The following is a 49,121-nucleotide window of genomic DNA, read 5'->3' on the forward strand; positions in this document are numbered from 1 at the left end:
CAGGTTCAACAACCGCCGAGAGGATATCTACAAGCGGCTGCTGAAACTGCTCAGGGAGCGTCCAATTGAGTGATTTGCTTCCTAAGACCCTAATTAATAATGAATAGTTAATAACGAAAACAGAAGGGCATGCCCGCGCCAAGGATTTTGCCTTTCGTTATTCATTATTCATTATTCATTCCGGTTCTGCATGATTCGCAAGCCATGCCACTATCAGCAGGGGAAAGCATGTCTACTACTCCCATCGACTCCCTCCTCTCCATCATGTCCCGCCTGCGCGACCCGGAAAATGGCTGCCCGTGGGATATCAAGCAGGACTTCGACTCCATCGTCCCCTATACCATTGAGGAAGCCTTCGAGGTTGCCGAGGCGATTGCCCAGCGGGACTATCCGGAATTGAAGGAAGAGTTGGGCGACCTGTTGCTGCAAGTGGTTTTCCATTCGCAAATGGCGCGAGAGCAGGGGCTGTTTGATTTCAATGAAGTGGTTCAGGTGCTGTGTGACAAGATGGTACGGCGCCACCCGCATGTCTTTGCGGATACTGAAGCGGGTGATGAGCAGGCGGTAAAGGCTAACTGGGAACAGATCAAGCAACAGGAACGCGCCCGCAAGGGGCGTGAACATTCCAGTGCCCTTGATGGTGTGCCGGAGGGCCTGCCTGCGCTGCAGCGGGCCGGCAAGATTCAGAAGAAAGCCGCCAAGGTTGGCTTTGACTGGCACGCACCGGAACCCGTACGCAAACAGGTTGACCGGGAGCTGGCGGAGCTGGACGAGGCACTCTCAAACGGTCATAAAGATGCCATCGAAGATGAGTTCGGAGACGTGCTTTTTACCCTTGTAAACCTCTCCCGCCACCTGAAAATCGATCCGGAGCAGGCCTTGCGTCGGGCCTCCAACAAGTTCGAACGGCGTTTTCGTACCATGGAACGAGAACAATCTAACCCTCTGAAATCATTGGATGAAAACGCGCTGGAAACCGCCTGGCAGCAAGCGAAAAAATCTGCAGATTGACCCCTCTTACCCCCGCCTTGTTCCTGTGAAATAAAAACTTCACATAAGAGAAACTTTTCAGTCATCCACTCTCCCCATACTGCGCCACCAAGCAGTAAACGTTACCTCGCTTGGTTGGGGTTTCAGTCACGCTGTTACTTTGCATACAAAATATTGCCTGATTGAAGGAGTGTTGGAATGAAGAAGAATTTGCTTGCGATCGCTGTGGGGGCTGCCGTAGCCATGCCTGGCCTGGCCCTGGCCGATGGCCCGACTGTTTACGGTAAAGTTAACGTTTCTCTGGAAAACGCTGAGTTTGACGATGGCGTAAACTCCAGTGAAGACGCTTGGGAGCTGAACAGCAACGCTTCCCGCCTGGGCGTTAAAGGTGATTTCGATCTGGACGTGGCTGGCCTGAAAGCCATCTACCAGGCTGAATTCGAAATCAGCGTAGACGACGGCGACAAAGGCGGCCAGACCTTCACCCAGCGTAACATCTACGGTGGTTTGAAAGGCGGCTTCGGTACCCTGAAGGCGGGTAAATTCGATACCCCCACCAAGAAAGCCCAGGGTAAGATCGACCAGTTCAACGATATCGGCGGTGATATCAAGAACGTCCTGTCCGGCGAAAACCGGGTTTCCAACATCATCCAGTACAGCACGCCTGCTCTGGGTGACCTTGTAACCCTGAACGCTGCATTCATTCCGGCAGAAAACAACGACATCGACGGCGACGGCGATCCGGAAACCGGCCTGGCGGACACTATCTCCGTGTCTCTGGTTGCTGAAAAAGACATGTTCTACGGTGCCATCTCTCACGATGCAGACATGACCGACGAGCTGATCACCGATGAAACCGGTAACAGCCCGACCATCAACATCACCCGTGCTGCGCTGGGTCTGAAGCCCGGCAACCTGGAACTGGGCGCATTGTTCCAGGTGGCAGAAGAGGCTGAATCTGCCGCCGGCATGGACAAGGGCGAAGAAACCTCCTACATCCTGAGCGGTGCTTTCAAGATCGATCGCGTGAAGCTGAAAGCCCAGTACGGCATGACCGAAGCTGACGTATCCGACGAAGAAGCCACTCAGATAAGCCTGGGTGCAGACTACAAGCTGGCCAAAGCCAGCAAAGTCTACGCTTACGGAACACAGCTTGAGTTCGACGTGGCTGACACTGAAGAAACCATCTTCGGTATCGGTATGGAACACAAGTTCTAAATAAAAAAGCTCAGGCAGCACTGACTGCCTGAGCAGACTTTCCTCGACGCAAGTAACAGTTGCCCGCCTTTTGGCGGGCTTTTTTTGAGTTCATCGCGGATTAGAGTGAAAAATACGTTCTAGTCTTTTAACAGGATTGCCGCGAACCTCTCGCACTTTGCATGATGCTCAACGTCGAACGCCAAACGAGAAAACCACACAAACAGGAAAAATCTGCTCCAACGCCGCTGTAGGCGTTTCCTCTGAATGATGATTTTTTGGGAAGCTTGCAATTAAATAGTGCGCTATTTAATAGCGCAATTTAAACCAGAGGAGACGATGATGAGCTTGGAAAAAGTACTTTACGAAGCGACGGCCACAGCGACCGGTGGTCGAGATGGCAAAGCCACCAGCGATGATGGCCAGTTGAGTGTGAAACTTGCCACGCCGAAGGCGTTGGGCGGTTCAGGTGGCGAAGGCACAAACCCGGAACAGTTGTTTGCGGCGGGGTATTCCGCCTGTTTTCTCGGCGCCTTGAAGCTGGTTGCCGGCAAGTCCAAGGTCGCATTGCCGGACGAGACGGCAATTACCGGGCAAATCGGTATTGGCCCGCTGGGTGGTGGCTTCGGGATTCAGGCGACGCTGAACGTTCATATTCCTGGCCTGGAGCAAAGTGAAGCGCAAACCCTGGTGGAAAACGCGCATCAGGTTTGCCCGTACTCCAATGCCACTCGCGGTAACATCGACGTGGAACTGGTGGTGACGGTCTAGCTGAAACACGCCTGCCTCGCGGCGGCGTTTTCAATAAAGCGTAAAAAGAAGCAGCCGGAGGGCTGCTTTTTTGTGCTCTCTTGGTTTTACTGGTGTGAGATGCGGCAGAACCGGTCTTTTGTCGCTGAGTCTGATGATATTCCCTAACGAGAGGACGCGCTCATGACAACCAGGACCCATGCTATTTTTCCTTCATTAATGCTGGGGGCTGTTTTGGCCCTTGTCGGTTGTGATCAGCCAGAACCGGATGCCCCGGTTTTGCCGGATGATCGAGCGAAACAGGAAAATGCCCAGCAGCGAGTGCTCGCCGGGAAGGTGATGTATCGCGAGCGAATGGCAATGCCGCCGGAAGCAACCGTAACGGTAACGTTGGCAGATGTATCCCGGATGGATGTCCCGGCAAGAATGATCGCGGAACAACATATTGATAACCCGGGAAATGTGCCGGTGCCTTTCGCGTTGCGCTATGACAAGTCCTTCGCCGATAACGACCATCCGATGGCATATGCAGTGCGTGCCGAGATTCGTGATGGTAATGGGCGTTTACTCTGGACGACGACCCAGCGGCACACGGTGACACTTGGCGACAAGGAAGCGAACCAGAATATGACAGTCATGCTGGAACGTGTTGCAAACGAGGCGCCGGCCCAACCCGTCACCGGGAAGGCGCAAGCCAAAGCAGGCGGGGCCAGCTTCTGGGCGGTCGGTAACGAGCCCGGCTGGCACCTGGCGGTTTACCCGGAGAAGCGGTTGGTCTTTGTGTGGGACTACGGCAACAACAGCATGACGACCCCGAACCCGGGCGCCAAGACCGAAGGGACGGAAACCATTTATATGGCGAGCACCGAGGCCGGTTCCCTGAAAGTGGAAATCAGCGAGCAGGGCTGTGAAGACGTGATGAGCGGCGAAGCCTTTCCCTATCAGGTGAAAGTGACCCGCAACAGTACCTTGTACAGCGGCTGTGGCCAGGATCTATAACCCGGATTTCTGCTAGCATTAACATGGGTGGCCGGGAGGGGCTGCGTTCATAACGAAAAAAGGATGGCCAGAATGTTGAGTTACGTGGCCCTTGGCCTGCTGGTTTTTGTAGGGCTGGTGCTGTTTTACGGCATCATCGCTATTCACGATATCCCATACGAAATTTCGAAAAGTCGTAACCATCCACATCAGGACGCGATCCATGTCGCCGGTTGGGTGAGCTTGTTTACGTTACATGTGCTGTGGCCGTTCCTGTGGATCTGGGCCACCCTGTATCGGCCTGAGCGTGGCTGGGGCTTTCAGGAGGTCAAGCAACAACAAGCGACTGATGAGTCGCGTATTTCCGCCCTCCAGGAAAAACTGGATGCTCAGGCCGAGCGGCTAACCCTGCTGGAGCAGACATTGGCAGAGAAGAGCCTCCAGAACGGGGAGGGCAGTCTCTAATGGAAACCCTGTTACTGCTGACCTATGCCGCTATTTGTATTTTCATCTTCAAGGTATTCAAGGTTCCGCTGACCAAGTGGACGGTCCCCACAGCTGTATTGGGTGGGATTATACTGGTGGGCGGGCTGGTGCTGTTGATGAATTATAACCACCCGTTCACCAACAAGGTCCGCCAGGTGTATGTGGTGACACCACTTGTCTCTGAGGTGCGTGCACGGGTGCTTGAGGTTCCGGTGAAAGCCAACACCCGGGTGAAGCAGGGCGAGCCGCTGGTGGTGCTGGACAGTACGCGCTTTGAAGCCAGGGTGGCGCAGCTGGAAGCGCAATTGGCAGATATGGGGCAACTGGCTCAGGGGAATGTGGCGGCAGTGGCGCAGGCCCGGGCCAACGTTGCCCAGGCAACCGCAAAACGGGACCAGGCTGTGCGTACTCTGCGGCGCTACGAGGGCGCGCTATCCGCATTCAGTAAGCAACAGATCGATACCCAGCGTGAACGTGTCGTTGCCACCAATGCCGATCTTGATGCGACGAAAGCAGCGCTGGCCAAAGCTGAGACGGAACTGAGCGGAGAAGTGGATGGTGATGATCCTTCCGTGGCTGCGGTTAAAGCGCAGCTGGAAGAGGCCCGGTTCAACCTGGAGAACACCATTATCAGGGCGCCGACTGATGGCTTTGTCACGCAATTGGCGGTGTTGCCGGGGATGATGGCCGTGCCTCTGCCCCTGAAACCACTGGCCAACTTCGTCAGTGATCAGGAGCGCCGTTTTGTAGCGGCGTTTCGACAGCAATCCCTGTTGCGATTGAAACCCGGGTATGAGGCGGAGCTGACGTTTACCTCCCTGCCGGGGCAAGTCTTTCGTGCCAAACTGATAGAAGTGCTACCCACTATTGCCGAATCCCAGCTGGCGGCAGGGCAACAGCTTGTTGGCGGGGAAGCCTTTCAGCGTATGGACAATGAAACACTGACGGTGATTGAAATCGAGAAAAGCGATGCGGTGGATTCACTTCCACTGGGGGTCAGTGCGCAGGCTGCGGTTTATTCAGATCATGTTCATCATGTGGCGGTGATGCGTCAAATTCTGCTGAGAATGATGAGCTGGCAGCATTACCTCTATCTGGATCACTGACGCGGGTCGTCACGGTCCTCTGATGCTTCAGCGCGGGCGGCCTTTGGGTCGCCCGTTTGCGTTGCGGGGGCAAGCAAGTGGTAGATAAACCGGCCCACTCCTAACCAAAGCAGCAAACTGAGAACCAGAAAGAATAAGCTGCCATCGTTGTAGAGTGCGAGGGCCAGTGGGCCGAACACCACACCGCTGACCAGCAGGGCCATGAAAATGGCTAATTGTTGGCGGCGGCGCAGGCTGTCCGGTCGATTGTCTGATTGATTGTGTGGGGGAGTGGACATGGTAATGAACGGTTCGGTCACAGAGGCAATTACCTTACCATAAGGTCCTGTGTCCTATCTGTCCCGGAGGCTGCCCATCGACGGTTACCCTGTCCCCGCATCGCCGATTGACCGCGAAATCATCATTAATAAAAGCCGCTTTATTACCTGGCTGAGACCGGTTGCCCACCGTGAAGACGCCATGGCGATTGTTGATGAGGCCCGTCGGCGCTACCCCGATGCTTCCCATCATTGTTACGCCTATTTGCTGGGCCGTCCTGCCTCGGCCCAGGCCGCAATGAATGACGATGGCGAGCCTTCCGGTACGGCGGGAAAGCCCATTTTTAACGTCATCCAGCACAAGGGCATGAGTGACGTGCTGGTGGTGGTGATACGCTATTTCGGCGGGGTAAAGCTGGGGGCAGGGGGATTGGTCCGCGCTTATGCCGCCGCGGCGGAAGCGGTGCTGTCAGCGGTAGAACGGGTGGAGCATGCCCCCCAGGTGACGTTAAGGCTGGCGGTGCCGTTTGCTCTGGAACAGCGGATCCGTTTTTGGATCGAGCAGCACTCGGCACAGGTGGCAGAGGTGACGTATGGGCAGCAGGTCCACATCGCGGTGACCTGCCAGGTAAAAGACCAGGAGGACCTGCTTGCCTTATGTGCGGCGGAACAGATCGCCGTGACAAGTTAAAGGCCTGGTCTTCTGCCGCCCGGAAAAAGCGTGCAACCATGAAGAAATAAAGCTGCCGTTGATCCGCCCCGGACATTGCCTGCGAGTTTGGGCTTTGCGCCGCACATTGTTGTCGCGCGGCCAGCGGCGTTATCCTCGCCGGGGCTGATTGGGACAATTCGTACGGCCCGGCTTTTTTTCGGTGGATTTCCCGCTACGCTGTGGGATATGTATCCGGACAGAAAGGACGTTCCATGACAAACCAACCGGTAGGGATTGCCTTGCCCGACGGGCATGTAATGCGCGCCCGCTGGCTGCGCCCCGACAGCCACCAACCCCACAAGGCGGCGGTGATCGCCATCCACGATATTTTTGGTTATACCGACGATATTGAGCGTATCGCCCAGCGCCTGGCAGATAACGGCTACCCGGTGTTGGTGCCGGATCTTTATGATTTGCCCGGCAGCAAGGCGTTATGTGTGGTGAAGACCCTGAAGGCCCACGAAACGGGCAAAGGCCCTGCGTTTGTCCAGCTGGAAGCCTGTCGTGAATGGTTGCTGGCACAAAGCGAAGAGCCGGTGACCCAGGTGGGGGTGATGGGGTTTTGTATGGGTGGGCGCTTCGCTGTGCTGTATGCCAGCCAGGCTCCGGTGCAAGTGGTTGCGCCGTTTTATGGCGGAATTCCCAAAAAGGCCGAGACATTGCGCGGCATTTGTCCTGCCGTAGGAGGCTGGGGCAAGCAGGATATGCTCTACGGTGACCATGGCGAGCGTTTGGCGAGCCATATGGAAACCCTCGGCGTGCCCCACGATATCCGCAGTTATGACGATGTGGGCCATTCCTTCATGAATGACCACCAGACCTTCACGTTCAAGAAGCTGGGCCCCTTGCCGCCGCTACGATCAAAATTCGACGCAGGCGCCTCAGAGGACAGCTGGCAACGTGTGCTGGCGTTCTTCGAGAAAGTCTTCAGCGGTGAGCTGACGGCTACGCCTGAGGCATGATGCCTACTCCAAAAGTTCCTCTTGCCCGGCCGGTTTTGTTTGGTCGGGCGTCAGGCATTCGGCATCAGGCGACTTCAGCTCCCAGCTCCTCAATACCGCGACGAGCCCTTACTTATCGCAGGCACCGAGCCATTTCGCTTCGCTGTGGGTGGTCATGGACTGTTTGTTGCCGGTGACCGTGATACTGGTGCTGTAGTGCTTGGGATTGTGCAGCACCATTTCGCCGCGAATTTTGGTGGGGGTGTTGCTTCCGGGCATTGTGCAGCTGGTGCTCCAGTGCAGGGTATTACCGCTGCGATTCACTTCGCCAGCCCCGCAGCCTTCCTGTTTCCAGCTATCGCGCATGGCGATTTCCGGGTTCGCGGCCTGGGACTGGGTCAGGCATTCCTTGCGAACCTGGTTGCGCATGGCATCGGGGACTGCAGGTGAATTCAGTTTGGCGGTGATCTCCCAGAGCCCGGGGGTGAGTTCATTGGCCTGGGTTGCCAGCGAGGCAAGGCTCAGGGGGAGGGCAGTCAGCAAGCACAGGCCAAATCGGGTAGCAGTATTCATAACGATTCCCTTCGCGAGTACAGGTTAAGGCTGATCCCCGAGCTCGGGCCAGCGCCGGTTCAGGCGGGGCGCTGGCTGGGGGGAAATTCGCACAGATCCGCGATCAGGCAATCACCGCATTTGGGCTTGCGGGCCATGCAGACATAGCGGCCATGCAGAATCAGCCAGTGATGAGCATCGCGCAGAAATTCCTCCGGCACCAGTCGTACCAGCCGTTTTTCGACCTCCAGTACGTTTTTTCCCGGGGCAATGCGGGTGCGGTTGGATACCCGAAAGATGTGGGTATCCACTGCCATGGTGGGGTAGCCATAGGCGGTATTGAGCACCACATTGGCGGTTTTCCGCCCCACGCCGGGTAGCGCTTCCAGCTCCTCACGGGTGCGCGGGACCTGGCTGTCGTGTTGTTCGATCAAAATACGGCACAACTGGATGATGTTTTCGGCCTTGGAGTTAAACAGGCCGATGGTCTTGATGTACTCTTTAAGCCCGTCGACGCCCAGCGCAAAGATAGCCTCTGGCGTATTGGCGACCGGATACAGGCGTGCGGTGGCTTTATTCACCCCCACATCCGTGGCCTGGGCCGAGAGCACCACGGCAACCAGCAGCTCAAAATCCGACTGGTATTCCAGTTCAGTGGTCGGGTGCGGGTTCTGGGCGCGCAGACGGGAAAAAATTTCGGTACGTTTTTCGCGATTCATAGCATCTTCCTGTGTTCGCGAGGCAGTATAGCGGATGAAGCGCCGGGTGTGAGGGGATGCTCCCTTAATGCGATGGCATGTCAGGCTCCCAGAGAGGGGCCAAAGAAGGAGAGTTAGATGCAGTTTTCCGCCATGGAAACCCTGATGATTGCCCTGTTGGTACTGGGCACAGGTCAGTGGCTGGTGCACCGGATTTCCATCCTTTCCCGGCTGAATATGCCGGAACCGGTGGTGGGTGGCTTGCTGGCCACCATCATCGTGACGGCGCTGCAAATCGGTGGTGTTTCCCTGACGTTCGATGAAAGCATGAAGGTGCCCTCCATGCTGTTTTTCTTCGGGGCCGTCGGCTTGGCCGCCGATTTCCGCCTGCTCAAGCAGGGTGGCTGGGCCATGTTGCTGTTTGCGGTGCTGGTGATTGTGCTGGTTGCCTTGCAGGATTTGGCCGGGGTTGGTATGGCCAAGTTAATGGGGCTTGAACCCTACTATGGGCTGATTGGCGGTTCGGTCACCATGACCGGGGGGCATGGAACCGGAGCGGCCTGGGCCAGTGTATTCGAGAAGGATTTTGGGCTCACCGGTGTGTCCGAGCTGGCGGCGGCATCCGCCACCTTTGGTCTGGTTTTCGGTGCCCTGCTGGGTGGTCCGTTGGCCATGTTCCTGATTCGCCGCTATCGCATTGCCGCACCGGCCCACGGGGCCGCAGACGATGATGCGGCTTACGACAAGGCTGAACGGCCACACCCGATTTCGGCGGGCAGCGTGATCCGTATTTTGATGCTGCTTTCCGTGGGCGTTGTGGTGGGCAAGGTGGCAGCAGAAGAGTTTGCTTCCGTGTTCCGCCTGCCGACCTTCGTATGGGTGCTGTTCGTGTGCATCCTGCTGGGCAATACCGCGCGCCGCTTGTGGCGCGTTAACGACGCCACCATCGATGTGGTGGGGAATACGGCGCTGGGGATCTTTCTGGCGATTACGCTGATGAGTTTGCAGTTACTGCAGCTGGTGGATCTGGCGTTGCCCATGTTGGCCATGCTGGTTGGGCAGGTGCTGTTGGCGTTGGCGTTTATTACCTTTGTAACTTTCCGTTTGATGGGGCGCAACTATGATTCGGCAGTGTTGTGTGCGGGCCATTGCGGTTTTGCCATGGGCGCAACGCCAACGGCAGTGGCGAATATTCAGGCGGTAACACAGCACCATGGGCCGTCGCCGTTGGCGTTCATTATCGTGCCGGTGGTGGGGGGCTTTATCGTGGATATTGCCAATGCCACGATTATCCAGACGTTCGTGTCTGTGCTATCGGGCTAGGGGCAATGCGAACGTTGTTTGCTATGAACTGCGTGCGCGACGGTAGAAAGAACTCAAGCGAGTGACGAGGAACGAGTTTCGAAGAGCAAACCGGTTTGGCCTTTCGCTCCTCGCTCCTCGAAACTTGCTTCCGGTTACTGAACTACCACGTCACCGTCTTCGATGCGCAGGCGCTCGCCGGGTTTTTTGTCCATGCGAATCGTTTCCTCGCTGTCATTGAAGGTGTAGGTCACGTCATAGCCTTCGGTGCGGCTTTTGTCTTCCATCACCGTGTTACAGCGTTGTTCCGTGGTGGTGTAGGTGTTTTTTTCCTGCATGCCTTTCTGGATCTGGTTACCGGCGACACCACCGGCAATCGCACCGCCGGCTGTTGCGGCATCCTTACCGCTACCACCACCAAACTGATGACCAACCACGCCACCGATAACCGCACCGACCACGCTACCGGTGACCCGGTGTTGGTCTTTGACGGGTTTTTTGCGCTCAACATTAACCTGCTGACACACCTCACGTGGTTCCTGCCAGGTCCTCACAATAGGTTCCACATCGACCACTTTGGCATAGCCTGATTGTTGTGGGGTTACTGCCTGATAGGCTCCATAACCCACACCTGCGACGGCCACGGCACCCACGACACTCAGGGCGGCAACTGCTGCGCTTTTCATGGCTGACTCCTTATTCCGTTATTTCCCTGTTAGAGCCAGTCTGGCACAGAGAGTTCGCCGTGAAAGGGGGTTCAATTGCAAAAGAGTGTGAAGGTAAAAGGCAGGTAAAAAATCACCGCAGCGTTATGCTATTGTCCGCCTGTGCAGCGGTTTGCAGTGCCAGGAACGGGAACAATCCTGGCGCACGGTGCAGTGCTTCCACTGGGTTATTTTACCGCCACGATTCATGATTATTCACCGTCACAAGGTGCGTACAGGGGGACGTATGGAACAGAGCGTGGGGACAAAAACCGCCGCCGCTGCGCAACTGGATGCGCAGTTGCAGGCAGAATATTTACACCTCACCAGCTTGATTGATTCGTTTGATCAGAAGTCGCTGACCATCAAGGCCTGGAGTGTGACGCTGGCCGGAATTCTGGCGGGGTCAGGGGCGTTTTTTGACCGCCCGGCGCTGCTGTGGGTCGGGGTAGTGGGAAGTTTGCTGTTCTGGTTGGTGGAAGGCCACTGGAAGGCCTTTCAGTCTGCGCATTATGCGCGTATCGAAAAAATCGAAGCGCATTTTCGTGGTGAAGTGGACGGAATCGCCCCCTTCCAGAGCGCGGATAGCTGGGAGCGCAGCCGCCGCGCCGGCGGCATGAAAGAGCTGTTGCGCATCTTGCGCTGGCGCCACGTGTTTCTGCCACACGGGTTGGTGGCAGTGGCGCTATTGGTGGCAGCGTTGGTGCTGTAGGAGCGGCGCTCGAGCCGCGAAAACGATTGCCGTAGGCGCGGTTAGCTGACTTTCCCGGTGGTGCGCACCCGGCGGCTGACTTTGGGTTCGTCGCTGGCGTTGCGCTTCCGGGCTTCCTTGAGATGTTTGTCGATGACGTTCTTGCCGGCGATGATCAGGCCCAGGCCCAGGAAGGCGCCGGGGGGCAGGATGGCCAGCAGGAAGCCGCCGTAGTTGTCGATGACAGTGAGCTCCCAGTGGGCCGCCATGGGGCCGAACAGCAGCTGCATGTTGGTGAACAGCGTGCCCTGGCCAACCAGTTCACGCATGCCACCGAGAATCAAGAGAATTACCAGGAAACCCAGGCCCATCATGAAACCGTCCACCATGGAGGGCAGGATGGCATTCTTGCTGGCAAAGGCATCGGCGCGGCCGAGCACGGCGCAGTTGGTCACGATCAACGGAATGAAGATGCCGAGGATTTCGTACAGCTCGAATGTGTAGGCCTGCATCAGCATTTCGATCACCGTCACCATGGCGGCGATAATCATCACGAAGGCGGGCAGACGCACCGCATCAGTGACGTAATTGCGAATCAGCGAGACACAGGCGTTGGAGCCCATCAGCACTACCAGGGTCGCCAGGCCCAGGCCCATGGCGTTGACCACGGAACCGGTGACCGCCAGCAAAGGGCACAGGCCAAGAATCTGTACGGTGGCGGGGTTGTTATTCCACAGGCCGTCCAGTGCCAGCTCACGGTAGGATTTACTCATTCAGTCACTCCCAAAGCGGTCCAATGTAAGGCGTTTTCTTGATGGCATAGTGGGCTTATGACGAAAGGAAACAACGAAGCAGTGGGGCGCTTTGGGAGTGACCCGGAGGGCGCCAAGCTGGGCTCGCAGAGCGGTGTTATTTCGGCTTGGAATAGGCCCGCTATGCCTGCGCCAAAATGCCTTGCTCTACAAGCCCAGCTTGACGCTGAATGCGTAAATCCTACCGTGAGCTGGCACCCGATTTTTTTATAATTAATGTCACTCATCACAGGTCTCCACCGGGGTGGTGTCCGCAGGGGCACTGAAGAGATTATTCTGGTTGGCGTCGAAATATTGCAGGGCGCGGTGCACCGCACCGACAACGGCGCGGGGGGTAATGGTGGCACCGGTAAAGCTGTCGAAGTCGCCGCCGTCTTTTTTCACGGCCCAGCCGGACGTGGCAGGGTTGCCCAGAGAATGGCCGTTGAAACCCAGAATCCAGTCGGATTTTTTGGTTTCGATACTGTCGCCCAGGCCCGGGGTTTCATTGTGTGGCGGAACCACACGCACGCCCTGTATCTCCCCTTGAGTATCCACGCCGACAATCAAGGCAATGGCGCCACCGTAACCGTCCGGAGCGGTGGCTTCCAGCACGGCGCCGTTGTCCTCGCCATTAAGGCGGGCCCGATAGAGGTGATGCTCGTTGCGGCCCAGTAGTGGGTCGCTCACGGTAATACGGTCGGTGAGCAAATCGTTGTCGTGTTGGTCGTGGGGCATGACCTGGTTCAGTGATGTCATCAGTGCTTGTTGCTTATTGCAACGGACCTGATCCAGCGTGGCTTCGTTGGTAATGGCCAGGGTGGCGGCGGTGCCGATGGCAAACAACCCGAGGATGACCGCGTTCTTGGTGATGGCATAACGCATCATCAGCTGACACCTCGCTTGGATGACTTGTGCCCGTAGGTTCGCGGCTGGGTGTAGTAATCAATGAAGGGCGCAGACAGGTTCAACAGCAATACTGAAAACGCCACCGCGTCCGGGTAGCCGCCAAAGGTACGAATTACCCAGATCAGCAGGCCGATCAGCAAGGCATAAATAAGGCGGCCCATGCGGCTGGTGGCGGCGCTGACCGGGTCGGTGGCAATAAAGAACGCGCCGAGCATGGCGCCGCCGGAAAACAGCTGGAAGAGCGGATCCGCAAAACGGACAGGATCAATCAACCAGGCCAGCAGGGCGGGCAAACCCAGGCCGGCGAGAAAGCCGACGGGGATGTGCCAGGTGATGATCTTGCGGCTGATCAGGTACAGGCCGCCCAGCAGAAACGCCAGATTGACCCATTCCCAGCCCAGCCCGGCAAACTGGCCATGCAGAATGCTGTGGCTGGCCAGTTCGCCTTCACTGGCGGCCCCGGCACTGTGGGCCGTGCGGAAGGTGTCCAGGGGGGTGGCGCCGCTAAGGCCATCCACCGGAAGCTGCCCGGTGAACAGCTGCCAGCTTTGCACAAATGATAGTGGCTCACCGGGCGCCAGCCACTGTGTCATGGCCACCGGGAAGGAAATCAGCAGCAGCACATAGCCGACCATGGCCGGGTTGAAGGGGTTCATGCCCAGCCCACCATAGAGTTGCTTGGCCACGATAATGGCAAAGCTCACCCCGATCAGGGTCAGCCACCAGGGGGCGGTGGGCGGCAGGGCGAGCCCGAGCAGAACGGCGGTGACCACGGCGCTGTAGTCTTTCAGGTAGAAGGCGATGTTGCGCCCTCGGGCTTTCAGGAACAGCGCCTCGCTGACCAGCGCAACGATGACCGCCCACAGCACATTGATCACCGAACCCCAGCCGAACTGCCAGGTGAGGACGGCAAGGCCGGGTAGCGTGGCGTAGATCACCTGGCGCATGAAGGCACCGGTGTTGTTTTTCACCGTGGCATGGGGTGAGGTGGACGTAATCAGGCTCATAAGCACACTCCGTGTGCCGCCTGGGGCCGGACGCTCGAGGCCAGACCGAGCACCGCTGTAGGCGCTTGCTTGCAAACGAACCGACAGAGCTGTGTATTGGCGACATTCGCTTGCAAGCAAGCTCCTACGGGGGAGAGGGCGCGCTTCAGGCGTCTAGCGTCAGGCGTCAGGCTTATATTCATTCTGCCAATCCTTGTTCTTCTACCGCCTGCTTGAGCGCCTTGCGGGCAATCTGGGTTTCGCTTTCCAGGGCCTGGAGTTCCGAGCTAAGGGCTTCCAGAGTGTCTTCCGAAGCGCTGCTGCGTTGCTGTTCCAGCTCCTGCTGCTTGTCGGCCAGGGCGCTTTCTGCGCGGGCGGCTTCCAGCTTCAGGGTTTTCAAATCCTTGCCGGTGTGAGCGCGGATGTCGGCCTTGGCTTCTTCGACCAGGGCATCCAGTGCATCGCGGGCGTTGTCTGCCTTGGCCTTGAGCTTGTCGATCTTCACCTGCATGGCCTGGAGTTCGTCGGCGCTGGCGGTTTCGTTGCGCTCGGCCCGCTCGTAGGCGGCGTGGGCTTCCTTGTACTGCTTGTGCGCCATGTTGTAGGCGGTTTTCAGGCCCTTGAGTCGTTTTTGGCGCTTGGCGGCCTGCTCCGGGTCGACTTCAGCCAGGGACTGCGGCGCCTGCTCTTCCGGCACGGCGGGGCTATCCGTGGTGGCGGTTGCTGCCGGCGCTGCTTTCGGCGTCGGCGGTGCAGCGGCCTTGGCGTCGCGCAGCTCTGCCTTTAGCTGATCCGCGATGGCTTTCAGTTCACCGGCTTTGCTGTGCAAGTCTGTCGCGTTGTCGGCGCCTTCTTCGTCGGCTTGCTTTGCGGCTTTCACCGCCGCCTTGTAGGCCATCGACGCATCACCAACCTGCTTCTTCAACGCCGCCACCGGATCGGGTTGCTCGATCGTTGTAGGAGCTGGTGCCGAGGGAGGGGGCGCAGCCGGGGCGTTGGCCTTGGCGTCACGTAGTTCCATTTTCAATTGATCGGCGGCGGCCTTCAGTTTGTCCGCTTCAGCACGTAGCTCGGCGGCATTGTCTGCGCCTTCTTCTTCCGCTTGCTTGGCTGCCTTCACGGCGGACTTGTACGCGGAGGACGCATCGCCCACCTGTTTCTTCAACTCGGCCACCGGGTCTGTTTGAGCAACCGGAGCAGTAGCCGCAGGCGCATTCGCCTTGGCCTCGCGCAGTTCCGCCTTGAGCGCATCCGCGCTGGCTTTCAGTGTGTCCGCCTGGGCTTTCAATTCGGCCACATTGTCAGCGCCTTCCGCCTCGGCGGCCTTGGCGGCTTTCACTGCCGCCTTGTAGGCGCTGGAGGCATCGCCAACCTGCTTCTTGAGCTTGGCCACCGTATCTTCTGCGGGAGCGGCCGCAACGGGGGCGCCATCTTTGGCGTCACGTACAGCCGCTTTGGCCTTGTCGGCCAAGGCTTTCAGGCGGTCCGCCTCGGCTTTCAGTTCAGCCAGATTATCGGCGCCTTCCGCCTCGGCGGTCTTGGCCGCTTTCACCGCCGCCTTGTAGGCTTTGGAGGCGTCCAGTGAGGCTTGCTTCAGCGCGGCCACATCAACAGTACTGGCCGCTGCCGGGCCGGCTTCCTTCTTCTTGCGGTTGGCTTCCAGGCGCGCCTGTCGGCGGGCTTCTTTTTCCGCCTGTTCCTGTTCAATGCGGGCCTGGCGCGCTTCGAAGCGCTGGCGGGCCTTGTCGGCTTTTACCTGGTCCGCCGCCTGCTGGCGTACTTCGCCTTTGGCGTAGCGATAATACTGCACCAGCGGAATATGGCTGGGGCACACGTATGCACAGGCACCGCATTCGATGCAGTCCATCAGGTTGTGGTGCTGGGCCTTTTCCAGATCGTCGTTCTTGGCGTGCCAGTACAGTTGCTGGGGCAGCAGGTTGGCCGGGCACACTTCCGCGCAGGAGCCGCAGCGTATGCAGGGTTGTTCTGGCGGCGGTTCCGGCAGCTCTTCCGGGCTGGCGGCGATGATGCAGTTGGTGGTTTTCACCACGGGCACGCCCGGGTTGTGCAGGGTGAAGCCCATCATTGGCCCACCCATGACCAGCCGGCCGATGTCCAGGCCGGCAAGATTGCCGTGGGCAAGTAAGTCACGCACCGGGGTGCCCAGCAGCACCTCGTAGTTACCGGGCTGGCTGACGCCATCACCGGTAAGCGTGGTGACCCTTGAAACCAGTGGCTCGCCATCGCATACGGCCCGCTTGATGGCATAGGCGGTGCCCACGTTCTGGCAGACCACGCCCACCTGGGCGGGCAATTGGCCGCTGGCCACTTCCTTGCCGGTGAGCAATTGGATCAGCTGTTTCTCACCCCCGGAGGGGTATTTGGTGGGCACCACGCGCACTTCAATATCGCAGCCTTTGCAGGCCCGCTTGATCGCGGAAATGGCCTCGGGCTTGTTGTCCTCGATACCGATCAGCGTGCGGCGGGGGTTGAGCAGGTACTGGAGAATATGAATGCCGGTAACGATTTGCTCGGCACGCTCGCGCATCAGGCGGTCATCGGCGGTGATGTAGGGCTCACATTCCACGGCATTGATCAGCAACTGTTCCACGCGCTGATGGTCGCCCAGGTTCACCTTGATGCTGGTGGGGAAACCCGCGCCACCCATGCCGGCAATGCCTGCGTGGCGGATCAGGTCGACCAGCTCGGCCGGGCTTTTGTCGGTGTAGTCGGCAATGCCCTGATGCTCAACCCACTGGTCCTCGCCATCCGTGTCGATGACGATACACACCGCATCCATGCCTGATGGGTGCTGGATGGGGCGCGGGCCAATGGCGCTGACCGTGCCAGAGGTGGGCGCATGGATAGCTGCACTGACGGCACCGATGGGTTCGGCAATCATCTGCCCCTTGAGGACCTTGTCACCGGGCGCCACCAACGGCTTGGCCGGCGCGCCGATGTGCATGTTTAGCGGTAGCACCAGCTGTTGCGGCAGCGGGCCGGGCACGATAGGGGTGCCGTTGGACAGATGCTTCATTTCCGGCGGGTGAATGCCACCGTGGAAGTCGTGAATCTTCGCCGGACGCCGGATGCCGGACGCCAGACGCGCGAAAACAGAGAGTGGTTTCCGGGGTTTGCTGCTCTGTGGCTGGCTCATGGCAATAACCTCATACCATGCCCAAGCGTTTCAGGCTGGCAAGGCACAAGCGTCCGGCGTGATGCGTGTGGCGTGAAACGTCTCATAAATTCACCACCTCAATACGGCTGTCCGGGCGCTCACCGATACCCGCCGGGCGGTGCCAGCCCCAGGTTTGCAAGGTCGGCTTCACTTCCAGCATGTCGATACAGTCCACCGGGCAGGGTTCTACGCAGAGATCGCAGCCGGTGCATTCATCAACGATGACGGTGTGCATCAACTTGGCGGCGCCGACGATGGCATCCACCGGGCAGGCCTGGATGCACTTTGTGCAGCCAATGCACTCGTCTTCGCGGATGTAGGCGACCTTGGCCACGTTGGCGTCTTCTGCGCCTTCATTATCCAGCGTCAGTTCTTCACGGCCGAGCAATTCGGACAGCGCCACCACGGTGTCCTGGCCACCTGGCGGGCAGCGGTTGTGGTCTTCACCTTCCGCAATGGCTTCCGCGTAGGGGCGGCAGCCCGGGTGGCCACACTGGCCGCATTGGGTTTGCGGCAGCAGCGAATCGATCTGCTCGACAATGGGGTCGCCTTCCACCTTGAATTTTTCCGAGGCAAACCCGAGCACGGCACCGAACACCGCCGCCAAAGCCAACAACGCTGCCACAGCAATTAACACAGCGGTCATGAGTACACTCCATGTGCCGCTGGACGCCGAATGCCAGATGCCGGACGCGGGAAAACAGTGCGTAGCAGCACGGGGTTGGCGATTATCGTGAGGCACCGCGCCCCTGTCAGGCGTCGGGCATCAGGCGTCTTGCGTACATTCATAACTTGATCAACCCGGAAAAGCCCATGAATGCCAGAGACATGAGGCCAGCGGTAATCAGGCCGATGCTGGGGCCGCGAAACGCTTCGGGTACATCGGCCACGGCAATGCGTTCGCGCATGGCGGCAAACAGGATCAGCACCAGGGAAAAGCCCAGCGCCGCACCGAAACCGTAGGTCAGCGAAGACATAAAGGTGGCGTCTTCCTGGCGCACATTCAGCAGGGCCACGCCCAGCACCGCACAGTTGGAAGTGATCAACGGCAGGAATACCCCCAGCACCCGGTAAAGCAGCGGGCTGGCTTTTTTCACGAACATTTCCGTGAACTGCACGGCCACCGCAATTACCAGAATAAAGCTGATGGTGCGCAGGTATTCCAGCTCAAAGGGCACCAGAATGTAGGCCCAGGTCAGGTAGGCAAGCACGGAGGACAGCGTCAGCACAAAAGTGGTGGCCAGGGACATGCCCATGGCGGTTTCCACTTTGTTGGACACCCCCATGAATGGGCACAGCCCGAGGAACTGCACCAGCACGAAATTGTTTACCAGCACAGCGCTGATCAGAATCAGGACGTACTCAGTCATGTGATCGCAGGCTCGCTTGCCGAAAAATAGGAGTAGACGCCATGTTTACATGGCGTCAAGGGCGCATAGTATGAGGCAGCGCCTTTATACGCTCAAGAATGATAGCGAATAAGCTTAATAGACAAGGGAGTACAGGTCATTGGCCGTCTTTTGAACAGTTGAGCCGGCTTTTGCCACTATTTTGCGGTTGAAGGCGGGCAAACGGTTGCGGTGGGCCGGTCAATCCAGTATCCAAGACAGACGAAAAACCCCGTACCCGTAACCTGGCTGATTGGGAGAGACCCGTGCCCGCTTTACCCCGCGATTTTGACCGTGACGGTCTGCTCGAATACTCCGTGGTTTTCACCGACCGTTCCCTGAACCATATGTCACAGCGTTTCCAGCAAGTGATGCGGGATATCTCGTCGACCCTGAAGCAGGTCTATAACGCGCATTCCGTGGCGGTGGTGCCCGGTGGCGGCAGCTATGGCATGGAAGCAGTGGCCCGTCAGTTCGCCACCGATCAGTCCTGTCTCGTAATCCGTAACGGTTTTTTCAGCTTTCGCTGGAGCCAGATTTTCGAGATGGGCAAGATCCCCTCAAAAGAAACCGTACTGAAAGCCTCCCCGGTTAACGACCAGCCCCAGGCCGCGTTCGCACCTGCGCCCATTGAAGACGTGGTCGCTGCCATCAAGGCGGAAAAACCGGCCATGGTGTTCGCCCCCCACGTGGAAACGGCCTCCGGCATCATCCTGCCCGATGACTACATCAAGCAGGTGGCCGAGGCTGTGCATAGCGTGGGCGGCCTGTTCGTCCTCGACTGCATTGCCTCCGGCACCATCTGGGTGGACATGCAGGCTTGCGGCGTCGACGTGCTGATCAGTGCGCCACAAAAAGGCTGGAGCAGCTCGCCCTGCAGCGCCCTGATCATGCTCAGCGAGGCCGCAGAAAAGCGCCTGCACGAAACCACCAGCAGCAGCTTCGCCTGCGACCTGCGCAAATGGCGCGACATCATGATCGCCTATGAAAACGGTGGCCACGCCTACCACGCCACCATGCCCACCGATGCACTCACCGGTTTCCGCGACACCATGATGGAAACCGTGGAGCGCGGCCTGGAGACCGTTAAAGCCGAACAGTGGCAGCTGGGCAAGGCGGTACGCGCCCTGATGGCCGAACACGGTTTTGCCAGCGTCGCCGCACCGGGCTTTGAAGCCCCGGGTGTGGTGGTGTCCTACACCGGTGACGATGGCATCAAAAGCGGTGCGGCATTTATCGCGCAAGGCTTGCAGACCGCCGGCGGTGTGCCGCTCATGTGTGACGAACCGGCGGACTTCAAGACCTTCCGTGTGGGCCTGTTCGGCCTGGACAAGCTCGGTGATGTGGATGCGGCGGTGGCCCGCCTCAAGACTGCGCTGGATCAGCTTGGCTAGATCCGTGACGGGCAGGGCAGGGGCGCTGGCGTTGTTGCTGGCGTGCCTGCTGGCCTGGACCGCAGCACAGGCGGAGGAAAACATGGAAGAACCGCAATGCGTTGTGCTGCTGCATGGCCTGGCCAGAACCGCCCACGCCATGAAGAAAATGGAAACGGCCCTGGAGAAAACCGGTTATACGGTGGTGAACCAGGGGTACCCCTCTACCAAACACCCTATTCAAACCCTCGCGGCGCAAACCCTTCCCGCTGCTTTAGCGCAATGCCCCGACGAAGGCAGCATCCATTTCGTTACCCACTCTATGGGTGGCATTCTGCTGCGCCAGTACCTCAGCGAACACACCATTCCCCGCCTTGGCCGAACCGTCATGCTCGGCCCGCCCAATCAGGGCAGCGAAGTGGTGGACCGCCTGGGTGCCTGGGCGCCATTCCAATGGTTCAACGGCCCTGCCGGCAGCCAGATGGGCACCGGCCCGGACAGCCTCCCCAACCAGCTCGGCCCGGTGGATTTCCCGGTCGGTATCATCGCCGGCAATCAGACCATCAATTTCCTGCTCTCCACGCAACTACCCGGACCTAACGATGGCAAGGTCACCGTAGAAAGAACCAAAGTCGAAGGCATGCAGGACCATCTGGTGCTGCCGGTGACGCATCCGTTCATGATGCGTAACGGAGAGGTGATTGCGCAGGTAAAGATATTCCTGGCGGAAGGGCGGTTTGATTATCCGTGAATGCACGAAGCCTGCGGGGCTGTGGGCTCCTTAGACATAGGCTCCTTTCGCTTTTAGCGATGCTGCTTTTTTGAGCAGTGTTATTCGTTTCGGGGAATGGAGAAGGCAACATATCGAATCATGCCCTGACAAGCTGGTTTGTAACGTACTGACTTTTCTGCTTTTATCTTACAATATGCAAATTTTATAAATGTGATATGAAGCCGGCGCGTTCATTGGATATTCGAGCCGGCTTCCTAATACCTGTTAGCTTGAAGGGAAGCATGAAGTACGATCCGATCAATATAAAAAATAAGCTGGCTCTTTTCGATGAGCTCTGGTCCCCTCGCGTAATAGCTGAAATGAATGACTACCAGTTCAAGCTTGCGAAAGGCGAGGGGGAGTTTGTCTGGCATGATCACCCTGATACCGATGAGGTGTTTATCGTGATTGAGGGTGAACTTGTGATTGAATTTCGTGATGGGGCGGTAACGTTAAACCCCGGAGAGATGTATGTGATCCCAAAGGGGGTTGAGCATAAACCTTTCGCCAAAGGCCTTGTTCAGGTTTTGCTTGTAGAGCCTAAAGGTGTTGTGAACACGGGTGAATCTGGTGGCACTCTTACCGCAGAGAACGATATTTGGGTTTAAAGCTAACAAGCGGCGCCAGGCGGACCAAATTTCCGCTCCTTCGTCGCTCCAATTTGTCCGCTGCGCCGGGCGTTATGTGCTCGCATAGGTCATAGGAATTACCAATGCATCTGATGACGGAAAAATCTATTAAAGTATTTCTGACCATGATCTACGCGAGGTACATAGATCGTAATGGGTACAGCTTTCATAAGCTCACGGAGTATCCCTTCCCAATTACATATGAGCCAGACAACGAACTATTCATAGAAAGAAGCGGTAGCACAAAGAAATACTTGTGCACGCAATACTTCAAAGAACTGGAAGCGCGAGGATTGATGGAGAAAAGTGAATCCAGTTTTTACCTGACCGCCAAGGGATTTACTGAGGGATACAAGCTAAAGCATCCGTTAAAGTATTTTTGTAAAGTTCATTGGAAATGGGGTGTTGCTACAGCTATTGCAGTTCTCGGCTTTATCAGCACTGTAATTTACAGGTATGGGGTGACTTGTATCAGTGGCTCGTGATGCACATAACAATTGCAGGCAATCCGACGGCTTCTCCATTCCGCCTGCGGCTCCATTACAAAGCCGCGGTTGCTGCGGGCGTTATGCATAAAGGAGAAAACATGCCACACCCACATGGAAGCGAAGGAGCTCCGGTAGATGTCTCGTTGACCTTTGATCAGGTCTATGGGTTTGTAGGAGAGGGCGGCGCCAACTACCAATCTACAACTAATGAAGCCATGACCGCTCGGCGCGGACACGCAGGTGACGGGGTTACGCCTGTGATTGTGCTGGAAGGTGAACGAAATGTGCATGGTAGAGTTTGCGCATCATGCTGGGGTCACCAAACGAGCTGCACTGGCGAGAGAGTCAGCCAGGCTATTGTTGGCCTTGATAATGCTGCAAATGCATAACAAGCGGCGGCAGGCGGATTAAATTTCTGCTCGTTCCTCGCTCCAATTTGCCCGCTGCGCCGGGCGTTGGGTGGCAAGAAGATGAGCATTGATTCGGCGCGAGGAAAGGGTATGATAATGTCATACCTCTGCCATGTTAGGAGCACCAGCCATGAGCATGCACCGGAAAACCATCACGCTGACCGAACAGCAAGACGGCTGGGTGAAAGCCCAGATTGAAAGCGGCCACTTTGGCAACGATAGTGAGTACATCCGCGATCTCATCCGAAGGGACCAACAGACCAAAGAACGTCTTGCCATGCTGAGGCAAGCCCTCGCTGAGGGTGAGTCCAGCGGGGAACCGAAACCGTTGGATATATCGGCTATCAAGGCGGCTGGCCGTAAGCGGATTAAGGCTGCCGATTAGTGCTTACGTTGAACGTCACGCCGAGGGCGGAATCCGATTTTATTGGGATTTGGGTGTATGCCTGTGAGGAATGGGGCGTTGATCAGGCGGATAATTACGTGGATCGGCTTGAGGCCGGCATGAAGCGGCTGATTGCTCATCTATCGCTTGGCGCGAACTACGACCATGTTTTTTCTGGGTATCGCAAATTACAGGTCGAGCATCACGTTGTTTTTTATCGACTGCTTGAGTCGGAAGTGCTTGTTGTTCGTGTGTTGCACGAGGTCATGGATGCACCGGAAAGGCTTCTGGAGTAGTCGGAGTTATATTTTCGGCGCGGCTTAAAAATTTCCATCCTGCACCGTGCTGTTGTCTCCCAATAAGTAGCTGCACTCGGAAAATTACTCGCTGCGCTCCTGATTTTCCAGAATCAATAGGGGCAGGGCTCCCATTGGCTCTTCGGCTTTCGGGAATCAAGATGTTGAGCGTGCCTCCGTTTTTCCCTGAGCTTTCGGCTTGTGATAAACCTTGTCGGATTAGGCCTTTCAGGCTCTCTGTGCCCTTGGGTGAATTCGGCCTTCCTGAATGTGTGGCGATGTGGGGTTGCTGGTTCTGCTGCTGCGAATGAAACCCGCCTTGTTGTGGTACAGTGGCCACAAAATCCCAACCCCGGACACCCACTATGCTCGTCTACCTTCTGGTCGCCTGTGATCGCCTTGATGAAAAGCAGGAAAAGAAGCTCAAGCGTAACTTGGCTGATCTGCAAGCTGCGTTGCAGGCGTATGTGGATGCCAATGAAGTGGCCTCGCTGATTGATGACTGCGAGAGTGAGGATTGCGAGGACTGGGTGCTGGGCATCAGCCTGCCGGTGAAGAAAAAGATCCAGCTGAAGGAGCCGGTGAATCTGTTTAACCATCTGGCCAAGCAATACCACATTGATTGTGAGGTAGGGTCGATTGAGGACGATCAGCGAGACCCGGTGAGCTACTTTGGCAAGCGGGAAGGCATTGGGGATGCGTTTCTGATTGCGGAGTATCTGGGGTTGTAGGGTACTTTGTCGGATTACGCCTTTCAGGCTAATTCGACCTACTGGAAGTTCGTGTAACCCTTGGGTGAATTCGACCTACAAAAACCGTGTTTCGTAGCTTCGTAGGTCGGGTTAGGCGTAGCCGTAACCCGACACCTGCGCCGCCTTCAGGCGGCGGTTTCCTGTTTACTTTCCTGTGTTGTTGGGGCGTACTGATTGGCGTCGGTGGTGTATTCCGCGTGGCCATAGTCCACCAATAGTTCCTTGATTCTCTTCACCAGTATTTTGTCCGCCAGCTTGTTGGCCACCGGGATATCCTGCAGCGTTCGGTAGGCGATCAGGCGTGGCACCACGAACAGGTTGCCCACGGTGAACAGGGCATAATCTATCAGGTGTGGTTCCACGCCCATTTCTTTCGCTTTCGATTTGTCTTTGCGGCCCAGGAATGCCTGGGTAAAGAAGACTTTGGAGAAGCTGCGTTCCACCCGGTTGTGCACTTTGCTGATCAGCTTTTCGTCCTTGGGGCGGTAGACCGACATGGTGGCGCGGGTCAGTTCGCCGCAGGTCTCGTCGTCGTAACCTTCGCGCAGGGTGCCGGAGTAGGTGAGCATGGTGTCGATGATGTCCGGTGCCTCGGCGGGTAGCAGTTCTTCGGGCAGGCCCAGCAGGAAGCATTCATAGCGGGACAGCTCGACGATGGCACGCTCGTTGGCGGTGAAGTGTTTGCGGCCTTTTCTCAGCGCCTTGAAGGCGGTGAGGTAGGCGGGCATGGTGCCGGCGGGCATCTGGTCTACCTGGGGGATGGGAATGCCGTAGACCGCCGGGTCCCAGGGGCCGCCCTTGTCGGGGGTGGCGCGCTTGATGATGTTGAAGCGCACCATGGAGTGCATCAGGCGCACCATGGCGGCGGCCTTGAAGCCGGGGCCAAAGCGTTCCAGCGCGCCGGGCAAGGTGGCGGTGGTGAAGAAGCTGGCGGTTTCGTTGATGCGCTGGTTCACCGAGTCGTTGGCCAGGGTGCCGGTAATGGCCATGGGCAGGCCGGAGTACTTGTTCATGAAGGTGGCGACGAAGGCACCACGAATCACGTAGGGGGCCAGGTTCACCATCTGGTTACGACTGAGGCGCGCGCCTTCGCGGACCAGCTCCATGTCCACCCAGTCCGGGGTGGTTTCCATGGCGGTGATGAAATCAATCAGCTCCTGGGGAGCATTATCCACGGCTTCCAGGCCTTCATCGCAGGCTTTCTTGAGCATGGTGATCAGGTTGCGAAAGCCGTATTCCGGCATCAGTGCGGCATAGGCATCGGAGACGGTATCGCCGAGCAGGGTGTAGGCCCGGGCCCGTTCCACTTTTTCCTTGTCGGCAAGAATGCCGCCGCGGTATTTGCGGGAAAATTTCTCCGGCAGGGCGCTGCGGGTGTTGATGTCGTCGGTAAAACGTTCCGGGGTGACATCGAAATCAATATCGCCATACAGGGAAGGAATGCGGGTTTTCTGCGCGCGCACTTTTTCCCAAAGTGCATCCAGTGACTGTGCCATCACTAACCTCTAAAAACGGCATTTAATGTATGTATACATTGGGTTTACGGTGTGTCGGTGACAATGGCAGGAAAGCACAATCGTGAGAACTCGTTGGTTTTTGGCCTGAATGGACAGAGAGGAATGAACGCAGGGGAAACACAGGGGAGGGGTTTGTTTTTCTTGGGGAGACGGTTGTGGCGATAGTGTTTATTCGGGTAGTGAGGCCCTCTCCCGGACGGAAGAGGGCCACCTGGGGATGACGCGACTAGCCTTGTTCCGCCATGGCTTCCTTGTAGAGAGATTTGCGCGGTTCGGCGAAGACCTTACGCAGCATGGGTTCGAAGTAATCCAGTGGCAGGATTTCTCCGTCCGGATCGAAGGCGGGGGAATCGTATTTGCTGACGAACTCCAGGGTCTGCCGATAGTGCGGGTGATCCTTGAAGTTCTCGCGTATGTCGCGATCCATGCCCAGGTAATGGAAGAAATAGTAACCCTGGAAGATGGCGTGGTGTTTCACCATCCAGTGGTTGGCATCGCTAACGAACGGTTCCAGCAGCACGGCGGCCACGTCGGCGTGGTTGAAGGTGCCCAGGGTGTCGCCGATGTCGTGCAGCAGGGCACAGACCACGTATTCGTCATCCTTGCCGTCACGGTGGGCCAGGGTGGCGGTTTGCAGGCAGTGCTGAAAACGGTCGATCTTGAAACCACCGAAGTCACCTTCCAGCAGGCGCAGGTGCGTCATGATGCGATCGGACAGGCCCTTGCTGAAGTCACCGAAGGACTTGGCGATGATCTGCCAGTCCTCGCCGGTGCCGTCCTTCATGTGGGTGAACTGGGCGCGGGGTGCGGTCATGTCATTCATGGTGCGCTCCTTATTCCGCGTAGCCGGGGTTGTTGCGGTCCAGCTTGCGGAGCAGGCCGGGCCACGCCAGGTTGCCGCCCATGCCCTTGGTCACCTGCGATGCCTGTTGCTTGATGGTGTCGACGATGCCGTCCGGGATCGGCGTCAGCGGGCGGTTGCCGGACAGGGCTTGCAGCTGGATTTCACAGGCGCGCTGGAGGATAAACATGCCCAGGAAGGTGTCGGCGATGGTGCTACCCACGGTGAGCAGACCATGGTTACGCAGGATCATGAAGTTGGCGTCGCCCAGGTCGGCTTGCAGGCGCGCTTTTTCGTCATCGCGCAGGGCCACGCCTTCGTAGTCGTGATAGGCCAGGCTGGCCAGCGGAAACAGGCTTTGTTGCGACAGGGCCAGTAAACCTTCCTGCTGGGCGGAGACGGCGACGCCGGCGGTGGTGTGGGTGTGCATGACACAGGCCGCATCGTCGCGCACGGCGTGGATAGCACTGTGGATGGTGAACCCGGCCGGGTTGATGTCGTAATCGCTGTCGTCCAGCTTGTTACCTTCCTGATCCACGCGCACCAGGCTGGAGGCGGTGATCTCGTCGAACATCATGCCGTAGGGGTTGATCAGGAAATGGTGCTCGTCGCCGGGGATGCGGGCGGACAGGTGGGTAAAGATAAGATCATCCCAGCCGTGCAGGGCGATGAGCCGGTAGGCGGCGGCGAGATCCACGCGCAGCTGCCATTCTTCGGCGCTGACGCTGCCTTTCCTGGAGGGGACGGTAGCTGGGTTAATATTGACCTGGCTGTTCATGTAGCGCTCTCCCGTTGTGTGGGTCTTATTGGGGTCAGGGACCCTTATTTAAGGTAATCGATTTTCCAATCCCTTGAGTGTAGGCCCGGGGTTAGGGAGAAAACTGTCAACTGGTTTACAATTGCTCCATGACGGATGCCTACACGGTGCTGCGGCACTGCCCCTTACTGGCCGGATTTCCCGATGCTGCCCTGCATGAAGCGGCGCGGCACGCCCGGGTGCGTTCGTTTCAGGCCAACCAGCCGATTTATGAGAAGGGCGAACCCCAGTCCAACCTGTGTGTGATTGCCGAGGGCCTGGTGCGGATCAGTTCGGTGAATGCCCAGGGTCAGGAAGCCGTGCTGATCATTTTTGACAGCGGTACCTGGTTTGGCGATGCGGTGTTTTCCCCCGGTACCGGGCGGGTCTATGGCGCCACGGCCCATGAGGCGGCGGTGTTGGTGGAAGTACCAGGCCCGTTTTTCCGCGACTTGCTGCAACGCTACCCGCAGAGCTATCCGGTGGTGCTGGATCTGATCAGCCAGCGGCTGTGGTCTGCCATCTCCATGATCGAAGAAGATGCGCTGCGGGGGACTCAGGCGCGGATCGGGCAGCGTTTGCTGTTCCTGTCGCAAATGCAGCGGGGTGGCAAGCCGGAAAGTGGACCGGTGACGGTGCGCCTGACCCGTGAACATATTGCCAACATGATGGGGATGACCCGCCAGGGAGTGCACCGGACGCTCAAGGCGTTTGAGGCGCAGGGGCTGATCACGCTGGGCTACGGGCGCATCACGATCGAAGATGAGGCGGCGCTGCGGGAACACTTGGCGACGCTGAATTGATGCTGAGTGCTGCTTGTCGGATTACGCCTTTCAGGCTAATTCGACCTACTTATACGATATTGCCCGCGCACACTCGTAGGTCGTGTTAGGCGTAGCCGTAACCCGACATTCCTGCTGTGGTTTGATTTGAGACAGACATAAAAAAACCGGCGTTGGCCGGTTTTTTTATGTCGCTAATTAGCGCACTTCCGTTTAACGCACTTCCATGCCCGGTTCAGCGCCACTGTCCGGGCTGAGGATGTGAATGTCATCCCCGCCGGGGCCGGCGGCCAGTACCATGCCTTCGGAGACGCCGAACTTCATCTTGCGCGGTGCCAGGTTGGCCACCAGTACCACCAGTTTGCCTTCCAGTTCTTCCGGTGCGTAACGGGCCTTGATGCCGGCGAAGACGTTGCGCTCGCCCAGCTCACCCACGTCCAGTGTCAGCTGCAGCAGCTTGTCGGCGCCTTCCACGTGAGCCGCCTTGGCTACACGGGCCACGCGCAGTTTCACCTTGAGAAAATCATCAATGCTGATGGTTTCGTCGTCGGCATCCGCTTTTTTCGCGTCTGCTTTTTGGGGCTTGTCGGCAACCGGTGCCGGCGTACTGTCCTTGGAATCCGCCAGCATGGCTTCCACCTGCGTCATGTCGATACGGTTGAGCAGGGGTTTGAACTTGGCGATTTCATGGCCCAGCAGCAACTGGCCTGCGTCGGCCCAGGTAAGTGGCTCCACCTGCATGAAGGCTTCTGCACGCTCGGCCAAAGCCGGCAAGACCGGTTTCAGGTAGATCACCAGCAGACGGAACACGTTGATGGCGGTGCTGCAGATGGCCAGCACTTCCTGCTCCTTGCCCTCTTCCTTGGAAAGACTCCAGGGTGCCTTGTCGGCGATGTAGCCGTTGGCGTGGTCAGCCAGTGCCATGATTTCACGCATGGCCTTGCCGAATTCGCGTTTCTCGTAGAAATCGGCAATGCGTGGGCCCGCTTCCTGGACTTCGCGCACCAGCATCATGTTGTCCAGATCGGTACTGAGCGTGCCGCCGAATTTTTTCACGAAGTTGCCGGTGCGGCTGGCGATGTTGACCAGCTTGCCGACCAGATCCGAGTTCACTCGCTGGGCGAAGTCTTCCAGGTTCAGGTCGAAATCATCCACCCGGCTGGAGAGTTTGGCGGCGAAGTAGTAGCGCAGATACTCCGGGCTCAGGTGATCCAGGTAGGTGCGGGCCTTGATGAAGGTGCCGCGGGACTTGGACATCTTGGCGCCGTTCACGGTGACAAAGCCGTGGCTGTAGATGGCGGTGGGTTTACGCAACCCGGCACCGTCCAGCATGGCGGGCCAGAACAGGCCATGGAAGTTGATGATGTCCTTGCCGATGAAGTGGTACAACTCGGCGGTGGAGTCCTTGCCCCAGTAATCGTCGAAGTTCAGGCCTTCGCGATCACAGTAGTTCTGGAAGCTGGCCATGTAGCCGATGGGTGCATCCAGCCACACGTAGAAATATTTGCCCGGGTAGCCGGGGATCTCGAAGCCGAAGTAGGGGGCTTCACGGGAGATATCCCAGGGCTGCAGGTCTTCGATCCATTCCTGCAGCTTGTTGGCTACTTGTTCCTGCAGGGCGCCGGAGCGGGTCCACTCGCGCAGCAGAGGCTCGAACTTGGGCAGGTCGAAGAACAGCTGGGTGGTTTCTTTTTCCACCGGGGTGGCGCCGCTGACCGAGGAGTAGGGATCGATCAGCTCCGCCGGGGTGTAGGTGGCGCCGCACACTTCACAGTTGTCGCCGTACTGGTCTTCGCTCTTGCACTTGGGACAGGTGCCCTTGACGAAGCGATCGGCGAGGAACATGCCTTTCTGCGGGTCGTACAGCTGGGTAATGGTCTTTTCCAGGATGTAGCCGGCATCCTTGTTGCGCTGGAAAACCATTTCCGACAGCGCCCGGTTCTCGGCGCTGTGGGTGCTGTAATAGTTGTCGAAATTCACCTGGAAATCGGCGAAGTCCCGCTCGTGGTCCGCCTTCACCTGGGCAATCTGCTGTTCCGGAGTGACGCCGTTTTCCTCGGCCTTGAGCATGATGGCGGTGCCATGGGCATCGTCAGCGCAGACATAGGTACACTGCTGGCCACGGAGTTTCTGGAAGCGAACCCAGATGTCGGTCTGGATGTATTCCAGCAAATGACCCAGGTGAATGGGGCCATTGGCATAGGGAAGGGCACTGGTGACCAGTATCTTGCGGGGAGTGTCACTCATGGGAACGGCGTCGTTTTTCCAAAAAATGGGTGGCCTATGATACGGGGGCTGCCGGGGTTTTTCATCCTGTGTTCTCCACAAGCTGCGAGTCAGGTGCTGCGTGCCCCCTGACGGCCATACTGAGAACGGCACCGCTGGAGTGGACAAGCGTTGTGGCGGTGCGGCGATGTGCTAGGGTCTGTTCACACTCATTCCATGCTCCCTGTTGCGGCCCAAAATGCGCCAATCCAGGCGCGAGGAGAGATGTTTGGTGTCTCCAAATGAGCGACGAGCAACAACGAGTGGCGCATTTTGGGCCTCAACCCGAAGGGCTGGGCCCTTTTTCCGCCCAGCAGTCCCAACCTTTACTTATGTAGAACAACTACACTGCGTATCGGTTGGAACATCTGGACAAAAAAATGACGCCAGCAGGGACCACGGAATGAGTGTGAACAGACCCTAGTGTCTGCGGTTAGTTGTGAGGGGGTGGGCAATGTCGCTGAGAGTTCGTATTCGCTGGTTACTGGTGGTTTCTGCGGCTATCTGTGTGGCGCTGGCAACGGTGGCCCTGTATTGGGTGAATCTGTCGTTGGTGGATACCCTCGCGGAGCGCAATGCGGAACGTGAGCTGGGCAAGGTGGAAGCCGCTTTCCTGGATCAGCTGTCGGTGTTGCGGGTACGGGCGCAGGACTGGAGCCAGCAGCCTGAGCAGGCACCGGTGAATCAGGGGGGCGTTGGTCACCTGGACCTGATGATGGCGCTGGATAACGATGTCATTCGCTGGGATAACGGGGAGCCGGGAGTGGATTCGCCGGTGTTCGAGACCCTGGCGCGGCGTTTCACCGAACAAGGTTGTATGCCTATTTGGGGGGTGGTGAAGGTAGACGGTAGGCCATTGCTGTTTAGTACTGCGGTGGAAAATGGTTGCCAGGCCTATCTGTTGGGCGTGTGGTTGGACAGTGGCTGGTTGAGTTACCTGTCCGAGCGGGTAGGGCATGCCTTGTTCGTGCAGAAAGCCCAGGGTGATGGTCCGGTGAGTCGCGGCCTGGGCGAGGTGGAGGGGGGGCAGTTACAGGGACGTTTCCCTATTCCGGATTTCCTTGGGGAGACGCCGTTGGAGGTGATTGTCGAAATTCCCCATGACGGTTACCAGAGCATGCTCTATGCAGTCTTGTTGGTGGCGCTGATTATGGTGGTGCTGACCGCGATTACCGTGTTCGTGATTAATTGCCGCATTCAACCCATGCTGTTTGGGCGTTTGAATTTGGTGCATAACGCCGTGCGTTCGATTGCCCGCGGCGGTGCTCTGGATCAGCGTGTGCCAGTACTGGGAAGCGATGAAATTGGTGCACTGGCGGAAGACTTCAATGCCATGGTGGACAGCATTCACCATGCCCAGATCCAGTTGGCGGAAGCGAGGATGCAGGCCGAAGATGCCAGCCAGACCAAAAGCCAGTTTCTGGCCAATATCAGCCATGAAATCCGCACGCCAATGACGGCCATTCTCGGTTACACCGAATTATTGCGCGATGGCTCGCTCGGGGCGGCGGACAAACGGCGTTATCTGACCATCATTCAGCACAACGGAGATGCGTTGCTGGCGCTGATTAATGATGTGCTTGATCTGTCACGGATTGAGGCAGGTCAATTGCACCCGGAGCAACGGCTGTTCTCTGTAAGGGTACTGTTCGATGAAATCATCGACAGCCTGCAGTTGCGTGCTATTGAAAAAGATATTGCCTTGCGTATTGATTACCTGGCAGACATGCCGCCGACGGTCAGTGGTGATGCGTTTCGCTTGCGCCAGATACTGGTCAATTTGATTGGCAATGCGGTGAAATTCACCGAGCAGGGGCAGGTGCATGTGCGAGTTAACTGGGATGAAGAGACGTCGCGCCTGACTGTATCAGTGGAAGATACCGGGATCGGCATCAGTGAAAGCGAGCTGAACCGTATCTTTCAGCCTTTCTCCCAGGCAGACGCATCGCATACCCGTCGCTATACCGGTACCGGTCTGGGGTTGAGTATTGCCCGGCAATTGGCCCGCGCCCAGGACGGGGATATTCAGGTCTTCAGCACCTTGAATCAGGGGAGTCGTTTTGTGTTGGAGATACCATTGGTGCGGGCCTGTCACACGGTTCCACCGGTCTCTGGTGACAGACAGGATAACCTGCCGGCTTCTCAGGGGGCGTTGGCTTCACTGGATGGTATGCGTGCGTTGCTGGTGGAAGATAACGCAGTGAATCGTCTATTTGTGCGCAAGGTGCTGGAACAGGCGGGCATGCAGGTGACAGAAGCGGAGCATGGGAAAGAAGCCTGCGCGGCCTTTCAGGTGGCCGACGGCGCTTACGATCTGGTTGTGCTGGATATGCAGATGCCGGTGATGGATGGCTATGAAACTGCCCAGGCCCTGCGTGACCGGGGGTATGGCGGCCCCCTATTGGCGCTGACGGCCAACGTGCTGGCGGTGGATCGCCAGCGTTGTCTGGACGCCGGTTGTGATGCCTTTCTGGGTAAGCCGGTACGGATGAGGGAGCTGCTGGCGGTGTGCGCGCAACTCCTTAACCCCTCAACGGTTTCCGTTAGCCGGTAATGTCTCTGGAGACCTGGGGAACCTCTGAATAACTCCTTGCATGCTCAGCGTGACCTGGAGCGTACAGCTGTTGTGTCTTGTCTCGACGGTAAGGGTGGCTCCCTTTCCTAGAGACAGGGCGCAGCAGATGTGCGCTCCAGGCCGCGCCCTTCGGGTTTTCCAGGCTGACCCGCACTCGTTGTTGCGCTTTTTCGATGGATGGACATATCTCGATCCCAGTTAGGGGACACCTTCAAAAACGCGCCCTCTGTGCCCCGAATGGGGTATAGATTGCGAGCCAGCCTGAAAGACTGAGCACGTAAGGAGTTATCCAGAGGTTCCCTGGCCACGCCTGAGTGCATCGTGGACTTGCTGCTGGGATACCGGTTTGCTGAGGTAATCATCGACCCCGGCGTCGCGAGCTTTTTGTACATAATCGCCGGTGGCATGGGCCGACAGGGCAATGATCCAGCAGTGCGGAGGTGTTTCCAGAGCGGCCTCCAGGGCACGAATCTCCCGGGTGGCCTGGTAGCCGTCCATCACCGGCATTTCGCAATCCATGAAGATGATATCCCAATGATCCGGGCGGTTGCGGACTTGCTCTACGGCTTGTGCGCCGTCGCTGACCAGCGTGGCATGGATACCTAACGATTTGAGGATGCTGTCGATCACCAGCTGGTTAACGGCATTGTCCTCCGCCACGATCACCTTGAGCATATTGGCGCGGTCCAGCCGGATCAGTGGTTCTTTCGTGGTGGATGGAGCACGCGATTCGTCGGGGCCGGTAAGCAAACTGCGCTTCAGCGCCTGGCAAGAGAATGGCGTCTCTATCAGTAACAGGTCTTCTGGCAGGGTGCCGCTGAGGGGCTGGCCTGTGGGGTGTAACAGCACCAGGGCCGGGTTATCGAAGTGAGCGCGCAGGCGTTCCACGTAGCTGGGGTTTTCCAGTACCGACAGTTCCGCGATGAGATAGTCCACGGGCTGGCCGGGGCTGGCCGGATCAAGCGCTGTTATGACGTCGCGGTATTCCAGCGTTTTGGCGCCCCAGCGGCTGAGAATTTGTGACAGGCTAAGCAGTTGTGGGGCGGTGCTGGAAATGATGGCGGCGGTACGATTTGCCAGCACCGGTTGCTTCTGAACTTTTTCCACTTCCACCGGCAGGGATAACCAGAACGTGGCTCCACGCCCCAGAGAGCTGGAGACGCCGATATCGCCGCCGAGCAGCTCGATCAACCGTTTGCAGATCACCAGCCCGAGGCCGGCGCCGTTGTGCTTGCCCTTGGCAGACAGATCGCTGAAAGCCTGGAACAGTGACGACTGCTGGCCTTCATCCAGGCCTATCCCGGTATCGACCACTTCAATCATCAGCACGCACATGCCCTTGTTGTTCACCGGTTGCTTCAGGTTTACATGCAGGGCGACGTGACCACGCTCGGTAAATTTGAAGGCATTGCTGAGCAGGTTGGTAATGATTTGCTTGAGGCGGATCGGATCGGTCTTGATGCGCTCTGGCACCCGACTGTCGATATGAATGTACAGCGGCAGGGATTTTTCGCTGGAGCGTAGTGCAAACAGGCGCACGCAATCATCGACGATGTTTTCCAGCGCGATGGGCTGGTAATCCAGCTCCAGCTTGCCGGACTCGATTTTCGAGTAATCGAGAATATCGTTAATCACGGTCAGCAACGACTGTGTGGACTGATAAATAGTGCCTACATATTGTGCCTGCTGGTGGGTCATGCTGGTACGGCGCAGCAGGTCGGTCATGCCCATGATGCCGTTCATGGGCGTGCGGATTTCATGGCTCATGGTGGCCAGGAATTCACTTTTGGCGTGATTTCTGGCGCCAGCCTTGAACGCTTCCATTTCCGCGATGGCGCGGTCACGCACCGAATCGGAATGGGCTTCTTTCAAGCGATTGATGCGCCGGGCCAGCGCTAGGGAAAGCAGTACGACTTCGAGAAAAACACCAATTTGAACCAGGTTTTCGGTCAGCGCATTGCGTGGAACAAAACCGTATTTATTCAGTGCCATGGCCGCTGCGCCAACAATAAAGCAGGACCAGGCGATGGTGAAAATTCGCGCATCCGGGTCGCCGCTACGGGCACGGATCAGCCCGACGAAGAAGATACTGAAATCCATCAGCAAAATGGCGCTGACGGAAATCGGAATCAGGAAGGTGCGGCTGGTAAAGGGGGCCGCGAGGAAGAGCACGGTGCCAATGCCCACCAGTAGTTGTAACCACATGGCCAGGCGCGGTGCTTTTTCCCGTAGGGATAGAAAGTGCAGGGTAAATAGTGGCGGCAGCAGCACAATCAGGGGCAGCAAGTAATGAATCATGTACTGGCTGACCAGGATGGAATGCGGCCACAGATAACGGTGGGCATAGCCGTGCAACACTGCCATGAAGAGGGTGACCACGGCAGACCAGCACACATACAGCAAGTACACTTTTTCGCGAATGGAAAAGAACAGCGACAGGTTGTAGAGAATCATCACCAGCATGCCGCCGAAGAAAACTCCCTGCACCAGGCTTTGTGTTTGCACCGAGGCGTTGTAACTTTCCTGTGTCCGCAATTCCAGCGGCAGCTGGATGCTGTGCGCAGAGGCAACCTTGAGGAAAATGTCGTTGTCGGTGCCTGTGGGTAGCGTCAGCGGGAATGCGGGCGTCGGGGCTGTGCCCGGGCGTACTGAAAAATCCCGGTCCATACCGGCCTGGAAATGAGCAATGAGGGTGCCGCCGGCATCCACCTGGTAGACATCCACTTCACCGAGCATGGCGTAGTCGATTTGCAGCTGCCAGTCAGCATGAAGTCGATTAAGATTGCGAACTGAGAAACGGAACCAGCAATGATCAGTGATAAAGCCTAGATTCGGAGTGCTGGCACCGGACGGTTGCCAGGGCAGGTCGGTGCGTTGAAGAATGGCATTAATGTCAGGCGACTGATCCGCAGGCGTGCAGAAGGTGTACAGGCCCTGATAGGGGTGAATGTGTTGCTGCTGTTCGCCGATGATTTGGGTGTCCGGTCCTTTGGCTGAAGCCAGGGAAGACAGGCAAATCGAAGCAAAAGCGACGAATAAAAGCAGAGCGGCTTTCGAGTCCTTGAGCAAAGTGTCTTTATCCTGAATAGACGGGGTGACATCACCTCTATTCAGTGATGCTAGCAGCGTGAGCCGGGGGGCTCAATGCAGGGGGAGAATAACAGATGACAGGGATAGTGAACCGCTTTGCGGTGGGGCCGATTACGGGTGAGTCCGGTGTGAACCATGTGCGCCTGTTCGGTGCATTGCCGAAAGGGGAGCTGGGCGCGGGCGACAAGTTTATGTGGGGGCGAGTTCGCTGGCGCAAAGAGGGGGAAGACAGTTGGTCTGAGCCCAATACATTTCGCCTCAACGGGAACTTCGATGGCTCCGGGGTGGTGGTGGTTAATGGGCTTGAACCCGGTACCCGCTACCAGTATCAGGCGGGCTGGGTGCGCGCGGAGCAGGATGAGACGCCGCTGGACTGGCACGCCATTGAGAGCGGCTGTTTTTCCACCGATCAGCCCACGGCTGATCAGACAACCTTCTTGTTTGGTTCCTGTTGTTACCGGTTTGTGGGGCTCGATGGCATTATCCAGGATGATCGCGCCGACAAGATTTTTGCGGAAATGTCGGCGCAAGCTGCGCAGTATAATCCGGATTTTGTCCTGTTCGGGGGGGATCAGGTCTATGCCGATTCCATGTACAGCATTGGCGCGGCGACGACCCGGGATGATTTCGATTCCCTTTATCGGGCCAGTTTTTCCCAGAAGCACTTGGCCAAATTGCTGAGGCAAACCAACAGCTACATGATCCTGGATGATCATGAAATCGAGAATAACTGGCCAGCCAAGGCCGACGCCGAGTTATGGACGAACAAGTATCCGGCAGCGATCAAGGCGTACCAGATCTACCAGGCGTCCCATTCCCCGGCGGCGCCATTAAATGAAGCCGGTACCTATCTGGATCGCGACCCGGATAAATTCTGGTATACCTTTTCCCGTGGGCCGGCGGACTTTTTTGTAATGGATGTGCGTACCGAGCGGGTACTGAGCCGCTGGCCCTGGCAGCGCAAAATGATCAGCGAGGTGCAGGAGCAGGCCTTTGTCCAATGGCTGGACCGGGATCCCGAGCGCATCAAGGTGCTGGTGACCTCCGTAGTAATGTTCCCCGAGCAGAGGCGTCCGTTCCGTGGCAAAGATGCCTGGGAAGGCTTCCGCCATCAGCGTCAGCGGCTATTGGCAGCCATGGCGAAGAGTGCCAGCCAGAAACTGGTGGTGCTCAGCGGGGATGTGCATGCCTCTCTGTATGCAAGCTTGACACTCAATGGTGGCAAGAAGGTACACAGCTGGACGTGCTCCGGGTTGTTCTGGCCCACCGCGCTATTCGCGTTTCGTTGGTACCGGCCGATGATCCGGGTGCCAGGCTTGCTCTACAGCGGTTGGGGCCGGCCGTTGGGGCAGGTTAGCGTGCCGGGGGAAGTGTTCAGTGATAATGCCTTTTCGGTGGTGTCGTTCGATGAAAAGGGCGCTCAGTTCGCGCTGTTCGACCGTCGTAATCGGGCCGTGCCGGAGGCAAGCCGAACCATTGAATGGTGATACCGGCGTGAGGGGGCCTGATTTTGTATCTCGGGTATGGCGAAAGGCTTACATGACTTGGCGCTTTTCTCGCCTTACCTCTCGCGGGAGGTTTACCTAAAGTAGATCTCGCAAGGACGCAATGGAACACGGATGTTCGATTTCGACCCGGTACAGCTTACGCCCGCCAACCCCAAATGGCGGGCGTTTCTTTTTCTGTCTCTTGCCCCTGTCCCCGTTTCCCCTTTGATTGCCCGTAGCAGAACACCGATAATGCCTCGCTTCACAGTAGGAGTCGGTCATGTCTGAGCAAGCGGAACAGCGGGAAATCCTCAAAGCCAAACTCAACCAGGAAACCGCCAAGGCCAGCTGGCAAGAACTACAGCCGTTCTTTGCCCGTGGCCAGACGGTCTACGTGGCGCCGGAACTGGATTTGATCGAGGTGGCGCTGGCGTTTTCAGAAGATGAGGCCGAGATGATTGCCCTGTGGCGCGATAAAGCCCAGGTCGACAAAGTCACCGATGAGCAGGCTGCGGCGTGGTTTGCAGCAGATAAAGGCTTGTGGACAGTGGTGCTGCCGCCCTGGGTATTGGTGCAGCCGGAAACGGTACAGTAATCCGGCGGCCAATCACGGTTTCGGAGCGCGACAGAGTTGCCCGTCGAATAGGCGGGCGCAACGCTCCGTGCCCTGGAACACTGTATTCTTCAGGCTGTTCTCTACTTTCCGGCTTCCTCGTTATCGTGTCCGGCGCGGCTTATGCGCTGGGTGTAGAGTTCTGATGCCGTGCCCGGTATTCACCGGGAGGTAATCCCAGCCAGCGTTTGAAAGCCTTGTTGAACGAAGAGGGGTCTTCATAGCCAAGCTGGTGAGCAATCTCGGCAAAACCAGCTTCACTGTAGCGGACCAGCTGTTCAGCCAATTCTGCGCGGACTTGATCGAGCAGATCCCGGAACCGGGTATGGTGTGCGTTCAGGCGTCGCTGAAGGTTGCGCACGCTCATGTTCAGGCTACTGGCCAGTTGTTGCTGGTCATAATGGCCTTCTTCAAGCTGAAATCGCAGCCGTTCACGTATCAGGTCAATCAGGTGATGATCACGCAGTGAGTTAAGCGTCCGGTCACACTGGATCAGCGCCTGCTGGAAACGCTCATCGTCGTGGTTCGGATTCGGGCTATCCAGCACCGTGGCGGGAAACAACACCTGGTCGTACTGGCAGCCGCCAGTGACAGGCGCTTTCAATAACGCACTAAACAACTCCGTATGGGGGCTGCTTTCCTGCAGGTGCACTTTCACATCATTACTTGCCTGTACACCCAGCACCACATCAGCCAGACGCAAAAAACCACTGAGTACGGCATGGGTCTGCATGGCGTGAATCGGCATTTCGCCATTGGCAGCACAGCGAACGGCCACGTATTTGTCTTGAACATGCACGGTCACTTGCTGGGCTTCAGTCAGCAGGGGCCAGTATTGTTCCAGGACTTTTAGTGCTTGCCAGCCGTCCCGGTAGTAATGCAGGGCGTCTCCCAAAGGGGCGATATCGGGCAGGAGGATCTGTTGGCCAATGCGAATGCCCATGGCCGGATCACCGAGCTTTTTTTCCGCCTGTTCGAAAAGGCGCTGTATAGCGGATGCGTCCAGGCGCTCATCATTCTCTGTCAGCAGCGAGGTGGGCAGGCTGGCACTGGTCAATAATTCAAGTAGATCCAGGCCTTGTCTCTGCCAGTAGCGCAGGTCGCTCTGGAACATGGATATATGTTTGCTGAACATGTTCTGCCTCTAATATTTTATTCTTATGTCGTTGTTTTAAAACGGCATTGGTTTCTGGCGACACATTCCCTGTTTGGCTGGCGTCTGGCGCCATATGTTGCTCTCTCTCTCCCTCGTAAGGTAGCCAATTCGTACGATAGTACATCGCTATGTGCGTAATAACGCACCAATTTGCGATAAACGTGGCGCGAAAACCTTCCAGATGGTGACTTGCGTCACACTTTGGTCCTGATGTTCGGGAGAGAGATAATAATGAATGTAGATAAGAATAAATTCGTAGAAATGCCGGCGGTTCGTCTGCTGGCGCCGTTGGCCCTGGCCGTATCACTGGCCGCCTGTGGCGGCGGTGGCAGCAGCAGTGGTGGTGGCGCTACCGGTGGTGGCGAGAACCCGGTGGGGTATCAGTTCCCGCAGGATATGCCAGCCGATGTACCGCAGCAGGAAATCGCCTGCGGTGGTGAAGACGCCATCGAGCTGGATGCCAATAACATTACCGACAGCGCCAAGATTGCTTTCCTGGATGCCCAGGACGGTGACGTCATCGTCTTCCCGGAAGGGCGCTTTGACCTGAACGATACGCTGACGCTGGATGGCGAACTGGGCGGGGCACGCATTGCTGATATCACGATTTGTGGCCAGGGCATGGACAAGACCATTCTGGACTTCAGCAATTCTGTGGGTGATGACGGCCTGTTTATTACCAACATCAATGATGTGGAAGTCTACGGCCTGGCCGTGGTGGAAGCGGCCAACAATGCCATCAAGTTCCAGCATGCTGATGGTGTGCGTATCAATTATACCGCGACGGTATGGCAGGGGGAGCCGGACAAGGGCAACGGTGCTTACGGGCTGTATCCGGTAGAAAGCAGCAATGTGCTGGTGGAAAACAGCTACGTGCGCGGCTCTGCGGACGCCGGTGTCTATGTGGGCCAGTCACAGAACATTGTTGTGCGCAACAACGTGGCCGAATACAACGTGGCGGGGATCGAAATCGAGAACTCCACCGGTGCGGACATGTACAACAATATCGCCCGTTTCAATACCGGTGGTTTGCTGGTATTTGATCTGCCCATCGGTAATGGCACCTATGGTTCTGGCGTGCGGGTCTTCGGTAACACCGTGACCGAAAACAACACCAAGAACTTTGCCAATAGCAGCAGCAACCCGGGTGGTGTTCATATCGTACCGCCGGGCACCGGTGTGATCGTTCTGTCCACTGACGATGTGGAGATTTTCGATAATGAAATCGCCGATCACGACACCCTGGCGGTGGCGGTGACCAGCTTCTTTATCGCCGATGAAAATGCGGCAGGTCCCGATTATCAGACCATCATCGAAGACGGTTGGCTGCCGATTGTGCGCAATATCCATGTGCACGATAACGCCATCACCAATGCCGGTGCAGCGCCAAATGGGGCGTTGATTCAGGAGATGATTCAGTTGTTTACCCTGACCCCTGAACTGCAGTGGCCTGGCATTCTGTATGACGGTGCCGGCGAGCAGTTGGCGAATACCGGTGCTCTGATGCCATTGGGCGTTGGTCCCTATGAAGATGCCCAAAAGGTGTGTTTCCAGAATAACGGCGATACCTTGATCGGTTACCCCTACGACCCGGCTACCGCTGCCACCATGGCCGGACCGACGCTGAGCCCGGCAGTGGGCATGGATCTGCTGGATTGCAGCCAGCCCGCGCTGCCGGCGGCCACCTTGACCTTCAAGGGTGAGCAGTTTGGTTGTGGCGTGGATGACACCACCAGCGAGCACTGCAAGCCGGCCCCTGTTCTCTAACCTTTGTTTATCTTTTCTACCTGTCTGATTTCGGGGCGGCTTGTCGCCGCCCCGAAACAGGAGTTATGACATGAAAACCTTGATGCAGATTTCTCTGCTTTCTACCGCCGCGGTGCTGGTTGCCTGTGGCGGCGGTGGCGGTAGTAGCGGCGGTGGAGGTGCTGGTAATGGTGGTGGCGATCCGGTCGCCAGGAACTGCCAGATCAGTGACAGCGCTGAAGTAAACTGGGAGGCACTGGAAAACGACAACCTGGAAAAGCTGTCGGATTACAACCTTTTTGCCAGCAGCTGTGATCCCACCCAGGATGCCCATGGTGGCATCCCTTATGATTTGAATACGCCTTTGTTCTCCGATTACACCAGCAAATACCGGTTTGTATTTGTGCCGGATGGACAGAGTGCGACCTATAAGGAAAACGACGTTTTTGACTTCCCGGTGGGCACCGTCATTACCAAGACCTTTGCCCTGCCGGCGGATACCGCTTACCGGGGTTATGATCCGGAGACAAAGACAGAAACCCTTCTGGAAACCCGCTTGCTGATTCATCGTGCTGGCGGCTGGACCGCGCTGCCTTATGTGTGGAACGCAGACGGCACCGAGGCGACCTACCGGGTTCAGGGGGCACAGTTGCCCGCGACACTGGTGCACAACGGAGCCCAGGAATCCTTCACCTATTCCGTGCCCGACAAGGCGCAGTGCAAGCAGTGCCACAGCCATGATACCGGCGACACCAATGTGTTTATTCCCATCGGCCCCAAGGCTCGCCATCTCAATGGCGACATGGACTATGGCAGTGGCCCGGAAAACCAGCTGAGTCACTGGAGCGACGCGGGTATTCTCAGCGGCCTGCCGGCTCTGGATCAGGTAGACAAGGTGCCGAGCTACCACGATGCTGATGCGGGCTTGATCAGTGGTTATAGCGATGAACAACTGATGGCGGCGGCAAAAGGCTACCTGGACGTGAATTGTTCACACTGCCACGGCGTTGGTGGGACGGCGGCCTACACCGGTTTGCAGCTGGAGTTCTGGCGCGACTATGACACTGAGAAAGAGAAGCACGGTGTCTGCAAAGGCCCCATCGCCTACGACCAGGGTGAAATGACCTACGACGTGGTGCCGGGTAACGCAGACGAATCGATCCTGCATTTCCGCATGGATACCACCAACCCGCAGGACAGCATGCCGCGCCTTGGCCGTGCGCTGATCCATGAGGAAGGTGTTGCCCTGGTGAAGGCCTGGATCAACAGCCTGCCTGACGCGTCCTGTTCCTCCAAGTGAAGGTGACGCAGTGATAACAAGAACCGCTCTATATAGCGTCTTGCTATTGCTGCTGACGGCTTGTGGTGGCAGTGGTGGCGGTAGTGATACGGCCGCCACCACACCGGAACCCGAGCCGGATACCACCGACCCGCGCTGTCTTGCCGACAGCGACGGGCCGAACTGGCAGGCGCTGGCGGAAGTGAACTGCTCGCGTCTGTCCCAGTATCAACTGTTTTCTGATGGCCGTGATCCTCGTGTGGGCCCCACTGCGCCGGGGCTGCCATTTGCCCCGGCCAGTGGCCTTTTTAGTGATCACGCCACCAAGTATCGGTTTATTTTTCTGCCCGAGGGGAGCACGGCACAATACCGTGACACTTTTGGGCTGGTATTCCCGGTGGGCACCGTGATGGTGAAAACCTTCGCCTTGCCCGTCAGCGCTGCCGGGGGCGATGACCGCCTGATGGAAACCCGCCTGTTGATCCACCGGGCCTCCGGCTGGGTGGGGTTGCCGTATCAGTGGCAAGCGGATGGCCAGGATGCCACGCTGGCACGGACCGGCAAGGTAATCGACACCTATGTCATGGTCGACGGTGTGCAGCAGGATTTCCGCTACCAGATCCCCGATGTACTGACTTGCCGCAAGTGTCACCAGGGCCGCACTGACAATGAAGTGATGACCCCGCTGGGCACAACGGCTCGTCAGCTGAATCATGATTTTCTCTATGCCGGTGGAGCCAAAAACCAGCTGGTTTACTGGCAGGAAAACGGCATGCTGGCTGATGCGCCTGCCCCGGCAAGTTGGCCCCGCGCCGTGGATTGGCAAGACACCGACGAACCGCTGGCCCTGCGTGTGCGCTCCTACCTGGATACCAACTGCAGCCACTGTCACAGCGATGTGGGCAGCGGCGCGCTGTCGGGCCTGCGGCTGGAAATGTGGCGAGATCCTACCGATTACCTCTATGGCATCTGCAACCGGGCGCAGGGGTATTACGGGGGGCCGTTGGGCCTCACCTACGATATCGTGCCCGGCAACGCGGCTGACTCGGTGTTGCCGTTCCGGCTGGGTGCCCAGCGCCATACCGATAATGCCAAGGATATGATGCCGCCGCTGGGCCGCAGCCTGGCAGACCACGATGCGGTCGCACTGGTGCGCCAGTGGATTGATGCGATGCCCGCGAAAGCGTGCGCCACACTGGATTAAATTCCCGCCTGCTTGCGTATTTCTGCGCTGGCTCCTCTTGTTTACCCCGCAACTCGCGATAACGTTTTTCGTGCTGTCATCCTGCTGTCCTGATGGAATGCTTTGCTTACCTGAAACGGCAGGCTGGCATTGGTCGCGGCCACCGGTATACAGTGAGCGAAAGGGCCTGCGGGGCGTGCCCGGCCGGCCTGGTGAAAGCTTGGAGAACGTGACCGCTCACGTGATCCGGTTTTGCGTAGTAACTGTGCAGTGTAACTTTGCAGAGTCACAAGGACGCCGGAGGTTTCGATGCAGGATGACATCGCTCAACGCCAGGCGCTGTTGCAGGCCCAGCTGGAAGGGCAGGTCACTGCCCATATCGGTGCTGATCACCAGTCTCTGTTTCGCAGTTTTCTCGCTGCCTATTATGAAATGAGCAGTCTGGCTGCGTTGACGGCCCGGCCGCCGGAGCAACTCTTCCATATTGCCCAGCAGCATTGGCTGATGGCGCACCAGCGCCACCCCGGCGAAACCCTGATTCACCTGAAGCCTCCCTGTCGCCCCGGCGGCCTTGCCGCGTTGCGCACCGTTACCGATGACGTCCCCTTTCTGGTGGATTCGGTTGCCATGGCCGTGCGCGATGCCGGCACCGCCATCGACTGGACCGTGCACCCGGTCATTCAGGTGCGACGCGATGCCCATGGGCATCTGACCCAGGTCACGGGGGTGGGTGATGGCGAGCAGCCGGCGGAGTCCATGATCTACGTGGAATTCGAACCGCTGGCAGACGACGAGGATTATGCCCGCCTGCAGGACATTCTCGAGCGCGTGTTGGGTGATTTGCGCGTGGTGGTGGACGACTTCGAGCCCATGCTCGACAACCTGGAAGCGACCCGCAGCAACCTGTCGGCCAGTTACCCGGAGCGGGATCAGCAGGAGTTACAGGAAGCCACTGGCTTTATCGAATGGTTGTCCGAAGATCACTTTACCTTTCTGGGATATGCCCGCTCCGAAGCGAAAACGTTGGACGGTGGCATGCAGCTGCATCTGGTGGACGAGGCCGGCCTTGGTCTGGCGCGCCCCGGCAGCCCTTACGCCAACGCGGATGAATTTATTGCGCCCCATGAGGAAATGGCCAAATACATCCGCCATGGTCGTCTGGTGGTCGTGACCAAAGCCAATGTGCGTTCACCCATTCATCATCCGCACTACATGGACGTGGTGTCCGTGAAACGCTTGGCGGCTGATGGTTCGGTGGAAGGCACCGACCGCTATATCGGGCTGTTTTCCCTGGATGCCTACATCAATCGTCCCCGGGACATTCCTCTGATTCGCCGCAAGGTGAATTACGTGCTGGATCGCTCCCGGTTGCCGGAACGCTCGCATTCCGGCAAGCATCTGCGCGATATCATTTACCAGCTTCCCCGCGATGAGCTGTTCCAGTGTAGTGAGGAAGAACTGTACGACATCTGCATGGGTATTCGCGCCCTGCGTGATCGTCATCATCTGCGGGTATTCATGCGCCGGGACCGCTATGGGCGTTTTTATTCGTGCATGATTTACCTGAGCCGCGAACGCTACTCCCGGGAATTGCGCGACAAGGTCACCGCCGAGCTGATGACGCTGTGCAACGGTCGCTCCGTGGAACGCACCGTGGATTTCCTCCGCGAAGGGCTGGCCCGGATTCACTGCATTGTACGTATTCCCCAGGGCACACAGCTGGCCATGACCGACAGCCAGGTGGAGCAACGGCTGATTGAAATTACCCGCTCCTGGTCAGACCAGTTACGGGAAGTGTTGCGCGAAAGTGGCTACCAGGATGAGCAGGGCGACAAGGTGGGCAGCCGGGCCGATGACGGGGCTGCCCTGGCCCTGCGTTACGGTGACGCCTTCCCCCTGGGTTACCGGGAAGCACACAGCGCCGTGGAAGCTGCTGCGGACCTGCAATACCTGACGCAGCTGTCCGTGGAGCAACCGGTGTTGCCCAGCCTGGCGGTCACCGATGCGGATGGCGCTGCCTGCCCGACCAGCCTGCGGCTTTATAGCCTGAATAATCCCATCGGCTTGTCCGATGTGCTGCCGGCACTGGAAAATTTCGGCCTGCGGGTGGTGCGCCAGAACCCCACCCGGGTGACGCCCCGTGATGGCGAACCCCGCTGGATTCAGGTCTTCGACGTGCAGGTCCACGGGGAGTGTTCCTTGGGGCCGGCCCAGCAGAAGCGCTACTTCGAAGATGCTTTCCTGCAATGCTGGAATGGCCATACGGAAAATGACGGCCTGAATCGACTGGTGTTGCTGGCGGGCCTGAATGCCCGTCAGGTGGTGTGCCTGCGTACCCTGACCAAATACCTGATCCAAACCGGGTTGCCGTATTCGCAAAACTATATGGAAGAGTTGCTGGCGGAACATGCGCGCATTGCCCGCTTGCTGGTGCAGCTTTTCGAAACCCGCTTTGACCCGCAGCTGACTGACAGCCGTCGTGATAATGAAGGGCTGAAACTGGCACAGAACCTGGATCATGAACTCGATGGCGTAGCGTCCCTGGATGCGGACCGTGTGCTGCGGGCGTTCCTGAGTGTGGTGCGCGCGGGGCTGCGTACCAATTTCTATCAGCAGGACGCGGGCGGTCACGACAAAGCTTATGTCAGCCTGAAGCTCGATCCGAAGAAGGTGTCGGAGTTGCCGCCGCCATTACCCATGTACGAAACCTTTGTGTATTCGCCCACCATGGAAGGTATCCACCTGCGCGGTGGGCCGGTGGCCCGTGGCGGCCTGCGTTGGTCCGACCGGCGTGAGGATTTCCGCACTGAGGTGCTGGGCCTGGTCAAGGCGCAAATGGTCAAGAACGCCATCATTGTTCCGGTGGGGGCCAAGGGCGGTTTTGTGGTGAAAGGCGGTACGCCGGGGGATCGCGAGGCGTGGCAACAGCAAGGTATTGCCTGCTACAAGGAGTTCATCCGTGGCCTGCTGGACATCACCGACAATCGCGAAGGCGACGCGATTGTGGCGCCGGAACAGGTGGTGTGCCACGACGGTGACGACCCTTACCTGGTCGTGGCTGCCGATAAAGGCACCGCCACCTTCTCGGATATTGCCAATGGCCTGGCCGATGAATACGGCTTCTGGCTGGGCGATGCGTTTGCCTCTGGCGGCAGTGCCGGTTACGACCACAAACAAATGGGGATTACGGCACGGGGCGCGTGGGAAAGCGTCAAGCGTCACTTCCGTGAACAGGACAAGGATATCCAGACGCAGCCGTTTACCGTGGTGGGGATCGGCGACATGGGCGGCGATGTGTTTGGCAACGGCATGCTGTTGTCGGACCAGATTCAATTAGTCGCGGCCTTCAATCACCTGCACATCTTTATCGACCCAAGCCCGGACCCGGCGGCCACCTTTGCCGAGCGCCAGCGCCTGTTCACGACCCGGGGCGCCACCTGGGATGATTTCGACCGCCAGGCCATGTCCGAGGGCGGCGGTGTCTGGTCGCGCAGCGCCAAGAGCATCGAGCTCAGTGAGCGGGCCTGTGAGGCTCTGGGCATCAGTGAACGGACGCTGACCCCGGCAGAATTGATCATGGCGATTCTCAAGGCGCCGGTGGAACTGCTCTGGAACGGCGGTATCGGCACCTATGTGAAAGGCAGTAACGAGAGTCATAGCCAGGTGGGGGACCGGGCCAACGATGCCATTCGTGTGAACGGCAAGGAACTACGCTGCCAGGTAGTGGGTGAGGGCGGTAACCTGGGGCTCACGCAACTGGGGCGCATTGAATTTGCGCTCAATGGCGGGCGGATCAATACCGACGCCATTGATAACTCCGGCGGTGTGCACAGCTCTGACCGGGAAGTGAATATCAAGATTCCGCTTAACCAGCGTTTGCGTGACGGGCGGCTGGATCGCGAGACCCGCGACCCCTTGCTGGTGCGCATGACCGACGATGTGGCTGATGCGGTACTGCGCGATAATTACGTGCAGAGCCTGGCGCTAAGCCTGCTGGAATATAACGCCGCATCGCGGCTGGATGAGCACGCCAACCACCTGCGTACGCTGGAGCGCCAGGCCATGCTGGTGCGCACGGTGGAATACCTGCCGGATGATGAATCCCTCAGCGAACGTCGCACCCGCGGCAAAGGGCTGACCCGGCCGGAACTGTCGGTGTTGTTGTCCTATACCAAGAATGCGCTGTTCGATGCCTTGCTGGCGTCGGACGTTCCCGATGATGCGTTCTTTGATCAGGACGTGCTGCATTACTTTCCGCAGGAACTGGTGGAGTCCTTCGGTGAGGATCTGCTCAACCATGGCCTGCGCCGGGAGTTGATCGCCACGGTGCTGGCCAACGCGGTGGTCAACCGGATGGGGTTTGCCTTTGTTCACCGCTATGCGGATGAACATGGCTTGTCGTTACACCGTTTGGTGAAGGCCTATGCCATGGCCCATGCGGTGTTCGATGGCGACCTGTATTGGGCGCCGGTGGATGGCCTGGACGGGCGCGTGGACAGCCAGGTGCAGCTACGGCTTTATGGCCGCGTCATCGGCTTGATGAAGCACGTGACCACCTGGTTGATTCATTACAAGTGGGGGCGGCGTCCGGTGGCAGAAGCGGTGGCTCGCTACCGCAAGGCCATCGCCGAACTGGAGAGCATGTTGCCGGAGGCACTGCCGGGCAGTTATCGGCAGGAATGGGATCAAGCCGTGGAGGGCATGAAAGACGATGGCGTGCCCGAGAAAGAAGCCAAACTGTTGGCCAACACCATGGTGCTGGGGTCTGCCCCGGATATTGTCGAGCTTGCCTCGCAGGCGCAGGTACCGCTGAAACTGGCGGCGGAAGTGTACTTTCTGGTGGGCGACAAGTTGCAGATTCTGTGGCTGCTGTCGTCGATTCTGGATCTGTCTGTGCAGGATCGCTGGCAAGCACTGGCCCGTGCCAACCTGCGTGAGGATTCCTACCGCCTGCACCGCCAAGTGGCCGCCAAGGTGCTGGAGTATGAGGGTGACAACGCCGCCGCACGCTTTGCCGCCTGGGAAGAAAAATCCCGTCGCAAGGTCGCCTTCGGCATTCACCGTTTGCAAACCTTGCAGGCAGATGGCCCCCACGACTTCATGACGCTGGCGGTGGGGGTACGGGAGTTGCGTAAACTGCGAAGCTTGTAAGTCGCAGAAGTCGGTACCACACGGAATGCACTTGAGTTGGCTGGCCTCTGCATATACTGTACAAAAAGACAGTATATGCAGAGGTGAAGTTTATGCGCGCAGCGAACCGGGGCACCCTGAGCCAGCTACCTGGCCGTTTTGCCGTCAGCCATTCTGAATCGGATAGCCCTCCGGTGAGTCGGTCTACTCGCTATCATCGCGAAAAAGCCAGCAGCATCATCATGACCAACCGCAGCCCGGACCTGCCGTTCGAGCAGAGCATCAATCCGTATCGGGGTTGCGAGCACGGCTGCATTTACTGCTACGCCCGCCCCAACCATGCCTATGTGGATTTATCACCCGGTCAGGATTTCGAGAGCGAGATTTTCTGCAAGGACAATGCCGCGGAAGTGCTTCGCGACAGCCTCCGTAAACCGTCTTACCGCTGTCGGCCCATTGTGCTCGGCACGGTCACCGACCCTTATCAGCCCATTGAGCGAGAGCGACGCATTACCCGTGAGCTGTTGCAGGTGCTGGTGGATTGCCAGCACCCCTTTAGCCTGATTACCAAAAGCACCCTGGTGCTGCGGGATCTGGACCTGATTGCCCCCATGGCCCGGGCCGGGCGTGCCTCGGTGGCTGTGTCGGTCACCACGCTGGATAACCGCCTGAAAGGAGAACTGGAGCCCCGTGCCAGCGGCGGCAAGGAGCGGCTGAAGGTGGTCCGCGAACTTAGCCGTGCCGGCGTGCCGGTCACGGTGCTGGTAGCGCCGGTGATTCCCTTCATCAACGACCATGAGCTGGAAGACATTGTGCATCAGGTGGCCATGGCAGGCGCCCAGCAGGCAGGTTATGTGGTGCTGCGCTTACCCCATGAAGTGGGGCCGCTGTGGCAGGAATGGCTCGCAGACCATTACCCGGATCGGGCCGAGAAGGTCAT

42 protein-coding genes are annotated in these 49,121 nt (G+C 57.9%); 26 read left to right on the forward strand and 16 right to left on the reverse strand.

Annotated features, from left to right (window positions below; genetic code table 11):
• Positions 1-228 precede the first annotated feature (228 nt).
• The 6 genes from mazG (at position 229) to COA55_RS13685 (ending at position 5,507) form a co-directional block, all read left to right on the forward strand.
• Positions 229-1,011: a nucleoside triphosphate pyrophosphohydrolase gene (gene mazG, locus COA55_RS13660; RefSeq protein ID WP_290502599.1), complete on the forward strand. Its 783-nt coding sequence runs from the start codon at positions 229-231 to the stop codon at positions 1,009-1,011.
• Positions 1,012-1,188: 177 nt separating this feature from the next.
• Complete coding sequence (locus COA55_RS13665; protein WP_290502600.1) at positions 1,189-2,208, forward strand: porin; 1,020 nt, start codon at positions 1,189-1,191, stop codon at positions 2,206-2,208.
• A 321-nt stretch (positions 2,209-2,529) separates the two neighbouring features.
• Positions 2,530-2,958, forward strand: a complete 429-nt coding sequence (locus tag COA55_RS13670; protein ID WP_290502601.1) for an organic hydroperoxide resistance protein — start codon at positions 2,530-2,532, stop codon at positions 2,956-2,958.
• A 162-nt stretch (positions 2,959-3,120) separates the two neighbouring features.
• Complete coding sequence (locus COA55_RS13675; protein ID WP_290502602.1) at positions 3,121-3,936, forward strand: YbaY family lipoprotein; 816 nt, start codon at positions 3,121-3,123, stop codon at positions 3,934-3,936.
• A 72-nt stretch (positions 3,937-4,008) separates the two neighbouring features.
• Positions 4,009-4,380, forward strand: a complete 372-nt coding sequence (locus tag COA55_RS16955; RefSeq protein ID WP_363970663.1) for a DUF3302 domain-containing protein — start codon at positions 4,009-4,011, stop codon at positions 4,378-4,380.
• Positions 4,380-5,507 carry an HlyD family secretion protein gene (locus COA55_RS13685; protein WP_290502603.1) on the forward strand — a complete coding sequence of 376 codons (1,128 nt, stop codon included), beginning with the start codon at positions 4,380-4,382 and terminating at the stop codon, positions 5,505-5,507. Before COA55_RS16955 ends, COA55_RS13685 begins: the two co-directional genes overlap by 1 nt.
• Here COA55_RS13685 and COA55_RS13690 read toward each other — a convergent pair.
• Positions 5,501-5,806 carry a hypothetical protein gene (locus tag COA55_RS13690; protein ID WP_290502604.1) on the reverse strand — a complete coding sequence of 102 codons (306 nt, stop codon included), beginning with the start codon at positions 5,804-5,806 and terminating at the stop codon, positions 5,501-5,503. The genes COA55_RS13685 and COA55_RS13690 overlap by 7 nt on opposite strands.
• 28 nt (positions 5,807-5,834) lie before the next feature.
• Here COA55_RS13690 and COA55_RS13695 point away from each other — a divergent pair, with 28 nt between their 5' ends.
• Positions 5,835-6,455: a YigZ family protein gene (locus COA55_RS13695; protein ID WP_290502605.1), complete on the forward strand. Its 621-nt coding sequence runs from the start codon at positions 5,835-5,837 to the stop codon at positions 6,453-6,455.
• A gap of 233 nt (positions 6,456-6,688) precedes the next feature.
• Positions 6,689-7,438 carry a dienelactone hydrolase family protein gene (locus COA55_RS13700; RefSeq protein WP_290502606.1) on the forward strand — a complete coding sequence of 250 codons (750 nt, stop codon included), beginning with the start codon at positions 6,689-6,691 and terminating at the stop codon, positions 7,436-7,438.
• Between the two features lie 108 nt (positions 7,439-7,546).
• On the opposite strand, the gene COA55_RS13705 is transcribed toward COA55_RS13700, so the two are convergent.
• A complete protein-coding gene (locus tag COA55_RS13705; RefSeq protein ID WP_290502607.1) occupies positions 7,547-7,990 on the reverse strand; it encodes a DUF3617 domain-containing protein in 444 nt (147 codons plus the stop codon).
• Positions 7,991-8,049: 59 nt separating this feature from the next.
• Positions 8,050-8,688 (reverse strand): endonuclease III, encoded by a 639-nt coding sequence (gene nth, locus COA55_RS13710; protein WP_290502608.1) that lies wholly within the window; start codon positions 8,686-8,688, stop codon positions 8,050-8,052.
• A 117-nt stretch (positions 8,689-8,805) separates the two neighbouring features.
• Between nth and gltS the strand changes: the two genes are divergently transcribed.
• Positions 8,806-9,990: a sodium/glutamate symporter gene (gene gltS / locus COA55_RS13715; RefSeq protein ID WP_290502609.1), complete on the forward strand. Its 1,185-nt coding sequence runs from the start codon at positions 8,806-8,808 to the stop codon at positions 9,988-9,990.
• Between the two features lie 134 nt (positions 9,991-10,124).
• Here the strand turns inward: gltS and COA55_RS13720 are convergent, their stop codons facing one another.
• Positions 10,125-10,655 carry a glycine zipper 2TM domain-containing protein gene (locus COA55_RS13720; protein ID WP_290502610.1) on the reverse strand — a complete coding sequence of 177 codons (531 nt, stop codon included), beginning with the start codon at positions 10,653-10,655 and terminating at the stop codon, positions 10,125-10,127.
• 265 nt (positions 10,656-10,920) lie between these two features.
• Between COA55_RS13720 and COA55_RS13725 the strand changes: the two genes are divergently transcribed.
• Positions 10,921-11,385 carry a hypothetical protein gene (locus COA55_RS13725; RefSeq protein ID WP_290502611.1) on the forward strand — a complete coding sequence of 155 codons (465 nt, stop codon included), beginning with the start codon at positions 10,921-10,923 and terminating at the stop codon, positions 11,383-11,385.
• Positions 11,386-11,426: 41 nt separating this feature from the next.
• On the opposite strand, the gene COA55_RS13730 is transcribed toward COA55_RS13725, so the two are convergent.
• The 6 genes from COA55_RS13730 to rsxA all read right to left on the reverse strand — a co-directional run bounded on the left by COA55_RS13730 (position 11,427) and on the right by rsxA (position 18,598).
• Positions 11,427-12,137, reverse strand: a complete 711-nt coding sequence (locus tag COA55_RS13730) for an electron transport complex subunit E (RefSeq protein WP_290502612.1) — start codon at positions 12,135-12,137, stop codon at positions 11,427-11,429.
• A 258-nt stretch (positions 12,138-12,395) separates the two neighbouring features.
• Positions 12,396-13,043 carry an electron transport complex subunit RsxG gene (gene rsxG / locus COA55_RS13735; protein WP_290502613.1) on the reverse strand — a complete coding sequence of 216 codons (648 nt, stop codon included), beginning with the start codon at positions 13,041-13,043 and terminating at the stop codon, positions 12,396-12,398.
• Positions 13,043-14,071 carry an electron transport complex subunit RsxD gene (gene rsxD / locus COA55_RS13740; protein ID WP_290502614.1) on the reverse strand — a complete coding sequence of 343 codons (1,029 nt, stop codon included), beginning with the start codon at positions 14,069-14,071 and terminating at the stop codon, positions 13,043-13,045. Before rsxD ends, rsxG begins: the two co-directional genes overlap by 1 nt.
• Positions 14,072-14,249: 178 nt before the next feature.
• Complete coding sequence (gene rsxC, locus COA55_RS13745) at positions 14,250-17,207, reverse strand: electron transport complex subunit RsxC (protein ID WP_290502615.1); 2,958 nt, start codon at positions 17,205-17,207, stop codon at positions 14,250-14,252.
• 82 nt (positions 17,208-17,289) lie between these two features.
• Positions 17,290-17,874 carry an electron transport complex subunit RsxB gene (gene rsxB / locus COA55_RS13750; RefSeq protein ID WP_290502616.1) on the reverse strand — a complete coding sequence of 195 codons (585 nt, stop codon included), beginning with the start codon at positions 17,872-17,874 and terminating at the stop codon, positions 17,290-17,292.
• Positions 17,875-18,013: 139 nt separating this feature from the next.
• A complete protein-coding gene (rsxA, locus tag COA55_RS13755; RefSeq protein ID WP_007150071.1) occupies positions 18,014-18,598 on the reverse strand; it encodes an electron transport complex subunit RsxA in 585 nt (194 codons plus the stop codon).
• Between the two features lie 284 nt (positions 18,599-18,882).
• Here rsxA and COA55_RS13760 point away from each other — a divergent pair, with 284 nt between their 5' ends.
• The 7 genes from COA55_RS13760 (at position 18,883) to COA55_RS13790 (ending at position 23,700) form a co-directional block, all read left to right on the forward strand.
• Positions 18,883-20,010 carry an aminotransferase class V-fold PLP-dependent enzyme gene (locus tag COA55_RS13760; RefSeq protein ID WP_290502617.1) on the forward strand — a complete coding sequence of 376 codons (1,128 nt, stop codon included), beginning with the start codon at positions 18,883-18,885 and terminating at the stop codon, positions 20,008-20,010.
• Positions 20,011-20,014: 4 nt separating this feature from the next.
• Positions 20,015-20,740 carry an alpha/beta fold hydrolase gene (locus COA55_RS13765; RefSeq protein ID WP_231880686.1) on the forward strand — a complete coding sequence of 242 codons (726 nt, stop codon included), beginning with the start codon at positions 20,015-20,017 and terminating at the stop codon, positions 20,738-20,740.
• Positions 20,741-21,003: 263 nt separating this feature from the next.
• Positions 21,004-21,369, forward strand: coding sequence for a cupin domain-containing protein (locus COA55_RS13770; RefSeq protein WP_062810731.1), 366 nt, complete (start codon positions 21,004-21,006; stop codon positions 21,367-21,369).
• Between the two features lie 104 nt (positions 21,370-21,473).
• Positions 21,474-21,875 carry a hypothetical protein gene (locus COA55_RS13775; protein ID WP_290502618.1) on the forward strand — a complete coding sequence of 134 codons (402 nt, stop codon included), beginning with the start codon at positions 21,474-21,476 and terminating at the stop codon, positions 21,873-21,875.
• A 543-nt stretch (positions 21,876-22,418) separates the two neighbouring features.
• Positions 22,419-22,673 (forward strand): type II toxin-antitoxin system ParD family antitoxin, encoded by a 255-nt coding sequence (locus COA55_RS13780; RefSeq protein ID WP_007148396.1) that lies wholly within the window; start codon positions 22,419-22,421, stop codon positions 22,671-22,673.
• On the forward strand, positions 22,673-22,969 hold the full coding sequence (locus COA55_RS13785; protein ID WP_290502619.1) for a type II toxin-antitoxin system RelE/ParE family toxin: 297 nt from the start codon (positions 22,673-22,675) through the stop codon (positions 22,967-22,969). Before COA55_RS13780 ends, COA55_RS13785 begins: the two co-directional genes overlap by 1 nt.
• Before the next feature lie 365 nt (positions 22,970-23,334).
• Entirely contained in the window at positions 23,335-23,700 is a 366-nt protein-coding gene (locus tag COA55_RS13790) for a hypothetical protein (protein WP_290502620.1), read from the forward strand.
• Positions 23,701-23,846: 146 nt separating this feature from the next.
• On the opposite strand, the gene COA55_RS13795 is transcribed toward COA55_RS13790, so the two are convergent.
• From COA55_RS13795 to COA55_RS13805, 3 genes are all read right to left on the reverse strand, one after another.
• On the reverse strand, positions 23,847-25,217 hold the full coding sequence (locus COA55_RS13795; protein ID WP_290502621.1) for an oxygenase MpaB family protein: 1,371 nt from the start codon (positions 25,215-25,217) through the stop codon (positions 23,847-23,849).
• Positions 25,218-25,464: 247 nt separating this feature from the next.
• The gene (locus COA55_RS13800; protein WP_290502622.1) at positions 25,465-26,061 is read right to left on the reverse strand and encodes an HD domain-containing protein; all 597 of its coding nucleotides are present in this window, start codon (positions 26,059-26,061) and stop codon (positions 25,465-25,467) included.
• A 10-nt stretch (positions 26,062-26,071) separates the two neighbouring features.
• On the reverse strand, positions 26,072-26,857 hold the full coding sequence (locus COA55_RS13805; RefSeq protein ID WP_290502623.1) for a class II aldolase/adducin family protein: 786 nt from the start codon (positions 26,855-26,857) through the stop codon (positions 26,072-26,074).
• A gap of 128 nt (positions 26,858-26,985) precedes the next feature.
• On the opposite strand from COA55_RS13805, the gene COA55_RS13810 reads away from it, so the two are divergent.
• Positions 26,986-27,678 carry a Crp/Fnr family transcriptional regulator gene (locus COA55_RS13810; protein WP_007149074.1) on the forward strand — a complete coding sequence of 231 codons (693 nt, stop codon included), beginning with the start codon at positions 26,986-26,988 and terminating at the stop codon, positions 27,676-27,678.
• 192 nt (positions 27,679-27,870) lie between these two features.
• Here the strand turns inward: COA55_RS13810 and metG are convergent, their stop codons facing one another.
• Positions 27,871-29,904, reverse strand: coding sequence for a methionine--tRNA ligase (gene metG / locus COA55_RS13815; protein WP_290502624.1), 2,034 nt, complete (start codon positions 29,902-29,904; stop codon positions 27,871-27,873).
• Positions 29,905-30,376: 472 nt separating this feature from the next.
• On the opposite strand from metG, the gene COA55_RS13820 reads away from it, so the two are divergent.
• Positions 30,377-32,476, forward strand: coding sequence for an ATP-binding protein (locus COA55_RS13820; protein WP_290502625.1), 2,100 nt, complete (start codon positions 30,377-30,379; stop codon positions 32,474-32,476).
• Positions 32,477-32,782: 306 nt separating this feature from the next.
• Here the strand turns inward: COA55_RS13820 and COA55_RS13825 are convergent, their stop codons facing one another.
• On the reverse strand, positions 32,783-35,566 hold the full coding sequence (locus tag COA55_RS13825) for a hybrid sensor histidine kinase/response regulator (protein WP_290502626.1): 2,784 nt from the start codon (positions 35,564-35,566) through the stop codon (positions 32,783-32,785).
• Between the two features lie 95 nt (positions 35,567-35,661).
• On the opposite strand from COA55_RS13825, the gene COA55_RS13830 reads away from it, so the two are divergent.
• On the forward strand, positions 35,662-37,074 hold the full coding sequence (locus COA55_RS13830; protein WP_290502627.1) for an alkaline phosphatase D family protein: 1,413 nt from the start codon (positions 35,662-35,664) through the stop codon (positions 37,072-37,074).
• A gap of 280 nt (positions 37,075-37,354) precedes the next feature.
• Entirely contained in the window at positions 37,355-37,669 is a 315-nt protein-coding gene (locus tag COA55_RS13835) for a DUF2288 domain-containing protein (protein WP_063518554.1), read from the forward strand.
• Between the two features lie 139 nt (positions 37,670-37,808).
• On the opposite strand, the gene COA55_RS13840 is transcribed toward COA55_RS13835, so the two are convergent.
• Positions 37,809-38,822: an AraC family transcriptional regulator gene (locus COA55_RS13840; RefSeq protein WP_290502628.1), complete on the reverse strand. Its 1,014-nt coding sequence runs from the start codon at positions 38,820-38,822 to the stop codon at positions 37,809-37,811.
• A 252-nt stretch (positions 38,823-39,074) separates the two neighbouring features.
• Between COA55_RS13840 and COA55_RS13845 the strand changes: the two genes are divergently transcribed.
• From COA55_RS13845 to COA55_RS13865, 5 genes are all read left to right on the forward strand, one after another.
• Positions 39,075-40,610, forward strand: a complete 1,536-nt coding sequence (locus tag COA55_RS13845; RefSeq protein ID WP_290502629.1) for a parallel beta-helix domain-containing protein — start codon at positions 39,075-39,077, stop codon at positions 40,608-40,610.
• A gap of 70 nt (positions 40,611-40,680) precedes the next feature.
• Positions 40,681-41,889 (forward strand): SO2930 family diheme c-type cytochrome, encoded by a 1,209-nt coding sequence (locus tag COA55_RS13850; protein WP_063520614.1) that lies wholly within the window; start codon positions 40,681-40,683, stop codon positions 41,887-41,889.
• A 10-nt stretch (positions 41,890-41,899) separates the two neighbouring features.
• Entirely contained in the window at positions 41,900-43,072 is a 1,173-nt protein-coding gene (locus tag COA55_RS13855; RefSeq protein ID WP_290502630.1) for an SO2930 family diheme c-type cytochrome, read from the forward strand.
• A gap of 288 nt (positions 43,073-43,360) precedes the next feature.
• On the forward strand, positions 43,361-48,202 hold the full coding sequence (locus tag COA55_RS13860; protein ID WP_290502631.1) for an NAD-glutamate dehydrogenase: 4,842 nt from the start codon (positions 43,361-43,363) through the stop codon (positions 48,200-48,202).
• Between the two features lie 92 nt (positions 48,203-48,294).
• Positions 48,295-49,121, forward strand: an 827-nt coding sequence (locus COA55_RS13865; protein ID WP_290502632.1) for a PA0069 family radical SAM protein, incomplete at its 3' end; no start/stop codon positions are given.

It is taken from the genome of Alcanivorax sp., assembly GCF_002733835.1.
GTDB lineage: Bacteria > Pseudomonadota > Gammaproteobacteria > Pseudomonadales > Alcanivoracaceae > Alcanivorax.

Coding starts and splice junctions, on each gene's coding strand:
- COA55_RS16955 (WP_363970663.1), top strand. CDS start 4,009: ATGTTGAGTTACGTGGCCCTTGGCCTGCTGGTTTTTGTAGGGCTGGTG.
- COA55_RS13840 (WP_290502628.1), bottom strand. CDS start 38,822: ATGTTCAGCAAACATATATCCATGTTCCAGAGCGACCTGCGCTACTGG.
- COA55_RS13830 (WP_290502627.1), top strand. CDS start 35,662: ATGACAGGGATAGTGAACCGCTTTGCGGTGGGGCCGATTACGGGTGAG.
- COA55_RS13810 (WP_007149074.1), top strand. CDS start 26,986: ATGACGGATGCCTACACGGTGCTGCGGCACTGCCCCTTACTGGCCGGA.
- COA55_RS13860 (WP_290502631.1), top strand. CDS start 43,361: ATGCAGGATGACATCGCTCAACGCCAGGCGCTGTTGCAGGCCCAGCTG.
- COA55_RS13805 (WP_290502623.1), bottom strand. CDS start 26,857: ATGAACAGCCAGGTCAATATTAACCCAGCTACCGTCCCCTCCAGGAAA.
- COA55_RS13850 (WP_063520614.1), top strand. CDS start 40,681: ATGAAAACCTTGATGCAGATTTCTCTGCTTTCTACCGCCGCGGTGCTG.
- COA55_RS13795 (WP_290502621.1), bottom strand. CDS start 25,217: ATGGCACAGTCACTGGATGCACTTTGGGAAAAAGTGCGCGCGCAGAAA.
- rsxB (WP_290502616.1), bottom strand. CDS start 17,874: ATGACCGCTGTGTTAATTGCTGTGGCAGCGTTGTTGGCTTTGGCGGCG.
- COA55_RS13775 (WP_290502618.1), top strand. CDS start 21,474: ATGCATCTGATGACGGAAAAATCTATTAAAGTATTTCTGACCATGATC.
- COA55_RS13705 (WP_290502607.1), bottom strand. CDS start 7,990: ATGAATACTGCTACCCGATTTGGCCTGTGCTTGCTGACTGCCCTCCCC.
- COA55_RS13675 (WP_290502602.1), top strand. CDS start 3,121: ATGACAACCAGGACCCATGCTATTTTTCCTTCATTAATGCTGGGGGCT.
- rsxD (WP_290502614.1), bottom strand. CDS start 14,071: ATGAGCCTGATTACGTCCACCTCACCCCATGCCACGGTGAAAAACAAC.
- mazG (WP_290502599.1), top strand. CDS start 229: ATGTCTACTACTCCCATCGACTCCCTCCTCTCCATCATGTCCCGCCTG.
- rsxC (WP_290502615.1), bottom strand. CDS start 17,207: ATGAGCCAGCCACAGAGCAGCAAACCCCGGAAACCACTCTCTGTTTTC.
- COA55_RS13770 (WP_062810731.1), top strand. CDS start 21,004: ATGAAGTACGATCCGATCAATATAAAAAATAAGCTGGCTCTTTTCGAT.
- COA55_RS13685 (WP_290502603.1), top strand. CDS start 4,380: ATGGAAACCCTGTTACTGCTGACCTATGCCGCTATTTGTATTTTCATC.
- rsxA (WP_007150071.1), bottom strand. CDS start 18,598: ATGACTGAGTACGTCCTGATTCTGATCAGCGCTGTGCTGGTAAACAAT.
- COA55_RS13820 (WP_290502625.1), top strand. CDS start 30,377: ATGTCGCTGAGAGTTCGTATTCGCTGGTTACTGGTGGTTTCTGCGGCT.
- gltS (WP_290502609.1), top strand. CDS start 8,806: ATGCAGTTTTCCGCCATGGAAACCCTGATGATTGCCCTGTTGGTACTG.
- COA55_RS13835 (WP_063518554.1), top strand. CDS start 37,355: ATGTCTGAGCAAGCGGAACAGCGGGAAATCCTCAAAGCCAAACTCAAC.
- COA55_RS13725 (WP_290502611.1), top strand. CDS start 10,921: ATGGAACAGAGCGTGGGGACAAAAACCGCCGCCGCTGCGCAACTGGAT.
- COA55_RS13730 (WP_290502612.1), bottom strand. CDS start 12,137: ATGAGTAAATCCTACCGTGAGCTGGCACTGGACGGCCTGTGGAATAAC.
- COA55_RS13780 (WP_007148396.1), top strand. CDS start 22,419: ATGAGCATGCACCGGAAAACCATCACGCTGACCGAACAGCAAGACGGC.
- COA55_RS13800 (WP_290502622.1), bottom strand. CDS start 26,061: ATGAATGACATGACCGCACCCCGCGCCCAGTTCACCCACATGAAGGAC.
- COA55_RS13665 (WP_290502600.1), top strand. CDS start 1,189: ATGAAGAAGAATTTGCTTGCGATCGCTGTGGGGGCTGCCGTAGCCATG.
- rsxG (WP_290502613.1), bottom strand. CDS start 13,043: ATGATGCGTTATGCCATCACCAAGAACGCGGTCATCCTCGGGTTGTTT.
- COA55_RS13700 (WP_290502606.1), top strand. CDS start 6,689: ATGACAAACCAACCGGTAGGGATTGCCTTGCCCGACGGGCATGTAATG.
- COA55_RS13790 (WP_290502620.1), top strand. CDS start 23,335: ATGCTCGTCTACCTTCTGGTCGCCTGTGATCGCCTTGATGAAAAGCAG.
- COA55_RS13670 (WP_290502601.1), top strand. CDS start 2,530: ATGAGCTTGGAAAAAGTACTTTACGAAGCGACGGCCACAGCGACCGGT.
- nth (WP_290502608.1), bottom strand. CDS start 8,688: ATGAATCGCGAAAAACGTACCGAAATTTTTTCCCGTCTGCGCGCCCAG.
- COA55_RS13845 (WP_290502629.1), top strand. CDS start 39,075: ATGAATGTAGATAAGAATAAATTCGTAGAAATGCCGGCGGTTCGTCTG.
- metG (WP_290502624.1), bottom strand. CDS start 29,904: ATGAGTGACACTCCCCGCAAGATACTGGTCACCAGTGCCCTTCCCTAT.
- COA55_RS13720 (WP_290502610.1), bottom strand. CDS start 10,655: ATGAAAAGCGCAGCAGTTGCCGCCCTGAGTGTCGTGGGTGCCGTGGCC.